Source organism: Pseudoalteromonas sp. 0303, assembly GCF_013349995.1.
In the GTDB taxonomy this organism is placed as follows: Bacteria; Pseudomonadota; Gammaproteobacteria; order Enterobacterales; family Alteromonadaceae; genus Pseudoalteromonas.
The window spans coordinates 129458-185743 of record NZ_JABVXF010000003.1 but is presented as its reverse complement, the minus strand read 5'-3'; the positions used below and the strand labels follow the sequence as shown (position 1 = coordinate 185743).

General features: G+C 41.4%; 58 protein-coding genes and 1 pseudogene (2 of these 59 only partly in view). 31 read left to right on the top strand and 28 right to left on the bottom strand.

Translation table 11 applies throughout. From position 1 onward, the window contains the following. Both HUS62_RS04055 and HUS62_RS04050 read left to right on the top strand, forming a co-directional pair. A protein-coding gene (locus HUS62_RS04055) for an ACP phosphodiesterase (RefSeq protein WP_175078617.1) crosses the window boundary here: on the top strand, positions 1–462 show its 3' portion. It extends 120 nt beyond the left edge of the window; only the last 462 of its 582 coding nucleotides appear in the window; its start codon lies off the left edge, out of view; its stop codon occupies positions 460–462. A gap of 498 nt (positions 463–960) precedes the next feature. Further along, positions 961–2499, top strand: a complete 1539-nt coding sequence (locus tag HUS62_RS04050; protein WP_175078616.1) for a glutamate synthase-related protein — start codon at positions 961–963, stop codon at positions 2497–2499. A gap of 231 nt (positions 2500–2730) precedes the next feature. Here the strand turns inward: HUS62_RS04050 and HUS62_RS04045 are convergent, their stop codons facing one another. Together HUS62_RS04045 and HUS62_RS04040 are read right to left on the bottom strand one after the other, a co-directional pair. Further along, positions 2731–3039 carry a hypothetical protein gene (locus tag HUS62_RS04045; RefSeq protein WP_058585610.1) on the bottom strand — a complete coding sequence of 103 codons (309 nt, stop codon included), beginning with the start codon at positions 3037–3039 and terminating at the stop codon, positions 2731–2733. A gap of 115 nt (positions 3040–3154) precedes the next feature. Continuing rightward, positions 3155–4054, bottom strand: coding sequence for a LysR family transcriptional regulator (locus tag HUS62_RS04040; protein WP_058585607.1), 900 nt, complete (start codon positions 4052–4054; stop codon positions 3155–3157). 106 nt (positions 4055–4160) lie between these two features. Here HUS62_RS04040 and HUS62_RS04035 point away from each other — a divergent pair, with 106 nt between their 5' ends. Together HUS62_RS04035 and HUS62_RS04030 are read left to right on the top strand one after the other, a co-directional pair. After that, positions 4161–4994, top strand: a complete 834-nt coding sequence (locus HUS62_RS04035) for a type 1 glutamine amidotransferase domain-containing protein (RefSeq protein WP_175078615.1) — start codon at positions 4161–4163, stop codon at positions 4992–4994. A 43-nt stretch (positions 4995–5037) separates the two neighbouring features. Beyond that, positions 5038–6192 (top strand): iron-containing alcohol dehydrogenase, encoded by a 1155-nt coding sequence (locus HUS62_RS04030; RefSeq protein ID WP_175078614.1) that lies wholly within the window; start codon positions 5038–5040, stop codon positions 6190–6192. A gap of 179 nt (positions 6193–6371) precedes the next feature. On the opposite strand, the gene HUS62_RS04025 is transcribed toward HUS62_RS04030, so the two are convergent. Continuing rightward, positions 6372–6845, bottom strand: coding sequence for a YqhA family protein (locus HUS62_RS04025; RefSeq protein ID WP_175078613.1), 474 nt, complete (start codon positions 6843–6845; stop codon positions 6372–6374). 129 nt (positions 6846–6974) lie between these two features. Between HUS62_RS04025 and HUS62_RS04020 the strand changes: the two genes are divergently transcribed. After that, complete coding sequence (locus HUS62_RS04020) at positions 6975–7133, top strand: hypothetical protein (RefSeq protein WP_175078612.1); 159 nt, start codon at positions 6975–6977, stop codon at positions 7131–7133. 146 nt (positions 7134–7279) lie between these two features. On the opposite strand, the gene HUS62_RS04015 is transcribed toward HUS62_RS04020, so the two are convergent. Together HUS62_RS04015 and zigA are read right to left on the bottom strand one after the other, a co-directional pair. Beyond that, a complete protein-coding gene (locus tag HUS62_RS04015) occupies positions 7280–7948 on the bottom strand; it encodes a DUF1826 domain-containing protein (RefSeq protein WP_175078611.1) in 669 nt (222 codons plus the stop codon). After that, complete coding sequence (zigA, locus tag HUS62_RS04010) at positions 7948–9144, bottom strand: zinc metallochaperone GTPase ZigA (RefSeq protein ID WP_175078610.1); 1197 nt, start codon at positions 9142–9144, stop codon at positions 7948–7950. The genes HUS62_RS04015 and zigA overlap by 1 nt, the downstream gene beginning before the upstream one ends. A 37-nt stretch (positions 9145–9181) precedes the next feature. Here zigA and HUS62_RS04005 point away from each other — a divergent pair, with 37 nt between their 5' ends. The 3 genes from HUS62_RS04005 (at position 9182) to HUS62_RS03995 (ending at position 13113) form a co-directional block, all read left to right on the top strand. Beyond that, on the top strand, positions 9182–9715 hold the full coding sequence (locus tag HUS62_RS04005) for a kelch repeat-containing protein (RefSeq protein ID WP_175078609.1): 534 nt from the start codon (positions 9182–9184) through the stop codon (positions 9713–9715). A gap of 305 nt (positions 9716–10020) precedes the next feature. Continuing rightward, positions 10021–11022, top strand: coding sequence for a family 43 glycosylhydrolase (locus tag HUS62_RS04000; RefSeq protein WP_058585593.1), 1002 nt, complete (start codon positions 10021–10023; stop codon positions 11020–11022). A gap of 486 nt (positions 11023–11508) precedes the next feature. Next, on the top strand, positions 11509–13113 hold the full coding sequence (locus HUS62_RS03995) for a diguanylate cyclase (RefSeq protein ID WP_175078608.1): 1605 nt from the start codon (positions 11509–11511) through the stop codon (positions 13111–13113). A 35-nt stretch (positions 13114–13148) separates the two neighbouring features. Here HUS62_RS03995 and HUS62_RS03990 read toward each other — a convergent pair whose 3' ends face one another. Continuing rightward, positions 13149–14297 (bottom strand): hypothetical protein, encoded by a 1149-nt coding sequence (locus tag HUS62_RS03990; protein ID WP_175078607.1) that lies wholly within the window; start codon positions 14295–14297, stop codon positions 13149–13151. Positions 14298–14561: 264 nt separating this feature from the next. Here HUS62_RS03990 and HUS62_RS03985 point away from each other — a divergent pair, with 264 nt between their 5' ends. The 3 genes from HUS62_RS03985 to HUS62_RS03975 are packed head-to-tail and all read left to right on the top strand — an operon-like array spanning position 14562 to position 16176. After that, complete coding sequence (locus tag HUS62_RS03985) at positions 14562–15416, top strand: alpha/beta hydrolase (RefSeq protein ID WP_220094957.1); 855 nt, start codon at positions 14562–14564, stop codon at positions 15414–15416. After that, on the top strand, positions 15413–15970 hold the full coding sequence (locus HUS62_RS03980) for a DUF2975 domain-containing protein (protein ID WP_062565018.1): 558 nt from the start codon (positions 15413–15415) through the stop codon (positions 15968–15970). Before HUS62_RS03985 ends, HUS62_RS03980 begins: the two co-directional genes overlap by 4 nt. Continuing rightward, positions 15970–16176, top strand: coding sequence for a helix-turn-helix transcriptional regulator (locus HUS62_RS03975; RefSeq protein WP_054560721.1), 207 nt, complete (start codon positions 15970–15972; stop codon positions 16174–16176). Before HUS62_RS03980 ends, HUS62_RS03975 begins: the two co-directional genes overlap by 1 nt. Here HUS62_RS03975 and HUS62_RS03970 read toward each other — a convergent pair. After that, a complete protein-coding gene (locus HUS62_RS03970) occupies positions 16173–16943 on the bottom strand; it encodes an AraC family transcriptional regulator (protein ID WP_175078605.1) in 771 nt (256 codons plus the stop codon). The two genes, HUS62_RS03975 and HUS62_RS03970, sit on opposite strands and share 4 nt — an antisense overlap. Positions 16944–17099: 156 nt before the next feature. On the opposite strand from HUS62_RS03970, the gene HUS62_RS03965 reads away from it, so the two are divergent. The 7 genes from HUS62_RS03965 (at position 17100) to corA (ending at position 23058) form a co-directional block, all read left to right on the top strand. Further along, complete coding sequence (locus tag HUS62_RS03965) at positions 17100–17348, top strand: hypothetical protein (RefSeq protein ID WP_054560719.1); 249 nt, start codon at positions 17100–17102, stop codon at positions 17346–17348. A 384-nt stretch (positions 17349–17732) separates the two neighbouring features. Next, positions 17733–18116, top strand: a complete 384-nt coding sequence (locus tag HUS62_RS03960) for a hypothetical protein (RefSeq protein ID WP_055021296.1) — start codon at positions 17733–17735, stop codon at positions 18114–18116. 167 nt (positions 18117–18283) lie between these two features. Further along, positions 18284–18496: a helix-turn-helix transcriptional regulator gene (locus tag HUS62_RS03955; RefSeq protein WP_054560716.1), complete on the top strand. Its 213-nt coding sequence runs from the start codon at positions 18284–18286 to the stop codon at positions 18494–18496. Between the two features lie 31 nt (positions 18497–18527). Continuing rightward, on the top strand, positions 18528–19142 hold the full coding sequence (locus HUS62_RS03950; RefSeq protein WP_062565021.1) for a hypothetical protein: 615 nt from the start codon (positions 18528–18530) through the stop codon (positions 19140–19142). A gap of 28 nt (positions 19143–19170) precedes the next feature. After that, positions 19171–20298 (top strand): serine hydrolase, encoded by a 1128-nt coding sequence (locus HUS62_RS03945; protein WP_220094956.1) that lies wholly within the window; start codon positions 19171–19173, stop codon positions 20296–20298. 437 nt (positions 20299–20735) lie between these two features. Further along, positions 20736–21974 carry a hypothetical protein gene (locus HUS62_RS03940; protein WP_175078604.1) on the top strand — a complete coding sequence of 413 codons (1239 nt, stop codon included), beginning with the start codon at positions 20736–20738 and terminating at the stop codon, positions 21972–21974. Positions 21975–22101: 127 nt separating this feature from the next. Then, the gene (gene corA / locus HUS62_RS03935) at positions 22102–23058 is read left to right on the top strand and encodes a magnesium/cobalt transporter CorA (RefSeq protein ID WP_054560713.1); all 957 of its coding nucleotides are present in this window, start codon (positions 22102–22104) and stop codon (positions 23056–23058) included. A gap of 60 nt (positions 23059–23118) precedes the next feature. On the opposite strand, the gene dps is transcribed toward corA, so the two are convergent. The 3 genes from dps to HUS62_RS03920 all read right to left on the bottom strand — a co-directional run bounded on the left by dps (position 23119) and on the right by HUS62_RS03920 (position 25371). Continuing rightward, the gene (gene dps, locus HUS62_RS03930) at positions 23119–23637 is read right to left on the bottom strand and encodes a DNA starvation/stationary phase protection protein Dps (RefSeq protein ID WP_054551887.1); all 519 of its coding nucleotides are present in this window, start codon (positions 23635–23637) and stop codon (positions 23119–23121) included. A 224-nt stretch (positions 23638–23861) separates the two neighbouring features. Beyond that, a complete protein-coding gene (locus tag HUS62_RS03925) occupies positions 23862–24281 on the bottom strand; it encodes an HPP family protein (protein WP_175078603.1) in 420 nt (139 codons plus the stop codon). Positions 24282–24360: 79 nt separating this feature from the next. Beyond that, positions 24361–25371 carry a substrate-binding domain-containing protein gene (locus HUS62_RS03920; RefSeq protein ID WP_175078602.1) on the bottom strand — a complete coding sequence of 337 codons (1011 nt, stop codon included), beginning with the start codon at positions 25369–25371 and terminating at the stop codon, positions 24361–24363. Positions 25372–25502: 131 nt separating this feature from the next. Here HUS62_RS03920 and HUS62_RS03915 point away from each other — a divergent pair, with 131 nt between their 5' ends. Then, entirely contained in the window at positions 25503–26306 is an 804-nt protein-coding gene (locus HUS62_RS03915; protein ID WP_175078601.1) for a LytTR family DNA-binding domain-containing protein, read from the top strand. 82 nt (positions 26307–26388) lie between these two features. Next, positions 26389–26910: a cytochrome b gene (locus HUS62_RS03910; RefSeq protein WP_175078600.1), complete on the top strand. Its 522-nt coding sequence runs from the start codon at positions 26389–26391 to the stop codon at positions 26908–26910. On the opposite strand, the gene HUS62_RS03905 is transcribed toward HUS62_RS03910, so the two are convergent. Continuing rightward, the gene (locus tag HUS62_RS03905; RefSeq protein WP_175078599.1) at positions 26907–28043 is read right to left on the bottom strand and encodes a GGDEF domain-containing protein; all 1137 of its coding nucleotides are present in this window, start codon (positions 28041–28043) and stop codon (positions 26907–26909) included. The genes HUS62_RS03910 and HUS62_RS03905 overlap by 4 nt on opposite strands. 155 nt (positions 28044–28198) lie before the next feature. Next, complete coding sequence (locus HUS62_RS03900; protein WP_055198399.1) at positions 28199–28789, bottom strand: LysE family translocator; 591 nt, start codon at positions 28787–28789, stop codon at positions 28199–28201. A 99-nt stretch (positions 28790–28888) separates the two neighbouring features. On the opposite strand from HUS62_RS03900, the gene HUS62_RS03895 reads away from it, so the two are divergent. Together HUS62_RS03895 and HUS62_RS03890 are read left to right on the top strand one after the other, a co-directional pair. Then, the gene (locus tag HUS62_RS03895) at positions 28889–29338 is read left to right on the top strand and encodes an Lrp/AsnC family transcriptional regulator (RefSeq protein ID WP_054551870.1); all 450 of its coding nucleotides are present in this window, start codon (positions 28889–28891) and stop codon (positions 29336–29338) included. A 104-nt stretch (positions 29339–29442) separates the two neighbouring features. Then, on the top strand, positions 29443–29769 hold the full coding sequence (locus HUS62_RS03890) for a hypothetical protein (RefSeq protein WP_175078598.1): 327 nt from the start codon (positions 29443–29445) through the stop codon (positions 29767–29769). A gap of 180 nt (positions 29770–29949) precedes the next feature. On the opposite strand, the gene HUS62_RS03885 is transcribed toward HUS62_RS03890, so the two are convergent. Beyond that, the gene (locus HUS62_RS03885; protein WP_175078597.1) at positions 29950–30330 is read right to left on the bottom strand and encodes a DUF4920 domain-containing protein; all 381 of its coding nucleotides are present in this window, start codon (positions 30328–30330) and stop codon (positions 29950–29952) included. 259 nt (positions 30331–30589) lie between these two features. On the opposite strand from HUS62_RS03885, the gene HUS62_RS03880 reads away from it, so the two are divergent. After that, the gene (locus HUS62_RS03880) at positions 30590–31957 is read left to right on the top strand and encodes an alkaline phosphatase PhoX (RefSeq protein ID WP_138599908.1); all 1368 of its coding nucleotides are present in this window, start codon (positions 30590–30592) and stop codon (positions 31955–31957) included. Between the two features lie 14 nt (positions 31958–31971). Here HUS62_RS03880 and HUS62_RS03875 read toward each other — a convergent pair whose 3' ends face one another. From HUS62_RS03875 to HUS62_RS03865, 3 genes are all read right to left on the bottom strand, one after another. Further along, the gene (locus tag HUS62_RS03875; protein ID WP_220094955.1) at positions 31972–32151 is read right to left on the bottom strand and encodes a hypothetical protein; all 180 of its coding nucleotides are present in this window, start codon (positions 32149–32151) and stop codon (positions 31972–31974) included. Positions 32152–32220: 69 nt separating this feature from the next. Then, entirely contained in the window at positions 32221–33129 is a 909-nt protein-coding gene (locus HUS62_RS03870; RefSeq protein WP_175078596.1) for an alpha/beta fold hydrolase, read from the bottom strand. Between the two features lie 154 nt (positions 33130–33283). Continuing rightward, complete coding sequence (locus HUS62_RS03865) at positions 33284–35653, bottom strand: TonB-dependent receptor domain-containing protein (protein ID WP_175078595.1); 2370 nt, start codon at positions 35651–35653, stop codon at positions 33284–33286. Positions 35654–35905: 252 nt separating this feature from the next. Here HUS62_RS03865 and HUS62_RS03860 point away from each other — a divergent pair. Together HUS62_RS03860 and HUS62_RS03855 are read left to right on the top strand one after the other, a co-directional pair. Beyond that, a pseudogene (locus HUS62_RS03860) lies at positions 35906–36271 on the top strand (MFS transporter); the annotation flags it as partial. Between the two features lie 249 nt (positions 36272–36520). Further along, the gene (locus HUS62_RS03855) at positions 36521–36994 is read left to right on the top strand and encodes a VOC family protein (RefSeq protein ID WP_175078594.1); all 474 of its coding nucleotides are present in this window, start codon (positions 36521–36523) and stop codon (positions 36992–36994) included. On the opposite strand, the gene HUS62_RS03850 is transcribed toward HUS62_RS03855, so the two are convergent. Further along, entirely contained in the window at positions 36991–38631 is a 1641-nt protein-coding gene (locus HUS62_RS03850; RefSeq protein ID WP_175078593.1) for a hypothetical protein, read from the bottom strand. The two genes, HUS62_RS03855 and HUS62_RS03850, sit on opposite strands and share 4 nt — an antisense overlap. A gap of 234 nt (positions 38632–38865) precedes the next feature. On the opposite strand from HUS62_RS03850, the gene HUS62_RS03845 reads away from it, so the two are divergent. Together HUS62_RS03845 and HUS62_RS03840 are read left to right on the top strand one after the other, a co-directional pair. Next, positions 38866–40179: a DASH family cryptochrome gene (locus HUS62_RS03845; protein ID WP_175078592.1), complete on the top strand. Its 1314-nt coding sequence runs from the start codon at positions 38866–38868 to the stop codon at positions 40177–40179. Between the two features lie 115 nt (positions 40180–40294). Then, complete coding sequence (locus HUS62_RS03840; RefSeq protein ID WP_175078591.1) at positions 40295–41977, top strand: sensor domain-containing diguanylate cyclase; 1683 nt, start codon at positions 40295–40297, stop codon at positions 41975–41977. On the opposite strand, the gene HUS62_RS03835 is transcribed toward HUS62_RS03840, so the two are convergent. The 8 genes from HUS62_RS03835 to fucP all read right to left on the bottom strand — a co-directional run bounded on the left by HUS62_RS03835 (position 41963) and on the right by fucP (position 48023). Continuing rightward, entirely contained in the window at positions 41963–42532 is a 570-nt protein-coding gene (locus HUS62_RS03835) for a DUF2799 domain-containing protein (RefSeq protein WP_175078590.1), read from the bottom strand. The genes HUS62_RS03840 and HUS62_RS03835 overlap by 15 nt on opposite strands. A 119-nt stretch (positions 42533–42651) precedes the next feature. Further along, on the bottom strand, positions 42652–42780 hold the full coding sequence (locus HUS62_RS23015; RefSeq protein WP_258536708.1) for a hypothetical protein: 129 nt from the start codon (positions 42778–42780) through the stop codon (positions 42652–42654). Positions 42781–42892: 112 nt separating this feature from the next. Further along, positions 42893–44776, bottom strand: coding sequence for an acetate--CoA ligase (locus HUS62_RS03830; protein ID WP_175078589.1), 1884 nt, complete (start codon positions 44774–44776; stop codon positions 42893–42895). Positions 44777–44921: 145 nt separating this feature from the next. Beyond that, positions 44922–45092: a hypothetical protein gene (locus HUS62_RS03825; RefSeq protein WP_175078588.1), complete on the bottom strand. Its 171-nt coding sequence runs from the start codon at positions 45090–45092 to the stop codon at positions 44922–44924. Then, entirely contained in the window at positions 45062–45838 is a 777-nt protein-coding gene (locus HUS62_RS03820; protein ID WP_175078587.1) for an ABC transporter substrate-binding protein, read from the bottom strand. The genes HUS62_RS03825 and HUS62_RS03820 overlap by 31 nt, the downstream gene beginning before the upstream one ends. A gap of 84 nt (positions 45839–45922) precedes the next feature. Continuing rightward, positions 45923–46303 (bottom strand): hypothetical protein, encoded by a 381-nt coding sequence (locus tag HUS62_RS03815; RefSeq protein WP_175078586.1) that lies wholly within the window; start codon positions 46301–46303, stop codon positions 45923–45925. After that, entirely contained in the window at positions 46303–46653 is a 351-nt protein-coding gene (locus HUS62_RS03810; protein ID WP_054561182.1) for a hypothetical protein, read from the bottom strand. Before HUS62_RS03810 ends, HUS62_RS03815 begins: the two co-directional genes overlap by 1 nt. 80 nt (positions 46654–46733) lie before the next feature. After that, positions 46734–48023, bottom strand: coding sequence for an L-fucose:H+ symporter permease (gene fucP / locus HUS62_RS03805; RefSeq protein WP_175078585.1), 1290 nt, complete (start codon positions 48021–48023; stop codon positions 46734–46736). 155 nt (positions 48024–48178) lie between these two features. Between fucP and HUS62_RS03800 the strand changes: the two genes are divergently transcribed. Continuing rightward, on the top strand, positions 48179–49309 hold the full coding sequence (locus HUS62_RS03800) for an ROK family transcriptional regulator (RefSeq protein WP_175078584.1): 1131 nt from the start codon (positions 48179–48181) through the stop codon (positions 49307–49309). A 33-nt stretch (positions 49310–49342) separates the two neighbouring features. On the opposite strand, the gene HUS62_RS03795 is transcribed toward HUS62_RS03800, so the two are convergent. Beyond that, on the bottom strand, positions 49343–51382 hold the full coding sequence (locus HUS62_RS03795; protein WP_175078583.1) for a S9 family peptidase: 2040 nt from the start codon (positions 51380–51382) through the stop codon (positions 49343–49345). 142 nt (positions 51383–51524) lie between these two features. Beyond that, on the bottom strand, positions 51525–52757 hold the full coding sequence (locus HUS62_RS03790; protein ID WP_175078582.1) for a TMEM143 family protein: 1233 nt from the start codon (positions 52755–52757) through the stop codon (positions 51525–51527). Positions 52758–52993: 236 nt separating this feature from the next. On the opposite strand from HUS62_RS03790, the gene HUS62_RS03785 reads away from it, so the two are divergent. The 3 genes from HUS62_RS03785 to HUS62_RS03775 all read left to right on the top strand — a co-directional run bounded on the left by HUS62_RS03785 (position 52994) and on the right by HUS62_RS03775 (position 56214). Further along, positions 52994–53902 (top strand): GGDEF domain-containing protein, encoded by a 909-nt coding sequence (locus HUS62_RS03785; RefSeq protein ID WP_175078581.1) that lies wholly within the window; start codon positions 52994–52996, stop codon positions 53900–53902. Between the two features lie 59 nt (positions 53903–53961). Further along, complete coding sequence (locus HUS62_RS03780) at positions 53962–54546, top strand: YqaA family protein (RefSeq protein WP_055021262.1); 585 nt, start codon at positions 53962–53964, stop codon at positions 54544–54546. A gap of 81 nt (positions 54547–54627) precedes the next feature. After that, positions 54628–56214: an L-lactate permease gene (locus HUS62_RS03775; protein WP_175078580.1), complete on the top strand. Its 1587-nt coding sequence runs from the start codon at positions 54628–54630 to the stop codon at positions 56212–56214. A gap of 58 nt (positions 56215–56272) precedes the next feature. Here HUS62_RS03775 and HUS62_RS03770 read toward each other — a convergent pair whose 3' ends face one another. Then, positions 56273–56286, bottom strand: the 3' end of a protein-coding gene (locus HUS62_RS03770) for a phytase (protein WP_175078579.1). The gene runs 1915 nt beyond the window's last position; 14 of the gene's 1929 nt are visible here — the last part of the coding sequence; its start codon lies beyond the right edge, outside the window — the gene reads right to left on this strand; it ends in the stop codon at positions 56273–56275.

Below are 56286 nucleotides of genomic sequence, written 5' to 3'. Positions count from 1 at the left end.
GGCCTTGAAAATCATTATTTGGTTGATAGGTTTACTGACTCACATCCCCTTGTAAAAGAGGCTAAGCAGTACTTTTCGCCAGCACGTAAACGCTTTGCAAGTGTCGCGATTGATGTGGCGTTCGATCACTTTCTTATTCAGCATTGGCAGCGCTTTAATGACCAACCATTGGCTGATTTCAAACAGCACAGTTATGGGCTTTTAAATGCCAGGCAAGCCATGATGCCTTCACGCATGCAGCAAGTTGTGACCAGTATGACCAACAATGATTGGTTTAAAGAATATGAAACCCTCGATGGGGTCGGCCTTGCCCTTGATAACATCGCCAAGCGTATTCGTTTTGCCAATAACTTTACAGGAGCCGCTGACGATATAGCCCGCCACTACCAACAGTTAGACGCAGTGTTTTTAGCTTTTTTCCCCGAGCTGGTTGAACATGTGAAGCAAATGGGAGTGGAATGAGTTTGCGAGTTTCTAGAGTAAAGGCACGAGTTTTGAGGGACGAGATACGAGACGTTTTAACGCAGAACTGGTAGCAGCGGGTTTACCCCGCGTAATTTACTGTTTATTTCTATGTAACGCGAATCGTCTAGGTGCTCTATGTAGTTCAATATTTTTTGCACAAAGAGAAGAGAATGAGAAGTCAATGAGATAGACCTAAAGAGTATTTTTTTCCTCTAAAGCGCAGCGCCTCTTTCCTCTTTGTGAAAATCACCCCACTGCGGTTTACAAACCGATTTACCTCTTACTTTAAAATATGAAATGGCTGATATCTTGGCTGCTTGTTGCGGTTATATAGTGTTTAATCGATAGATAAGTAATCTCTTAGGCGCTTAAAAGCTCGTTATTTAACTGAGCTGAACTACCCTTTGTAAAGCAAGTAAGCCTAGAATGAATACTTACCTCCATCGCAGTACCTTGAACATAGCAATGTAATGTAGCAACCGTGAGGGAACAATAATGAGCAAACCCATAATTGCAGCCGTTTCGCCGAAAAAAGTCACCTTAGAGCAGGGGCAAGAATACTATTTTTGTGCCTGTGGGCGTTCTAAAAACCAGCCATTTTGTGATGGCTCACATGCCGGAACCGATTTCAAACCCAAAGCATTTACAGCAGAAGAGTCGGGCAATGCCTATTTATGCCAATGTAAGCACACTGCCAATGCGCCGTTTTGTGATGGCAGTCACAAACAATTTGATCAAAGCCAAGTTGGTCTAGAAGGGCCTGGCGTGCAAATTCAAGCCTCTGATTCGCCAGTTGCTACAGCAACCAAAGAGGAACCCACCGTTGAGCTTATCCATCAATTAGCACGTGAAGGATTATCTAAGCTTGGCCATCATGGCCCTATGGTGTCGATGGGCGTGCCACGATATCAATTACCTAAATGGGATGATTTACAGCTAATGGTGGCGCAAATGGCAACGCAACCTTTAATGGAAGATGTTGCTGTTAATACTGAGCTTGTTATTGGCCCGCGAGCGAAAAAGCCATTAAAGCTGGCTATTCCATTATTTGTTTCTGATATGAGTTTTGGAGCTTTATCTGAAGAAGCTAAAGTATCTTTAGCAAAAGGAGCAGAACTTGCTGGCACAGGTATTTGTTCGGGTGAAGGCGGTATGCTTCCTGAAGAGCAGCAAGCCAATTCACGGTACTTTTATGAATTAGCAAGTGCAGGCTTTGGTTATAGCGAAGATAAATTAAAGAACGTTCAGGCCTTTCACTTTAAAGGAGGACAAGGCGCAAAAACGGGCACAGGTGGGCATTTACCGGGCAATAAGAATGTTGGCAAAATCTCTGAAGTAAGAGGAATTGAAGCGGGTACTTCGGCGATTTCACCCCCAACATTTAAAGACTTACACAGTGCCGCCGATTTCAAAAAATTCGCTGACAGGGTACGCGAGATAACCGGCGGTATTCCAATCGGGTTTAAACTAAGTGCTAATCATATTGAGGAAGATATTCAATTTGCGCTCGATGCGAGTGCCGATTACATCATTCTTGATGGTCGTGGTGGCGGTACAGGCGCAGCCCCTGAGATCTTCAGAGATCATATTAGCGTACCGACTATTCCTGCACTTGCCAGAGCAAGAAAGTACTTAGATGAACAAGGCGCAAGTGATGTTACTTTGATCATCACTGGTGGTTTACGTTTACCAATTGATTTTGTAAAAGCGCTTGCGCTTGGCGCTGATGGTGTGGCGATTTCGAATAGTGCAATGCAAGCAATTGGCTGCGTTGCTGCGCGTATGTGTAACACCAATAACTGCCCTGCAGGGATTGCGACACAAAAGCAAGATTTACGTCAGCGCTTAAATATTGAAAAGTCAGCAAATCAATTAAAGAACTTTTTTGAAGCTTCAACTGAGTTAATGTCGGTAATGGCTAGGGCATGTGGTCATGACTCTTTAGCTAAGTTTAATGCTAATGATCTAGCAACATGGCACAAAGATATGGCGTCGTTATCTGGCGTTAAGTACGCGGGTGTTGGAGTAAGTTAGCGAGTTGCTAGGGGAAAGGAGCTATCAGCTTTCAGCCGTCAGCTATCAGACGAAAAAGTTAGCGAGATACGAGTTGTAGGAGGCGTTAGAAGATATTAGATATCAGTCGTTAGAAGTCAGATTAAAAACTCAACGAGTTAGCGAGTTACTTGATACAAGTGGTAGGTACTCTAGTGTTTTTAACTTGCTAACTTGCTAACTTGCTAACTTGCTAACTTGCTAACCATCCCATTAATCGTCTGGGCCTTTTAGGGTAAATACCAAATGCCTGCGCATGTCTTTTAAAATCACGCCTTTTTTCAGCATTGCGCCACTTAGGCGTTTTTGCCACTTTAATAGCTCTGGTGTTGCTGCATCAAGTGATTGTTGGTTTTCAAATTGAAAACATAAAAGCAATGAGCCTGGGAATAAGTGGTATTCCACATCAAACCAGCATTGCAACATGCCTTCAAGTTCTGCGCGACCTTGCTCTTCAAGGGCGTCGGCAACATTTAATACAAGGGCTTGCTGTTTTAATTGTACTTTAGAAAGCTTTTTCATTTAAAAACCAAAATCGAGTCGAAAAACAGATTATACCTAAGCTTTACGCTTGGCGGAATGCATTACGCCAGTCTCGCGGTGATAAACCAAACTGATGACGCAAAGCAGGCCTTGCTTAGTTTGCAAAGTAATTAATATTTGCAAAGGCCGAAATAACATCTTTGGCAAATGCAATACGGGGGTGCTTTAGTGCCCCTTTGTTCCAAACTAAGTAAATTATGTTTTCTGGGCCTTCGGGTCCTAGTTGCACAAGCTCTCCGGCTTTTATCTGATCGCGACAAAGGTAATCGGGTAATACAGAATAGCCAATGCCTGAGCGAATAATATTGCTAATAGCACGTATATCTGGGCAAATAGCAATGACGTTTGAGTGGCATTTTGCGTTGAATACAGCTTCAAAGTATTGTCTTATCAAAGGCAGCTCTTCATCATACGCAACGACATTGTAGCTAGAGAGTAAATCTGCGGTAATGGTGCTGTCTTTGATTTCTCGGCCATGTAAACGGTTCATTACCAAAATTAGCTTTTCTTTGTCGAGCACTAGGCTATCAAATAGTGCTGGATCAGGCGCTGATGCAGCAATAGCAATATCTGCAGTTCCTGATTGCAAGGCATCAAAAATACTCACCTTATTACCAATATGCAGAACAAGGTTCACATTGCCAGATTGCAGTAAGTTGGCAATTTGTGGCCCTGATACACTACTAATATATTCAGCAGGTCCTGCAATATTAACAGTGCCATGTGCGGCATCAGAACGTGCCCGTATCGACATGATCTTTTGCTCTAATATATCGATATGACCAGAAACCTGCAGCGCTAGATCATGTGCAGCGGCAGTGGGGGTAACACCGCGGGCTTTGCGCTCAAATAAAGATTTACCAACTACAGTTTCCATTGCTTGAATGTGTGAGGTCACTGAAGGCTGAGATAAGCCTAAATTAGCCGCAGCCTTCGTAATATTTTTACAACGATAAACTTCAACAAAGGTTTTTAATTGCGTGAGATAAGACATGTAACTGTACGAGCCATAAATATTCTGATTGCTCCTCTTAATTTATCCGAATTCTACTCGCCCCGCAAACCAACTATGATGGCTTCACTTTCTAAGAGGACGAGTTATGAAAAAGATATTACAGCGACTAACGCTTGTTGCTGCAACAACTATGTCGATGTATGCAGTGGCGGGTGAAGGCGAAGTTTTGGTTATTTTATCAAGTGAAACAACCATGGATTTAGCTGACGGCCAGAGTATTGAAACAGGCTACTACTTAAATGAATTTGGTGTGCCTGCGAAAGCATTAGTCGATGCGGGTTATGAGCTTGTCCTTGCAACACCCAAAGGTAATGCGCCTCAAGTAGATAAAAAATCAGTGAGTACCGACTACTTTGATGGTAATGAAGCTAAAATGCAGAGCATTCAGCGTTTTGTAGCATCGCTACCAGATATCAAAGATACCGCAAGTTTGAGCGAAATTTTAGCGGGTGACTTAAGCCAATATGAGGCTGTGTTTATCCCAGGCGGCCATGCGCCTTTAATTGATTTAGCAAACAACCCTGAAGTGGGTGAGATTTTGCGTCATTTTAATAAGCAAGGTAAGCCAACAGCGGCAATTTGCCATGGCCCAATTACGTTGTTGTCGGCACAAGTTCAGCCAAATTCTTATTATCAAGCGATAAAAGATGGCGAAAAAGCATCAGCCAATAACTGGATTTATGACGGCTATAAAATGACTATTTTTTCAGACCCTGAAGAACGTGTTTTTGAAAGCAGTTTAGAAGGTAAAAAGCTTAAGTTTTATCCAGCTATGGCAATGGAAAAGGCCGGTGGAAATATGGCATTCGCTAGTGAGTGGCAGCCTAATGTAGTTGTTGACCGCGAACTTATTACGGGGCAAAACCCGTTTTCAGATAAATTATTAGCAGAAAAGCTTTTAGAAATGTTAGCTAAGTAAATTAGCTAATTAGCAATTTAAACCTAATTTAAGGGGCATTTAAATGTTGAACTTTATTTATAAAAATCAAACCGAAATTTTGTTTGGTAAAGGTCAAATGAGTGAGATCACGTCACGTTTACCAGAAAACGCTAAAGTACTATTACTTTTTGGTGGTGGCTCAATTAAGAAAAATGGCGTATACGACCAAGCAATGAGTGCATTAGCCGATGTTGACGTGATTGAGTTTGGTGGTGTTGAACCTAACCCAACATACGAAACGCTGATGCAAGCTGTGGCAACTGCTAAAGAGCAGAATGTTAACTTTATTCTAGCTGTTGGCGGTGGCAGCGTTATTGATGGCGCTAAGTTTGTTGCAGCAGCTTATAACTTTGCAGGTGAGCCGTGGGATATCCTTGTTAAAGGTGCTGAGTTTAGTAACCCGCTTCCTATTGGTGCAGTTTTAACTTTACCTGCAACTGGCTCTGAGAGTAACGGTAACTCAGTGGTTACTAAAAAAGAGACGTCGCAGAAACGTGCTTTTTCATCACCGAGTGTGCAACCTGTTTTTGCAGTACTTGATCCTGAATATACTTTTTCGTTACCAGAGCGCCAAGTAAGTAATGGTGTTGTAGATGCGTTTGTACACGTTATTGAGCAGTACTTAACTTACCCAGTAAACGCGCCATTACAAGACCGCTTTGCAGAAGGTATTTTACAAACCTTGATCAGCGAAGGACCTAAAGCGCTGAGCGAGCCGCAAAACTATGATGTAAGAGCCAATGTTATGTGGTCGGCTACAATGGCACTAAATGGTTTGATTGGTCAAGGTGTACCGCAAGATTGGTCTACGCATATGATTGGTCATGAATTAACAGCACTTTACAATCTTGATCACGCACAAACGCTGGCGATTGTTTTACCTGCGCTAATGCATGTTCAAAAAGAGCAAAAGTCTATTAAAATACAACAGCTTGGTGAGCGAGTGTTTGGTTTTAATTATAACGATGAAGCTGAGCAAATCGATAAAACGATTAAAGCAGTGCAAGACTTCTTTGAAGCAATGGCTGTTAAAACACGCCTTGCTGACTATGACCTTGATGAACAAGCAATCGACGCGGTTGTTAAAAACTTAGAAAAGAATGAGATAACAACGCTAGGTGAACACGGTGATATTGACTTAGCGAAGGTTAAGCAAATATTAGCGCTTGCACTTTAGGGCTTAAATTTAAAGGCGTAACATGAAGTGTTACGCCTTTTTAGTGCTTAAAAATCGATTTGCTAGAACTGGCTAAAGATAGCCAAAAGAGCGGTTTACTTGAGCAGTTTAATGCGTGATGAAAGAGCAATATCAGCTACGTTACCCTGAAAAAGTAAACTAACGTTGGTGAGTGTTCACTATTTCATTGAGCGCCATGCAAAGGTCGAGGCGGCAACTACAATCGCAATAGAAATACCAAGGTAGAGGGTTTCTATTGTGCCGCCGAATTCAACGGCGTGTTCTAAAAACAGAATCACTAAAATGACGGATGTTACCTGCACTAAGGTAATTTTTAAGTCATGAAAATCTTCGATATGAAAGGCGGCCAAAAACTGGCTACTCTTTGTGGTTGCAGGCGAAATGAATAGCCGGTAAAGGCTGATGGTAATAACTTGAAGAGTAATACCAATCAGTAATAAGTCGAGAATTTTTAAAAGCTCGACAATTAACTCTTTCCCCCCTTTTGCTGAGTCAGGTAGCGCGGTGATGGTGACTTTAACAACATTGAAAACGATATTCACACAAGCAATGTAAACAAGTAATGATGAAATTGCTGTAGTGATAATCGCGATGATGACTAAAAACCGGCTATTTTGAAAAAGGCGCTCCATATCAACTCACACAAATTAATTTCTTTGTTATACGAAGCTTAGCTGGTTTTTGATTAAATACAGCACGGCCATTAGCGAAGATGAACCTAACTTACTAGTTCTTTTAGTATTTACTCGTAAGTTCCGGTTGTGTATAAGTTTAAGGAACAACAAGGGTTGCTTCTATTAAGCATTAATACAAAAGGGATTTTTATGGGCTCGATGGCTAAGCACTCACTAGAACTGGATTTAAATGATAAAAAATGGTTTCGAAAGGCACTTTTGCTGGTGGCGCAAGGAATGCCTTAATTTTGTTACTAAGGATGTTTGCCCTATCAGCAATTGCAAGTGCGCTTAGTATGCTTTACGTTAATTTAAAGCCATGAGCAGTTGTTGTGTGTTCTTGAATGAAATAGCGCCTATTAGAATTAATAGACGCAGTTGGTACGCTCGTATTAAGCAATAAAGTCGAGGGTTACAAGTAGCCGTTTTTCGCCAGCAGCGAGTGCTGGTGAGCGGTGCACAAGGCCTTTGCCTTCGTTATCTTGCCAAGTTTCGCCTTTTAATAGGGCTACATCACCCACATTAAGAGAGTGAATTTTAGTATTTGCTGTCATTAAGCCTGATTCTTCATCGCTTAATCCTTGATGCCCTGCGCCAAGTTTAGTGCGATCAAGTCCTGCATTTTGCAACCACTGTGAGCCACTACCACAATATGTGCTGACTAACCGGCAAGGGACTCTGTCAACATGAAAACGTGGGCACATGGCACGTTCAAGTACTCTTAGGCGTAATCCGGTGCGCTTTAATTCAAATAAATAACAAAACATATCAACGAGCTGAGCCAGGTCGGCCTTAAGCTCTTCTGCTTGAGGTAGTTTTTCAAGGGCCTTATTTATGTCAGTCACAATGGTATTTTGATTGATCACAGCGTTAATACTGAGTTCTGGGTTGGCTGTAATACTCTCAGCTACTTCTGATTGCAGCTGCTCTGATAAGCTGCGTTGCCAAATTGCAATATTATGCTCAGGTTTATAAATTTGTGAAAACACCACAGGGCTTAGCGCTGTTGCTGCCGCTGATGGTAGGTTATCAGTGTCATGTTCTAATGCGTAGGCTGTCATTATGCTTCCTCCCAAACAGGAAATGGATCGGGCAGGGTTTGCCAAAGCGCTTTACCTGCTAATAGTTCATCGTCGCTAAGTAAGCAGTTATCAAGAGCTTGAGTGATCGCTGCTTGATTGAGGTTTTGACCAATAAAAACCAGCTCTTGGCGCATATCACCAAAGGGTTCTTGCCATACTTGGTTAATTGAATCTAAGTAGTCGCTATCTGTTGGCCACTGATCTTGCGGTAAGGCTTTCCAAAATATCCCGCCAAAACCATAGCGGGCTATGCCGCCAGCTTGATTCCATTGGCAAGCAAATTGTGGTCGAGAGGCTAACCAAAAGTAGCCTTTAGAGCGAAGTAGTTTGCCTTCGCGTTGATTGTTATGAATAAAGTTATAAAATTTTTCAGGGTGAAAAGGGCGGCGGGCCTCGTAAGTAAAGCTGCTAATACCGTATTCTTCGGTTTCTGGGGTATGCTCGCCGCGCAGCTCTTTTAGCCAGCCAGGTGCTTGCTGAGCTTTTTCAAAGTTAAACAGGCCCGTGCCGAGAATTTTATTGATATCAACTTGGCCATTTTCAATGGCAATAAGCTCTGCAGAAGTATTTAATGAGCTTAAAATGGCTTTTAAACTCTCAAGCTCATCGGCGCTAATTAGGTCTGTTTTACTAATTAAAATGACATCAGCAAACTCAACTTGATCAATAAGTAAGTCGGCTACGCTTCGCTCATCTTCATCACCTAAATGCTCGTTGGTTTCTTGTAAAAATTTGGCTTCGTTAAAGTCGTTTAAAAAGTTAACGGCATCAACGACCGTGACCATGGTATCAAGCCTTGCAACATCAGAAAGTGACACGCCATCCTCATCGGCAAAGGTAAATGTTTCGGCAACCGGAAGGGGTTCTGAAATACCCGTAGACTCAATAACTAAGTAATCAAATTGGCCCGTTTGTGCTAAAGCGCGTACTTCAATGAGTAAGTCTTCACGTAGTGTGCAGCAGATACAGCCATTGCTCATTTCTACTAGTTTTTCTTCGCCGCGGCTAAGCGAAACATCGTTTTTAACTGTTGCAGCATCAATGTTTATTTCGCTCATATCATTGACGATTACAGCCACTTTTTTGTCTTCACGGTTATTTAAAATATGGCTGAGCACAGTGGTTTTACCTGCACCTAAAAAGCCTGAGAGCACGGTGACGGGAAGTTTGCTCATAGTAGTGACCCTTAATTAGATTAAACAAAATTGCTGAATGTTTTGTTATAATATATCAATAAAGTGTCATTTAGGAATAGTAATCGTTGTTCGAGCGCATTTAGTTTTTGATCCTAACAACTTCACATTTACAGAAGCTGCACCCTTACCTTCGGCTAGAAACAGTGCGGCAAGTGCACAAGTAAACGGCCGTTGGTTTGTGTTAGGTGGCAGAACCGTTGGCGGCGAGCCTATCACTGACATGCTCGAATACCTACCCGAAAAAGACACTTGGCAAGCACATGCAGCACTCCCTAAAGCACGAGCAGGGCATGCCGCAGCGGTTATTGATAATGCTATCACTGTCTTTGGTGGTGAACATAGCCAAGGAGTTGACCGTGAGGTTTTTAGTTATGATTTAACCAAGCAGCAATGGCGAAAAACTTTCGAATGGCAAACACCTCGTCACGGTTTAGGAGCCGTTACGTTAAAAGGCCAAATTTGGCTAGTGGGTGGTGCCACAAAGGTAGGGCTTTCTGAAACGAGCCGTGAAGTTAATAATGCACAAGTGATGATAGGTAAAAACTTATGATAATGCCTTACAAATAAGCCTACATAAGGAGGCTTTGGGTTAGGTTAATCAAAGTGGATGGGGAGCCCCTTTATATTCAAGCAAGTTAGAGGTTTAAACTTTAATTCAGAAACCTTAAGCTTGCTGCTCCATGTTAAACCTATTTCTTTTAATGCTATTCCTTAACTTTCGCCAATAAAACTTGGGCAGCTTATAGCTTATCCTTACATTTCTTTTCACTGTCTGTTAAAAATGATGTTATATTTGTGTTCTTATTTAAAAGTAATAAAATAATACAAATTAAAATTTAACGATCAGGTTTCAAGATGACATTACAAACAAATAGTCCGTTAGTAGAGCAGCGCGCCGATCCATTTGTGCATAAGCACAGCGATGGTTTTTATTATTTTACAGGTTCTGTACCAACTTATGACCGCATTGAACTTCGTAAGTCTGCGACATTAGAGGGCTTAAAAGACGCTGAAACCTTTGATATTTGGTTTAAACATGACAGCGGCCCGATGAGCCGTCATATCTGGGCACCTGAAATTCATTACCTCGATGGCAAATGGTATATCTACTTTGCTGCCAGTGAAGAAGATGATATTTGGGCATTACGTCCGTATGTGCTTGAGTGTAAAGGCCAAGATCCGCTAAATGATGAGTGGGTTGAGCTTGGCATGATGCAAGCGGCTGAGGGCGACGAAAAGTCGTTCACTGATTTTTCTTTAGATGCCACCATTTTTGAAAATAACGGTAAGCGTTACTTCTGCTGGGCAGAGAAAACCGGCGGTCAATTTGCAGCATCAAACCTGTATTTAGCTGAGATGGAATCTCCAATTAAGTTAAAAACAGCGCAGTTTATGCTGACTACACCAGATTACGATTGGGAACGTGTCGACTTTTGGGTAAACGAAGGCCCGGCAGTACTTAAAAATAACGGTAAAATCTTCATTGCTTTCTCTGCAAGCGCAACAGGTGCATGTTACTGTATGGGCTATATGGAAGCCGATGAAAACAGCGATTTACTTGATCGTAATTCGTGGACTAAAACACGTATGCCTGTGCTTGAAACAAGTGTTGAAAAGAACATTTTCGGACCAGGTCATAACTGTTTTACAGTGGCTGAAGATGGTGAAACACCACTGTGTATTTACCATGCTCGTGACTATGAGCACGCTGTAGGTGAGCCAAGTGTAGTGCCAAAAACAGACACTCGTCCACTTGAAGAGATTGTAAAAGATCCGCTTTACGATCCAAACCGCCACGCTCGTGTTATGGAAGTGAAGTACGACGAAAATGGTCGTCCACTATTTGAACTGTATTAATTTACTGTGAATCAGATATAAAGCACAAAGCCACCAACTTAAGGTGGCTTTGTTGTTTCTAGGCTCTGTTATTTAGGGCTTAGTTAAGCAATAAAGCGGGATACAAGCTTTCCAGCTGTACGGAGCAACAACAAACACATGGCCGTTAAAACGATGAAACTCTGCCGATTGTGTGTGTCGTTTTTCAATTATCAAACTATCCATCCATTTTTGGCATTTGGCAGCCCATCAAAATAAAATTAAAAGAGTTTTTTCGACCATTTCTAAAAACTCAGCAAAGACGATACCTTTCATACAGTAGCTCAACAAAATTCAATACTAAAAGTTTAGATGTAATGAGAAATTTTACAATTTTTCACCGTTGAACTTTAGTATGGATAAGGTTTCAAATTTGCTGAAAAATTAAAGCCTAGCAAGCAAACTGACCAAACAAGGTTATACTTTTTAGTACTAATGTATTTTTGATTCTATTGGATTTGGTATTTTATGGTGATTGGTGCGAGGCTTAAAAAACGCTTATTACTTGCTTTTACTGCTGCGTGCTTTGCTATTTTGTTGGCACAAACAATCATCAGGCATTTTTGGATATTGCCAACATTTGAAGCGATGACAAAGCAAAATGATCGTATTGATATTCAGCGCGTGGAGTCACAGCTTCAGCAAGAGCTTGATGCGTTGTCAAAAATGGTCTTCGATAGTTCAGCTTGGGATACCATGTATGAAGCTGCACAGCAACGTGATACTCAGTGGTTTAATAGTGATTATGTTATCGCTGACGCACTACAGCGGTTAGACGTAAATGGTTGGTATTTATATGATACGCAGGCAAATATAATTGGCGGTGGCAGTTTTAATAGTGATTATCGGCCTTACTCACCAACGGTTTTAGAAAGCCCCAATTTGTTGATAAAAAACAACCTAATAATCTTATCTGACGATATAACCACTAGCCAATCTGAGTTAATTCATAAAGTCCGGTTTATTACCATAGATAAAACGCCAGCCGTGACGGTTGCTTACAATGTAACTAGGTCTGATGGCACAGGCGAATTTGTTGGTACTTTACTGCTTTGGAGCTTTATTGATGAAGGCTTTATCGAAAATCTAACGCCAGGGTTAGCTAATGATATTAGCTTTTATGGCACAGAGGATGCGGATAAATATAAAGAGCACTTAACTAGATTGTTTGGTGAAAAGGGGAGTGCTATGGAGGCGAGCCAGCATAATCAGCACCTTTACTTAGGAGTCAATGACCAAGCAGGAAACTTACTGTTTGTGCTATCTATTGCATCCCGTGAGCGTACTTATGACCGAAGTTTGTTTGATAGCTCCTTAATTACCGGTTTATTGATCTCTGGTTCTGTATTTATTTTGTTTTATTTATATATAAATGAACAAGTTTTAAGGCCACTCAGAAAGCTTTATACATTAGTGAATTCAGCAATTAGTAATAACAATTTTAGTGCTCGGGATGAGTATTTTGGCAATAACGAATTGCACCAGCTCGGGCGAGATATGAATGAGTTATTTACTTTGATTGAAAATCAACGCGCAGAAATACTAGAGCGCCACCAGAAGTTAAAGCATATTAGTAATACCGATTCAATGACGACGCTTGCCAATCGTCGGGCATTGGATAAACATTTTGCAATGCTTTCCAGCGATACTGATTTAGCATCGCAGCCTATCTCAATGATTGTCGCCGATATCGATCATTTTAAACTCTACAATGACTATTATGGACATGATCAAGGTGACAAAGCGCTTTGTGAAGTTGCCAATCTTCTTAAAGATAATACCAATCTAGACAGTCACTTTGTTGCTCGGTATGGCGGCGAAGAATTTGTAATTGTGCTCAGCAATACAGATAAGCAGGAGGCACTCAAAGTGGCTGAAACGCTACGAAACGCCGTTGAATCAGCTCACATTACTCACCAAGGTAGTGCAGACTTAAGCTATGTTACCTTATCGATAGGTGTTGCCAGTAAAGCTGCTAATGAGGCGTTTGATTCAGATAGCTTGTTTAAAATAGCAGATGACGCGCTTTATAAAGCGAAAAAGCAAGGCCGCAATTGCTGTGTTGCAGGGTGAAGCTCAGCTATTGCTTTATAGCTGAGCTTAACGCTTTAAATTGCAACCAAGCTCTGCTCAAGCATTGCTTTAATTTGCTTAACAATTTTTGCTTCTGTTTCTGGCTCAAATTGTTGAATACGTGGGGTGTGAATATGCCCTGTAGGGATGTCTGAATTAAGCTCATCACGTAGGCGAATACTACGATACGAAATTTCATTTGATAAGTAGCCGCCGCCACCGCCTTTTACTGCAATCGCACCTTCTAATTCTTTAAGTGATTTTGGCTCAAATGCTTTTTCAAGCGTAACGACTTTATGATTGTCGTTGATTGGGAATGGCCCTTTGGCTTGTTGCATTTGCTTAACTGGTAAGCTGAACGTTACAAACTCATTGCCCGGAAGAGGGCGGTCGTTAAGGCTCGAAATTTTCGGTGCAGTGGCTGTGCCGCCATACACAATATTGGCGTTATCGGGCGCCGTTACACTGCGGCGTTTACCCGGAAAGCGTTCAAGGTCAAAGTCTTTGCTGCCCATACTGATAGTGGCAATCATATCGACATTGTTAAGTGCATAATATGGCGCAAGTAATGATTCGATAATACCTTGGTCAAAGTCTTCGTAGCGTACTGGCACCATCACCGTATTGATCTCGGCGCTAATGCCATTGTAATTAATTACTTGGCCATCAAGTAATAATGCTGCAACACCGGATGGGTTACTTTGATTAATATTTCTATCTAATAAGAAGGGATCAAAACCTGTAATTAAAATGCGTTTGTCGGTTTTTTTACTGTAATCAAGGTCGGTGCGTCCACGGCTGCCATTTTCGAGCATTGTTAATAACGCGGTTTGTTCGCTGTCGGTAATTGCAAACTGGGGTTTGCTGGTACGAATAATTTTGCTTGAAAGTAAACGCGCCCAATATAGCTCTCGGTCGTCGAAGCTGTTGGTTTTAATTATACGCGCTTTGGCATCGCGCCATAATTGTTTAGCGTAATCATCAATAAGGTCACTTGCTTGCTGATAACTAGCAGCCGCTTGCCACTGTTTTTCAAATTGGTTCACTTCATCAGAAAAAGCACTCAACACCTTTGGCATGGCTTTGCTGGCTTTTTCAATACGCAGTTCTTCAACGGTTAAATTGGCTGCAAATGCAGTAAATGACGAGGCGATTAAGCCGGTGGCAAGTAAAACTTTTTTCATGATTATCCTATTTAGTTACAGCACGTTTAGTAGGCTTGCGTTAACTATCCTATGGATAAATGCCGAGCGCAAATAAAATCGCTCAACACAGAATTTGAAAAATAATGAATTAAAGGAGATAGCGCTTTTGATCAAAGTTATTTCTCAAATGAAGGGCTTTTAATGTTCGATATTGAATAATTAATTATCGTTTTTCGGTAATTTTAGTTTGTTTTTTAACTTATCTAGTGCCATAGTAGTTTTTTTACTAGAAGGATCGTGAAAATGAAATTTGGTTCTATTGCAGTGGTTTCGCTGATTGTGCTGTTATTAACTGGTTGTACGACAATTAAAGTTGAGGAATCTCACTTTTTATATCCGGATAAAAAAATAACGATGCAGGAAATACAAAGTGTTGATGCCACCGCCAAAACGCAGGAGATAACTTTAAACACCGATGAGGGTACTAGACTTAAGGGTACCCTTATTAAAGTTGCAGATGCTCGTGCTACGGTAATTTACTTCGGTGGTAACCAGTTTCGCGTTAGTGCCGCAGGTGGGGAACCTGCCAAGCTACTTTTACCTTTTCAAGTTAATATTTTAATGATGGATCATCGTGGTTATGGGCTTAGTTCTGGAGTACCTAGCGTAGCTAATCTGCAAGCTGATGCATTACAGGTATTTGATTATGTAAAAGGCAGATCAGACCTAAATACTTTGCCTGTGGTGATCCATGGTCATTCTTTAGGAAGTATGATTGCCGGTTATCTTGCCAGTCAGCGTAACGTTGATGCTCTGGTACTCGAAGGGAGTGTGACAAATGTTGAACAGATGACAGCAGCACGAATTCCGTGGTTTGCTAAACCGTTTGTTAGTGTTGAGTTTAGTGAAGAGATTAAACAAGTCGATAATTTAAAAGCGTTACAAGTTTATCAAGCACCGCTATTAATAATTACCGGTGAAAAAGACACTCAAACTCCACCTGAGTTAGCTAAGTCACTATATCAACATGCAAAATCTCAGCAAAAGCAGATTTACATTGCAAAAGGGAAGCACCATTCTAATGCGTTAACAGGTAAGCAGTTAGCGACTCATTATGAGCAACTTCTAAAACAAATAACACTGAGTAAATCGTCATGAAAAAAATTGTTTGGATGAGTTCGTTTATCCTAAGCCTGCTATTTTTTACGCTTATTAGCTTGTTAGTAACAAGCATTATTGTGCTTTTCAGTGACAGTAATGTTTTAAGTTTTACACAAAGTAATGGTGCGCATATGTGGATTGGTCTTGAAGTCAGCGGCTCTTGGCAAGGAGTTGCACAAACATTAAATGAGCATGGTTTTGATAGTGTTTTATGGCTTGGTCTTGTGCAATTGCTACCGTTTATTCTGATCAACATAATTTTGATTCGGTTATTTTTGCTTTACCGACGTGGATCCTTCTTCGCTATTGAAAATATACAATGTTTTAAATGGTTAGGTGGCGTATTATTGGCGCAATTTGCACTAGTTGTGTGCTACCCGTCACTACTTATAACTCTTCTTAACTTGGCAACAGGATCAGATATCGGAAGGGTCGTGGCTATACAAGATACTGATATTATAGGCTTAGTGATGGGATTAATTATTTATGTTATTGGTTGGATCATGGGTCAAGCGCAGCAGCTACAAAAAGAGCAAGAGTTAGTGATTTAATGGCGATTATTATTGATTTAGATGTAGTGTTAGCTAAGCGAAAAATGAAGTCTGCAGAATTAGCTGAAGCGATAGGTATTACGCCACAAAACTTATCAGTTCTTAGAGCTGGACGAGCTAAGGCTGTGCGCTTTACGACCTTAGATGCAATTTGTAAGCACTTAGGTTGTCAGCCTGGTGATATTCTGCGTTTTGAGGATGACTAACGAAAAATAAGCTTTGTTTGTTTAGTTTGAGAGTCTTTTAATAACTTGCGGTATTTTGCTGGGGTGATGTGCATTATTGCTTTGAATTCTTTGATTAAATGAGGCTGATCGGTAAAGCCACATTCAAGTGCAATATCTGCAAAGCTTATTTCAGGGTTGTCTTTAATTGCTTGTTTAGCAAGTTTTACTCGGTAGATACGCTCAAAATACTTAGGGGTGACGCCGCATTGATCCTTAACTTGCCTTTCGAGCTGGCGTTGACTGAGTGGGGCAAGTTGGTAGGCAGTTTCGAGTGGCGTTAACTCTATAAGGTTACGGATTAGGTGTTTTGAGTGCCTGTTGCTGTGGTTAATGTTTTTATTATCAGTAAAGTGGCGGCTAATAAGCGTAACAAACGCGGCTAAGCTGGCATTATTTTGCAGACCTAGTGCAATTTCACATAGGGACTGCTCTGCAAGGAGTGGGTGAGCGTTTCGCTTTAGTTCAGACAATACGGTTGGGTTAAAACGAATACCACAAAACTGTGCATCGTGTGAAAATGTGACTTTAGATGCCTGAATCGATGTTTCTTGCACTGCATAAGGGGCAGCAAGCGGCTTGTCATCAAGTAAAACTTCACCAGCAACAGGAAACACAAGCCCTGTGGCACCATCGCAGGCAAGCCATTGCTCTCCTTGAGAGTGCGCGGTGGCATACCAAATAGCTTGTATGCTATCGGCAAGATTGCCCTTTGGGGTCATTAATTCGAGCGTTAAATGGTTACTCATTAAACTTCACAGCCTCTATCGATAGCGAAAGTATCATCAATTGAATAGCGTTGTGTCAATTTTTAGTCCAAAAGTAAGCTACTTTAAGGGCTGTTATTCGCACCCTGTTTTTAATCCTGCTATGCTACGCCCATTAGCAATCACTGAGTATTTGAGATGATTAACGATAACGATGTAATTGAAACATTAGACGAGTTAGAAACATTTTTACGCCTAGTTGAAACTGGCGGTTTAGGGCTAGAGAATGTAACCGGTGTTGCCCTTGCAACCAATAATAGTGATGGCCGCCCATTTATTGCGGTACTTGATGATAAACATCAACTTTTACTTGGCCGTTACGTGACTAGTGAAGTGTATGAAAACGGTAAAGATATGGTACGTTACGGCACTAAAAAGCCGCATTAATAATCACTGTTTACCAATAAAAATGGGGCGAAGACGCCCCATTTTTATTGGTAGTCGGCAAGCTCTCTGTGAATGCTCATTACCAGTTCACTAGGAATGCATAATTGATTAGCGAGCGTGTCTAAGTAGTGTTTAGAAATAGCTTGGTTTAAATCAATCCTGATTTATTTAAATTACCCACTAACTTTTGTAAGTCTTTCATTGTTCTCTCCTTGCAGTTATGTGCCCAGACTAGGTGATTTAAAGTGAAAAGGAAACGAGATAAATGTTACAAAACACATCAGGTAACAATTATCTGCTTTAGGTACTTATCTTTAGCTTGCTTAAAATACACCCAGTACTATAAGTTAGGGTTTCTGTTTAATTAATAATAAGGAAAAACTCATGGCAGACAATTACACACCACCTGAAGCAAGCCTTCAGATGGCATCTGAAAATAACTCAGGGCAGGGGAAGGTAGACGATTTACCCGAGGGCATTAAAGGCTTTAGTTGGGGCGCTTTCTTGCTAAGTTGGATTTGGGCAATTGGCAACAGCACTTGGATTGGCTTATTGGCCTTAGTGCCTTATGTTGGTTTTATTGTGTCGATTTATCTGGGTTTTAAAGGCCGAGAAATGGCATGGCAAAATAAACGTTGGGATAGCGTTGAGCATTTTCAACGAGTACAAAAACAATGGTCATTTTGGGGCGTGTTGATCATTGGTGGCATATTTTTATTGGGTATTGTAGCGGCGATAGCTATCCCTGCTTACCAAGCCAATGTCTAACTTATAAATAGAGCGAAAAGCCAGTATTTACTGGCTTTTTTTATGCCTGAAATGGTCAAAATATGGGTTTAATTACTTACTGAGTTATTATGTTTTTCATTCTTTATTTTATGATAATCGTAAAATAAAGTTTGACAATCATAAATCCACTGTGTACTTTTTAGACTATGAAAATACGAATCAACCTAGATATAGAATTGGCAAAGAACAAAATGCAGCTGAAAGAGCTATCTCAGCGCATTGATATTTCTATGACCAATTTATCATTACTAAAAAACGGAAAAGTGAAAGCGATCCGCTTTAGTACCCTTGAAGCTATTTGTGAAGAGCTTAATTGCCAACCCGGCGATATTTTGGTGTACGAACGCGATAGCGAATAACTTTACAACGCAACAGGATTTTGGAGGGCATATGCTCAACCGTGACTATTTACTACCCGGCATAGCAGCAGGATTACTCGCTGTGATTTTTCCCATGTACTGGATTTCAGTATTTGGCGAAACACTCGATGGCTTAGGAGAGGCGCTTAAGCTTGATTTACAAAGCTTAAACTTTTCAGACCTTGTGTTCGTGCTCATCGGTGCACTTGAAATTTACGTGTACCTGAGTTTACGCAAAGCACTAAAAGATATGTTCGATGTTGAAGGTGTACGCATACTGTTATGTGTGCTTGCGGTGCTGGTATTAGCTTTTCATGCCACTGTGTTATGTGATGTTTATCTTGCCGTAGCTGGTGATAAAGCATCGAATGATGTAGTAGAAAGTATTTCAATTATTGCCATGGTGGTCTCGGCTGGAAGTTTAGGCTTGTATGCCTTAGTGGGTTTGATCACAGCCGCGTTATTACTAACAAAGCGCCATGGAATGTCATCGTTGCTAACGGTGTTTTCTATCCTATTGTTGCTAATGTGCATCTTACAGCTAACGGTGATTTTTGCTTACTTGAATGTGTTTTTATTCCCAGCAGCATTATTAATTTTAATGGTGTTCTTTATCAAAAAGCCTGAGCAAATCGAAGTGATTTAACAACGCTTTGTAACACAAGGAATAGGGTATGAGCTGGTTTAAAACGATTCTGTTAACGCTATTTTTGTCATTTGTTTGGGCTGCTACCTGTGTGTATGGTGGTGTCAGTGGTTGGTTTTTAAAACCCATTGCCGAAACGGGCAATACTGAGCAATTTATTGCTAATAGTCAGGCGCTGATTGCCAACAATCACGCAAACATTGCTTATGTTTTGATTGAAAATGGCCAAGTGGTTTTTCAAGATTACTCAAAAAGCAAAGATGAAATAACCGCAAATACTTTGTTCCCCGTGGCATCGCTCAGTAAATTTATTACCGCCTATGGCATGATGACTCTGGCAGAGCAACAACAAATTCGTTTAGATCACGCGATTAATGAGCAACTGACGGGTTGGCAGTTACCTGAATCAGAGTTTGATAATCAAACCGTTAGCCTTGCTCATCTGTTATCTCATACTGCGGGGCTTGGTGATGGTTTAGGCTTTGCTGATATTGAGCTAAATGAAACCGTACCAAGCGTGCTTGCGTCGCTAAACAAGCCGCTATCATCAACGGGTGTGCGTGAAATTAAAGTCACCAAGCCTGTGGGCGATTTTCAATATTCTGGGGGCGGCTATTTGATGCTGGAGCTGCTGGTCGAAGAAAAAACGAATCAACGCTTTGCAACTTGGATGGCTGATAACGTCTTTAAGCCAGTCAATATGACTGATGCTAGTTACGATGTACTCACTGAGTTAGACAACATCGCACCTGCTTATGATAAAAGCGGTCAAGCTGCGGGGCATTTTCAATACGCATCGGCAGCGGCAACAGGCTTACTGGCAAGTAGCCATGACTTAATCGCTTTAGTGCAAGCATTAACATCACCTCAAACAGGGCAGTTAAGCCCGCAAATGATCAGTACCATGCGAGCGCCTTTGGCAATTAGCTTAGGCGCACCAATTTGGGGGCTAGGTACCATGCTTTATGCACCAACAGCATCGGGAGATTTTGTGTTTGGCCATGATGGCGCGAATGAGCCAGCAATAAATAGCACACTTCGCATCAACCCAGATAACAATGATGCAATCATCGTACTTAGTAGCGGCGGTGAACATATTGCATCAAAGCTCGGTTATGAATGGACGCTTTGGCAAACCGGTTACCCCGACTTTTAGCGTTTGATGTTGCCTTGCAAAGTGCTTTTGTACCTTGCTTAATAGGCCTTGGCATCATCTTGATAGGTATGCTTTTGGTGCGTTTCAAAAAAGCGAAATAAACAACGTATGATTGTCACATTTTTAACTCGTTCTAATAATTAGCTTAAAGCTCAGCCTAGCTCACTACCCCCTACTCTTTAATAAATCAATTTATTGAAAAAATAAAAGCCTTTTATTTCATAAGCTTGGATCTTTAACAGGTAATTTAATGTAAATTCTAGATGTTTTGCTGACTTTTTAAACGCTTATTCAGTTTAAGTGGTTGTACCTGTTGCAATTTTGCAACAGTGAATCAATAATTCCTTTTCAATCAAGTGGTTATGTTTTCTGTTTGGGTACTTTTAACCGTTCAGATTGACTAAGCACTTTTAAAAATAAAAATATGGAATTTTTTGATGTATAAAAAAGTACTTTACCCTTCTTTGCTAGCAATTAGCGTCTCTGTTTTATCTGGTTGTGGCACAACGCCTGCAACGCCTGAAGAGCTAGCAATGCAAAAAGAAATGCAGCAAGCTTTTATTAATAAATTGAAGGGCTCAACTTTAACGAGTGTAATCCCGCAAGCCCAGCAACATCAGCAGCAAAAGGTTGAGAAGCCGGAAGTTGTTATTTCTGAAAGTGAATTATTAACTCAGAAAGAAATCGTTGACCAAACTGGTGGGCCAGCAACATTTATGCGTGAAAAAGATGGAATATTGATAAATGGTTCAATGTTTCATGATTACGAAGGGGAAGTGGCTAACTTAGGTGCTGATCGTCTAACAGGCCAATTTACGTATGCAATTGAGAACTTTGATGGCACGTTTACTCTAAAATACAGTAAAGCAGGCTCAAGTGAAGGTGCTGTTAAACTTGCAACTGTTACTAAAGATAATGATTCATTTAAAGTGAAAACGGTGACAGGTAAGTCATTTACAGGTACGTCTGTTACACCAACATCCGATGGCTTTATTGTAGGGCGAGCGGGCTCTGCTTTTCGCTACGTGATCGGTTCTAATAACGTAAAATCTATTTCAATATTAGATGGTTACCACATCGCGAAACACCAAAATGGTGATGTTGCATCAACAAATTTTATTTTGCTAGAAAAAGATAAAACTAAAAGCAATAACCCTTTAACAGGGTTATTTGAGTCAACTAAGAGTTTAGGAAATACACTAGGCTTTAATAAAGTAGATGATTATATTCTGTTAAACATTAACGACAGCACAATTGTTCCTTTAGATGTGAGTATCTCGGGTAAAAAAGTTGCAGAGCACTCAAACTGCCGTAGTAAAGGTTTATACAATGAGTGTGACAATGTTTCTTTCAAAGAATCGTTATATAGAAAAGATGGATTCAAGAACAACAGTCATTATTATTGGGCAATTGATTGGATTAATACACCTTCAGGCCCTCTTGCGTTCTACAAAACGAGTACAAAAGTAAAAGTTGTAGATATTAATAGAAAACAAGTGCATACCGTTTTTTCTAGAACACTCGGTGTGAATGAGTTTATTTTAATTGAAAAACGAGATGGCACGGTTGCAGTAAAAGCGCAGTTAGGCTTTAGTCATGATCAAGTTGATAATATCGAAGGCTTTATCAGTACAAATAAAGAAGAAATAGAACCAATGCAACAGCTTGGATCATAATTAGTTTTTTGAATATGCTTAAAGCCCCCGTTTGGGGCTTTTTTGTTTCTTCTACATCGATGGTCATTGTTCATTAACGTGAACAGCTATAGTATTTGCTTTACATTGATTATTCAGGGTAGGGCGCATGTTACGATTTTTTTCTATAGACCAAGGTGTGATCACAGAAACTGAGCCAGCTGCAGATACGCCTCTTGCAACCGCCATAAAAAATGCCCACTGGATTGATACCATAAATCCAACCGAAGAAGAACGACAAGCGCTGGCAAGCACGCTTAATATCACACTACCTGGTGCTGATGATGTTGAAGAAATCGAAGCCTCTTCCCGTTGTTTTATTGACCATGAAGGTTTGCATGTGCATGCGCTTTTCATGTCACCAAATGAAGGGCGCTTTAATACGGTAACCGTGGCTTGTTTGCTACAAGACAACTGCTTGCTGACAATCCGCGATGATGAACTAGCCGATTTTCGTCTATTACGACTGCGTGCTCGTAAAGGGCAAGTAGCGTGTGATAATCCAAAGCAACTTTTGGTGACTTTATTTGACCAAAAAGTCGAAAACCACGCTGATATGCTTGAAGACATGCATCACCAATTAGAAAAACTCAGTGCCTACGTACTTGAAGAAGATGATTCTGATTTAGAAGAAGCTGTTAGCCGAATTTCTCGCCTTGAAGATAATAACGGTAAGGTGCGTTTATGTTTGATGGATACTCGCCGGAATATCTCGTTTTTACTGCGCCACCTAGGAGCGCCTACAGAAGATCGAGAATCACTACGTGAAATTGTGCTTGATATTGATACCCTCATGTCTCACTGTACATTTTTGTTTGATAAGGTTAATTTCTTAATGGACTCGACTCAGGGTTTTATTAACATCGAACAAAACCAAATTATCAAAACTTTCTCAATTGCCTCTGTGGTGTTTTTACCGCCGACCGTCGTCGCCAGTATTTATGGAATGAATTTTAATAGCATGCCTGAACTGCAATGGGCATGGGGTTACCCGTTTGCAATTGGCATTATGTTGCTGTCTGGCTTTGCACCATACTTGTTCTTTAAACATAAAGGTTGGTTGTAACAAAGCATAAAAAAGCCCAGCAATTGCTGGGCAAGGGGTCTTCGGATAGACCTAGGGGGTTTAACCTTTCAATTCGCCGGTAGACGATTCGATATGTGCACGAACAAACCATTGAAATTGTTCTAAATCAGCCAGTTGGCCGGTGATCATATCTTCAGAAACTGGGTCTAGCTCACCAAGCTTATCGATAGCTGCACGGTGGTCTTTATTGACTCCGTTATACACTTTATCAAGCGCTGTTAGATGGTCAGTAACTAAGCCTTTACCAATTGAATAATCTTGCCAAGTACGGCGTTCTACAATTGATTGTGGTGTGCCAACAGGTACGCCGCCCATAGTTGCAATACGCTCTGCAATCGTGTCAGTCATCTCTTGCACTGCGCTTACTTGCGGGTCTAACATTTCGTGTACACCAATAAAATTAGGGCCAACAACATTCCAATGAATGTGTTTTAAAGTGAGGTGTAAATCGATTAAAGCGACCATGCGCTGGTCTAGAATAGCAATCGTGTCAGCTGCAGCTTGGTCTTTAACACCGGGTGCTGTAAATTCTGCGATTTTTGATGATGAATTACTCATTACTCCTCCGAGATTATCTATAAAATTCCTTTCGCTTTTAGTTTAAAAGCGCGCTTGATTAGGTAGAAGCAAGCGCTGTGCCTAAAATGGAATGTTTGTAAGTCATTGAATTTTAACGGCTAATTTAATTTCCTTTTAAGGTGGAGTGTTTGTGGGGAGGTATGAGTATGAAAACTCTGCACACCTTCTGTAAAAAATTCAGTGTGCAGATACAAACTTACGACTTAAGAAAGCAATGCAGCTGCTAAACGAACAAAATCAGATGAAGTTAGAATTCCCACTAGGTTGTTTTCTTTATCAACCACAGGCATGCAGCCATGACGGTTTTCAACAAAAAACTTAGCAACTTCGTGAAGCGGTTGCTCTGGCGAGATACTAGTAAAATCGGTAGCCATAATATCAACTACTTTAGTTTGCTTTTCTTTGCGTTCAAGGGCGCTGGCGCTGTAATTAGCCATGATATTCATTACCTGAGCAATCATGATTTTTTGCGTTAACATGCCAACTAAGCCACCGTGCTCATTGATCACCGGAATATGGCGAACATTCTTCTCTTTCATTAGATTATGCGCGTCATGCAGGGTATTTTGCGCACTTATGGCGAATGGGTCTGGCGTCATCAAATCACTAACTAGGTGTGTCATGGCTAAATCCTTACAATTAATCAAGTTGTGGTAAGTCTAGCGCTTATCGAGTTAATTGCACTTTAGTTAGATCAAAGTTTTAGTGATTAACGGTGCAAGTACCTGCATTACTTTGCTGACAATAGTGAAAGTCTAAATAATAGTGAGACTTAGCTGGGCGTTCACCTTTAGTGAGGTATTGATACATCAACTCGGCAGAAAGTCGGCCCATTTCAAAAGGGTTTTGACCAATATTGGCCGATGATAATCCTTGCTGTAATACTTCTAATTGCATTTGCTCAGTATCAGCAGAAACGATCACCACCTCTTGATTGGCAATGCGTTGTTTATGTTTAGCAATCACGTTTGCATAGTTAGAGTTAAATTGAGCAAAACCCGCTACCGCTAAAAATAGTGGTGGATTTTCAAGGTTAAGCAGTTTGTCGAGTTGACCGAGGGAGACTTCTCGCTTGCCTAAGCTATATAAAGGGCATCTATCGAACTCACTCCAGCCATTTTCACCGCTTAAACGTTTATCTTTTTGCCCAGATAACGCATAGCGAACACCTTCAATACGCTTGTTTAAATTAGGTGTTGTTGAGTGCCCTGATTGAATACAAACCTGGTTATTTTCTTTGTTGGTGAATTTTTTTAATTCGTTACCTAAGGCCACACCATAATCAAAATTATTGGTACCTACGTAGGTTAAACGGTACTGCTGATCTTTCTCGAGCAGATCAGAGTCAAACGTGATCACAGGAATGTTGTTATCTTTAAGCTTTTTTAATGCTCTTTCAACAAGGTAATTGGAATCTGTGGTTGCGATTAATAAACCACTAATGTTGTTTCTGCGAACTAGGTCGGTGATCACTAATACTTGCGTGCGAATATCTTGAAAGTCTTTGGGGCCGTCGTAAATACATTCAAAATCGAGATGCTGTTTTGCAAATTGCTCACACCCTTTAAAGGCTTGCTGATAAAAGCTATCGTTTTTGGTTTTACCCACAACAGCCACCACATATTTAGCCTGAATTGGCAGGGCAAAAAGCCAAAAACTGGCACACAAAAGTACCCAGTTTAATTTAAAATTTAATAATACTTTTAAAGACATAGCACTACATATTGCAAGTTAAGTATAAGCACGAGCTAATTATAGTGGCAGAGTTCGAATTTACCAGTCAGCATTTGCATCAATCAACTGGCTTTAACATATAATGAAAAAGCCTTTTTAGGGAAGCGGCTATGATCATATATAAATACTGGCAGCAATTAACAACACTTTGGCAAAAGGCCACTTTTTTATGGGGGGCTTTTTTTATTCTATTTAATGCATATTGCTTTTTTTGGCGTCATTTAATTGCGGGAGGCCAATATCAGTTTATTGACTCACAAATTTTTTGGCTAAAAGAGTGGGGGGCTTTATGTACTTTAAATATTGTTCTGGTGGCTTTTGTTGATTTAAAAGCCAGGATTAATAGCAACTTATTTGTTTTTATTATTACGTGCGCAGTGACTATTTGTTCTTTGGTGATGTTACGTATTTTTGTTGATTACTCTTTTTATGGCTATGCAATAGCTGCTTCATTCATTCCGCTTTTACCAAAGTACTTAATCGCATGTTGTTTGGTTTTGGCGTTATGGCGAGTATGCAGCATGTCGCTCTTGTCAAAAGCAAAGAACGACAAGCCAGAGAAAGGTCTATCCGAATATATTAAAATAAACCATAAAGGGGTTGTTAAGAGACTCTCCCCAGAATCAGTATTATTTATAAAAGCTGCCGGTAACTATGTAGAAATACAAACATTAACCGAATGCTTTTTAAAAAGAGATACCATCAAAAACATTCAAGCTCACTTACCTTGCAATGAATTTAAGCAAGTGCACCGCAGCTACCTTGTAAACTTAGCTCATATTGAAGATTTTAATCTTCATAAAGCAAATGCAACTTTAAATATGAAACTAGGGTTTAGCATTCCTGTTAGCAAAACTTTTAAACCAGCATTAGCAAATGTATTAAGTGAGCCAAGTGTATTCGTCACAGAATGATGGGTTTCGTCACAATCTTATTTAAAACAGAAGCTTAATCTTTACTATTAAGTCATGAATACAGTTTTTAAGGATAAAGTTCATGACAAAAAAGACACAGAAAACACATAAGTTACTGCATTGGCTCAGTGCGCTATTAGTCATTAGCGTACTTGTTTTGGGTTACTACATGACCTGGGTGACTGACTACAGTTTGTATCATTGGCATAAATCAATTGCGGTGATCATTGCCATCGTCTGGCTGTTAAGAATAGTTTATAGGCTCTATCAGCCGTTTCAATCTACTGTACAAACAAGCTTAACTAAGTGGTTGCATTTATATCATTGGGGCTTGCTAATCTTGCTAGCTGTAATGTTACTGTCTGGTGCTTTTTATAGTGGTTTCGGCGGCTTTGGTATTGCCGTTTTTTCGTGGCAGTTAGTGGCTAGTAATTATAACGAAGCAGGTCAGGCCGTTGCGTCAAGCGCCTGGTTAAGCGATTTTGGCTGGCAAATTCATATTTTATCTGGCTATGTGCTATCAGCTGCTCTTTCAATCCATATTTTAGCGGCGCTTAAGCATCACTTCATAGATAAAGACGCGACCCTAAAGAATATGCTTTAAGCGTTTATTTTAATTTGGTTTCGACCATTATCTTTCGCCTCATAAACAGCTTTGTCTGCGCGGTTTACTAAGCTTTCAAAGCTGTCATTTGACTGCCAGTTGGTTAAACCAAAGCTAGCGGTGACAGGTATACGGTGCTCTTGATAAGCTATTTGACTGCCTTCGATGGTTTTACGAAGGCCTTCTAAAAATTGTGTCGCTGACTTGATGTCGGTAGCAAAGAACAACAGTAAAAATTCTTCACCGCCGAGCCTGCAACATAAGTCTTCTTTTTTCAAATGGTGTTTCATTAGATCAGAGAACACTTCGAGTACTAGGTCACCGCCATCATGCCCGTAACTATCATTAATACGTTTGAAGTAATCAATATCAACTACGCAGGCGAATAAGCTAGATGTTTGACTTGGGCTGAATAGTTGCTGCTGTTCGATAATGAATTGTAGTCCGCGGCGATTGTAAAGCCCGGTAAGTGGATCTTTTAAAGACAGCTCCAAATAGCGTTTTTTTTCATCCACTAACAGGGTAGTGATGAGACCAAGGCCAGTCATAACAAACACGGTTGCATGGGCAATAACCGTGAGAGAGTATAAGGTCGCTAAATTGTGTTCATGGGTAATGATACTCAGCTGTGAAATAGGCACCAAAAGAAGAATACACTGCGCCATCGACAACACTGTATTGCCTATGTTCTTCTCACAGACAGCGCGCTTTGTTGTGTAGTAAATAAGTGCAGGTAACACGCTTAGCGTAAAACAGGCTTCAACAAGGGCAAGTTGATTTATATTTTGAGTAAGGAGGACAAATACAGAAAAAATAGCACCATGCGCAATGATTATCTTATTAAAGCGGCTGGGTTCATCATGGTTATAAATGGATAATTGCAGTAATGTCATGGAGATCATATAAATCACCACACCAGAGCGAAAACTTGGCGTAAGGTCTAATAAGTCTTGGATCCAAAGCCATGCAAAGCCAATTACACCAAGGTAAAAAAACAGGTTAAATAAGTAAATCGAGCGGTTATTAAAACTACTGCGCATCAGGCGCGTGGCTATAATGGAGCAGGTTACTACCGTAATGAGTAAGAAGACAAAAAAGCCGTGGTAAAAGTAATTCTCTACGTTACTAGCCATGAGTCGCACTGAAAAGCTCTAGGTAAATAAAGCTTAGCACAGGAAAAATTACTCACCTTTAAATCCTACCTATGATTCAAAAATGCTTTAATCGTTAGTTCATTTATTGATAGCTAAGCTTTCAATACACTACTGCCAAGCAAAGCTTGCTCAAATTAAAACAAACTAAACATCACTGAAGCGATTAATAGTATTGCCATTAGGTAGTTAAATGCTTTTAAGCGCTTTGGGCTGGCAAGCCAGTGTTGCAGCTTTTCGCCAAGTAAAGTCCACGAGCTGACACACGGCAGGTTAATTAAGCCAAATACGAGGCTTACGATTAACACAGAGGTGAGGTTTTTGTCTGGGGCATATAAGCTTACCGCGCTTAATGCCATTGCCCACGCTTTTGGGTTCACCCATTGAAATAGTGCAGCCTGAATAAAAGTAAACGGCTTACTTTCACTACTGGCTTTTTGTTGTGCGTTACTTGTGGCAATTTTAAACGCCAGATAGAGCAAGTAAGCAATGCAAAATACCTTTAATATCAAGTAGCTTGGTGGAAACAAGTCAAATAGCTGCATGATGCCAAGGCCCACCAAAACCAGCATCAACATAAAGCCAAGCGTCACGCCAAGTAAGTGTGGTGTGGTTCTTTTAAAGCCAAAGTTAGCACCTGAGCTCATCAACATTAAGTTATTTGGTCCAGGGGTAATTGATGACACCAAAGCAAATAATGCCAAGGCTGTTAAAATTTCAAAACTCATCGCTATCTCTCCATTTAAATTAAGATGCAATTATAAGTTGTAATGCACGCAATTTTTGCGCTTAATGTTGTTGCGTATGTTTAAGATTCACAATCAAAAATGAAAAAAGATAAAATTAACGACAGAATATTGCATGAGCTTAAACGCAATGGCCGAATTGCCAATGCCGAGCTGGCAGATAAAGTGGGTTTATCGCCATCGGCATGCCTTCGTAGAGTACAAGAACTAGAAAAGCTTGGGGTTATTGCTGGGTATCGGGCGGTTATTAATAATCAGGCTGTTGGCTTAGGATTTATCGCTTATGTTGGGGTTGGTTTAAATGAGCACTCAACAGTATCTCAGCGAGCATTCGAACACGCTCTTGAGTTTATTGATGAAGTAAAAGAGTGCCACAATGTAACTGGCTCGTTCGAATATTTGCTGAGGGTTGAGACGGCGGATCTCAAGTCCTACAAAGCGTTTCATGCAGATGTGCTCGGCTCAATTCCACAGGTACGAACCATTACCACTCATGTGGTAATGGAATCACCGAAGGATGAACGCGCTTAACAATAGAGTTTGTACCTTTTTTGTCATTAATTTATTGCGAGCTATAAGGCCTTAGCCTAGAACCTTCGCGTTAAAATAATAATATATAAGGAAATTACGTGAAAATGTTTAAGCCTTTTTTGGCGTTTATAGCTTTAGGTTTATTAGCAGGCTGTCAATCGACAACCGAAACAGGTGTATCGATGGCCCGCTTTGAGAGCCCAGAGATCAACAGTGACCCCTTTCATTTTCGTGCAACCGTTGGTACAGATACAAGCAAGATCATTGCGAAAGATACCAGCGAGAGTACTTCAACGAGTACAGCGATAACGACTTCGATGAGTATGACCTTAGGTTATTCGACGGAGCTTACCGTAGGGGCTGGTATTGGTGGCGATCATGATTATGAAAAATATGCTATTAAGCATCAATTTTATGGCAGCCCTTTATAATCGGCTGTCGAGAAAAACTTCTCTATGGCTGTCAGCCTTGGCTATATTCGCAGTGAAGATGCGGGGTATGGTCCACTATTAGCGGGTAATTATGATGACGATACCTATGATTGGGATTTATCGCACGATACTTATGATATTGCACTTATTTCAGGATACCGATTAAGCTCAAAAGCCTTATTATACGGCAGTGTCTTTTATCAAAAAGGCACGATCGATGTTGATTATACACAGATGTATTACCTTGCCAGCGATAGCTTTACTGCCTTTAGCCGTCATCGGGAATACCATGTCGCCATCTTCAACTTTGATACGTAAGTTTTCAAAGCGTTTGTCAGATGCAAGCGTCATCCAGCAACCACGTTTTTCGCAAACCCCAGTGATAGTCCCTTCCACGGTAATTGGACTTGCAAGGTAATCGTCTGGTGAGGCCATAACCGTCGAAATTTTAATGAGTTTGTCACTGTCGACTGGATTGCCAAACTGTAAGCTAAAGGCGTGTTGGCTAAAGCTTAAAAGCGCCAATGAAAATGCAATAAATGTTTCTGATTTTAGGAACATAGCGGTTGCTTCTTGAAATAAAATTAAGCCTTAGTTTAAGCGATTTACATGTATGATAAAAGTTTAATGAGATTGAAAATGATTTTCAATTAAGTTAAGTCTAGATCAATTACTTATTCATGTTGTACGGGTTCTATCAGTTAAATCAAGCTTTATGACAATTTCGTGAATATTGTGATGATGTAACTTTTTATCGTTTCATTGCTTTATAATGCCTTTTTTATTTGTATGATAAAGCTGGTTTTAGCTTGGAGTTAGCATGGTTTCACGTCGAGAATTTTTAGTAGGGGCGGGCACATTGGCCTTTTTAGGGTTATCAAAAAGTGCCATAGGTAAAGTGTCGTTAGGTGATTTAAAAACAACGGCTGTGGGCTTTGGCCCGTTAATTCCCGATCCAGATAAACTGCTCGACTTACCCGAGGGCTTTAGTTATCAAGTAGTTTCAAGCCTAGGTGAGAAAATGTCTGATGGGTTTACGGTACCCGATAAAGCCGATGGCATGGGTTGCCTAGCGCTTGGTAATGACCGCGTTGCATTAGTGCGAAACCATGAGCTAAAACCAAAAGATTTAGCGAAAGCTGAAGCAAGTATTGCCAACCATAAAACGCCCCTGGCTTTTGATACTAACAGTGACGGTGTGGCGTTACCGGGTGGCACAAGTCATATCGTTTATAACTTAAAAACCCATCAAAAAGAGCAAGAATACTTGTCATTGGTCGGCACTATTCGTAATTGTTCTGGCGGTATTACGCCATGGGGCACCTGGCTTACGTGCGAAGAAACCACAGATACCAAAGCCGATGGATTTAACCAAGATCATGGTTATATTTTTGAAGTACCCGCAAATAGCAAAGGCTTAATTAAACCTGAGCCATTAAAAGCCATGGGTCGATTTAACCACGAAGCGGCTGCTGTTGATCCGCGCACTGGCATTGTTTATTTAACAGAAGACAAAGGTGATAGCGTCTTTTATCGTTTTATTCCAAATGAATATGGCAAGCTGCATAAAGGCGGGCAATTACAAGCGATGGTGGTAAAAGGTAAGCCACAATTCGATAGCCGTAACTGGAATAATAAAGCTATGGGGCTACATCAAGAGCTTGAGGTTGAGTGGGTCAATCTAGATAACCCTGAAAGCCCGAAAGACGACCTACGCCTACGCGGCTACAAACAAGGTGCAGCATTGTTTGCTCGCGGTGAAGGTATTCACTGGGGTGATAAAGAGCTTTATTTCTGCTGTACCAATGGTGGTAAAAAACAACTTGGTCAGGTTATGAAATATCAGCCATCAGAATTTGAGGGCACAGATAAAGAAGCACAGCAACCTGGTAAAATTTCATTGTTTGTAGAAAGTACTAGTAAAACCCTCTACAACTTTGGCGATAACCTAACCGTGTCACCTAATGGTCACTTAATTGTCTGTGAAGACCAATACACCGATGTGGTTGATAATCATCTTCGAGGTGTGACACCACAAGGGCAAGTTTATAATTTTGCCCGTTTAGTGGCGCAAACCGAGCTGGCAGGTGCCTGTTTTTCACCAGATGGTAGTACTTTGTTTGTGAACGTTTACTCACCTTCAAAAACACTTGCTATAACAGGCCCATGGCATCAATTTAGTGTTTAACAAATAAAAGAGCTTTACTCTAATTCATCAATTATTAGTAACGGAAAGTTCTTTGCCGAGCGGGGCTGCCAATCTACAAACTCAATATTGCTGACATTCAGTGTATTGAGTGCTTTTTTTGAGTAGCTCCAGCCTCTGGCTTTTTGTGCCACAGCTGCACGTTTTAGCTCTTCAGATAAACCAATGGTTAGCAAGTCATGCTTAACCCCGCGTTTTGCATAAAACGCTAACCTTATAAATTATATGATAATTCTATCATGCTTTTAGGGTTTTTTAGCGTTGACTTTAGCTGCGTGTTTAGCAATCCACTTCGTCATTTTTTTCATTAAAGCGGGCGGAAAATCATGGCCCATTCCAGGCACAACTTTTAACTTACTGCGCTTTATTAACAGTGCGGTGTTGATACCCGCAGACAGTGGCATAACAGGATCAGCGCTGCCATGAATTACTAATGTGGGAGCTTTAATCTTTTTTAGTAATTGCTCGCGATAAGGCGTTGCGGCAATGGCTGCAAGCTGACGTTTAAAGCCTGTTTGATTCGTGTGGGCCCGCTCAATATAGCGTTCTGCGTTGGCGTATAAAGCGTGTTCATCTTGTGGGTAGGCTGGGCTGCCAATGAGTTGGTTGAGCCTAACATTGTAATCAATCGCGGCTTCTTTATTACTGCTTCGGGGGCGTATTTTAGCGAGCTTTACTAGCAGATTAATGTTTGAACCCGAAAACGATAACGGCGAGCTACTCGACATAATTGAAGTTAAGCTCAGTACACGTTTTTTATACTTTGCTGCGGCAATTTGCGCAATCATGCCACCCATCGAAGCCCCCACTAAGTGCGCTTTTTTGATAGCAAGTGCATCCATTAATTCTTTTACATCGCGAGCCATGTCATCGAGCGAATAGGGCAGCTTTGAGCGAATGGGTAATCGGCGGCTAAGCCAATGCTTTACGAGACTCGGCTTGCCTAACTCATCTAACGATGAGGACAGCCCTGCATCACGATTATCAAAACGAATAACCCGAAAGCCTTTTTCGACCAAGCCAAAATATAGCGACTCTGGCCAAACGGTAAATTGAGCACCTAAGCCAATAATTAAGATGATCACTGGCGCATTTTTATCGCCTTCATCTTGATAACTAATACAGATACCGCTGGCTGTAAGGATATGTTCCATAGACTGACAAATAAGCTTACGCAGGTATCATCAGCTTAGTGTGTGAAGTTGGCAGTTTAGTGACAGTAAAAAGAATACTGACAGTAGGAGTAATAGTGTAGTTAGAAAAATAGACAGCACATGACTGCATGCTGTCTATTTTCAGGGAGTTTTCTTAGAAGTAAGCAGTAACGCCAATCCAGAAATTACGGCCTTTATCTTTAACGTTGTAGTCGTCTGTGAATGTGACTTCGCTAACTACACCGCGACCTGTTAGGTATTCATACTCACCATCGCCATTTAGGTCGGTATAGCTTGTGCTATACGAGGTGAAATCTTCGTCTAATAGGTTGTTTACACGGGCATTGATTTGCACGTACTCATTTACATAAAACTGCGCACCTAAATTAAGTAGGTTGTAGTTTTTGTAATACAGCGCTTTGTCGTGCACGTTATCCCAACCGCGGTAACGGTCTGAACGATATACACCTTGTAGGTATAAGTTCATAAAGTCAGTCGCTTCCCAGTTTAGGGTAAGGTTTGCCATGTGCTCAGCTGAGTTAGTTAATGGTTGACCTTGTTCAGGACCGCTCTTTTGTTCGCTATCAGTCCACGTGTAGTTACCGTTAACAGACACTGTTTTAGTGATTGTGTATTGACCAGCAATTTCAACACCTTGAAGGTCTACTTCGTCGATATTGATCTTTTGGCTGTAGCTATCGTAGCCAAGTTGATCGTACTGACCTAAGTTCACACAAGGGCGTACATCGTTAGTTTGTTCACAGCTTAAAATAGTGTCGCCGCGGGCAATTTTGTCTTCAAACTTGGTGTTGTAGTAAGTCACATTAATGTTGTGATCGCCATCAAGCGAAGTCCAATAAAGTGCAACTTCAGAGTTCACACTGGTTTCTGGTTCTAAATCTGGGTTACCCGCAAATGGGCTTGTGCCCTGACCACCAAATCCGGTGATACCGTCGTAAAGATCGGTGGTTTGCGGCGTTTTATAACCTGTACTTACACCACCTTTTAAGGTCCAAGTGTCAGAGAGGTTGTATACACCGTAAACGCGCGGTGATACTTGGCTGCCAAATACATCATGGTCATCGTAACGAGCACCTAATGTAAAGGTGAAGTTGTCAGTTGCCATCCAGTTATCTTCGGCAAAGATTGAGTACATGTTTTGCTCTTGCACTTGACCTGCTTGGTCACTTTCAAGGCCAAATACGCCGTCTTTTAATTCACCGTCGATAAGCTGGCCACCAATTGCTAGGTTATGGCTACCAAAGCTACCTGTGATAGGAATATCAAAGCGTAAGTCATAAGTATATTGGTTGCTTTCTAGAGGGCGAGCAGGGCGCGGTAAGAATGTTTCTTCAGCTAAATCTTTACGTGCTTGTTCGTCCATTCCCTCGTATTCGCCTGTACCATCGTACATAGCTTGTAGCTCTAATCGCTCGCTTACACTCAGTGGTAAAGTACGGCCATTGTTTTGCGTATCAACATAAGATACAGAGGCCTTAACCGTTGCCCAATTAAGTTCACCATCGTAGCTGAGTGACCACCATTCACGGTCAAACTCTTGGTCTGCCGCATAACCTGCGCGCGGGTTTACTTGGCCGCGGCGGTCTTGCCAAATTGATTCAATGTTATCTTTAGTACCAAGCGGGTAAGTAATGGTGCCAGACTCAATGTCGTAGCTTGGCGTGTTGTCGTACACTTGGCTTGAGTTATCGTAATCAAAACGTAAATGATGCGACTCAAACGGTGTATAAGTTAAAGTAAAACCATACTGCTCGTTTGTATTGTCAACGGTACGACCGCCACTACCAAAACCTAATGAACGAGCATGTACAACACCATTAGGATCGGTTGCTGGTTCAAATGTTGGCGATGATGCTTGTTGCTCGTAAACGCTGCCGCGTACACCTAAGCTTAATACGTCTTTGATAAGCGGACCCATCACACTAAAGTCAGTGGTAATGTCATCACCAAAATCATCGTTTTGTTGTAATGAACGGCTAAAAGATACTGCACCACTCCAGCTGTCTGTGTGCTTTTTAGTGATGATATTAATTACACCACCAAGTGCATCTGCACCATAAAGCGTTGATGCAGGGCCACGGATTACTTCAACACGTTCAATGGCATCAACCGGTGGTACGTGGTTAAACGCGTTGCCACCAAAATTGTTTGGGTATATGTCGCCATGGTTATTTTGGCGTTTACCATCAATAAGTAACAGGGTGTATTCACCTGTTAAACCACGCATACTTACACTACCTTGGCCTGTTTTATCACGGGTTGTACCAATGTCGATACCTTCTAAATACTGTACAGCATCAAGTACTGAGGTGAAGGCATGAGACTTAATATCTTCATTAGTGATAATTGAAATACTTGCAGGTGCTTCGGTAACTTTTTGTTCATAACCTGTTGCTGTGATAACTAAGCGTTCCATATCTTGTTTTGGCTTAGCGTCATCAGCAAAGGCTGAAAAATGTGTTGCTATGGCAAGTGCCAGTAAGCTTGGTTTTATTGATTTCATTGTAGGTTTCCAGTTCTTTTTGTTGGTTATCCCTTTGAGGAACGCTGCGTATATTACAGAAATGAAAAATACAATCAATAACTATTCTTATTTAGATTAATCTTTTTCAAGTTGGCTTAACAGTATTCACAATTAAGTTGCGTTTGTTTTTTAGCTAATTAATACGCTGTTACAAACAAGTTTTAGATTAAATACCCAAGGCAGATTCAGTTCCTGTATAGTGTTTTAATCATCATCATAAAAATTAAAATAATGAATTCAGATATCTCTTTAGCGCGCTTTAAGCAGTTTCCAGTGCTTATGTGGATCTTCTTATTTGGCTCGTTTATTACCCGTGGCAGCTATTACATGGTGTGGCCATTTCTTGCGGTGATCTTGTATGAAAAGTTTGCTTTATCGGCGACAGAAGTTGGTTTGGTACTTACCAGTGCAGCCGTGATTTCTGTGTTTACCAGTTTTATTGGCAGTAGCCTCTCAGATAAAGTGGGCCGGCATACGCTGATGTACATTACCGGCGTGTTGTATATTATTTCTTTCTCGCTGTTGGCTGAGGTAGAAACCGTGGCCGGTTATGTGATTGTGATGACCTTATGCTCGATTGCGACTGCACTTTGGCGCAGCTTCGTTTTATGATTTAGGGCTTGCTTTAGCACCACTTGGTGGTGGTTTAATTTTAGATTATTACGATGGCCCAACCTTATTCTTTGTAGCGGGAGGGCTTTGCCTTGTGGTGATTTACTTATACGCCAAACTCGAAAAGTTACCCAGACCCGATTTTGCAAGCACATTGCCAAAATAAATTTATAACGTGAAATAGCACAACAGCTGCTACCTTTATAACTCACACATTTAACGTTGAGGTGTAACATGGCTGTTTCTGCAATCCCAAAAGGCTTCCATGCGGTAACCCCGTATTTGGTTATTGAAGGTGCCACTAAGACGATAGAGTTCTACAAACACGCTTTTGCTGCTGAGCTTGTAATGCAAATGCCCTTGCCTGATGGTGGAGTGGCGCATGCTGAAATAAAAATAGCCGACTCTCATATTATGCTTTCTGATAATTGCCCTGATGTGCAATTTAAGTCGCCTCAACAACTTGGCGGTACACCGGTGAGCATTATGCTGTATGTTGAAGATGTCGATGCTGTTTTTGCCAAAGCGTTGTCGCTTGGGGCAAAAGAGCTGCGCCCAGTACATGACCAATTTTATGGTGATAGGTCAGGGACTTTAGAAGACCCTTTTGGTCACATTTGGACTATAGGCACACACAAAGAAGACCTCAGTGAACAAGAACTTATGCAGCGTATGGGCGAGCTTATGAGTAAAGAGCAAGATGCTTAAAAAGTTGTTTCAACCGACATTCCTATTTGCCATGAATCAACGTCTTGGTAACTGCCCAGAGGCGTACTAAAGTCGATATGGATCACATTGTCGTTACTTGAGCGCGATGAATATAGGCGAATACCAACGCCTGCACTGGTTAGCATTGAATCTGAAATATTCGCAGTTTCAGTGCTGCCAAAAGCTTGGCCTACATCAACAAAGCCAACAAAGCCTACATCTACAAACTGATACAGATTGATGTTAGGGTACATTCTTAGTTCCGCCGTTGCTTGTAAGCTTGAAGTACCATGTTGGTAACTTTCTGGGAAGCCACGCATACCTTCTTCACCGCCAACAGCCAGTGGTTTATCAGCAAACTCATGGTTTTGCCAATGACCATTTAGATGCGCATAAAAGGCAAATGAGTCTGACCAGCGATAGTTCATTTGTGCTTTTGAATAAAGCGCTAAACGGTCATCAAGCTCAGTTCCGACATTGCCTTTGATGCCAGCGGCAAATCGATACAAGGCGTTATTGTTAAACCACGCTTTGGTAAGGTTTGTATCAAATAAAAAGCCTTGGCCAAAATTTACGGTATCGATGGCAAACTTTGAATTTAGCTCCCAACCGAGGTTAACGTCTTCGTTGTGGTTTATTAGGTCAATATCGTGCAATACGGCGTAATTGTCTTCTAGCCAATGTAATCCGACCCAAGGCGCTGCAGTGGTGTAATCGTTAAGGCCGTCAAGCAAAGGTTCTGTTTCAAAAGGGCGGTAACTGACATCTTGGTAATCAATCCCGGCAAGCCAGTGAAAGGTTTGCTGACTGTCTTGCGATAAAATTCCGCCGTAAGCAAACTGGGCGATTAATTCATCGGTAAAGAACTCTGAACGGGTTATACCATTTTGATAAATATAACTTTTTTGCTTTTGTGATTTAGCAAAGTAGCGCATTAGTGCGTCACTGCTGCGTTGATAAAAAGGCTGATGATAATCCACTAAAAAGACTTGCCCGTCATCGTAATCATCAGCTTGTAAAGTGAGGGTTGCATGAGGCTGCCAAGGCACTGGCATTTGCAGCACTGAGTGGTAGCCTGAGCGTTCATGATCTGATTTATACTTTAATGATGCGCGAATACCGTAGCCTAAAAAGTTTTCTTCTTTAAAGCCTAAGCTGTATTTATTATTACCGCTACTACGGCCAAAATTAATGGTTGGCAATAAACTCCATGTATCCCAGGTATCGATTTGCACCACGCGAGGCTCATCTTCAAGGCAATCTTTTGTATAGCTAACCTTGGCATCTCTTAAGTATTTTTTGCTGCGCAGAATACGCTCAGCTTCTTGTAGCTGACGCTCACTGACTTGGTCACCCTCTTTGAAGGTTATTTGCTCACTAACAACTTTGTTTTTGGTATCTATGTGCAGCCAGTTTATAAAGCGATGTAGGGCGGTTGTTTCAGGGTCATTTGGATCGAAAATCGTATGCGTATCAATGTTGAGTTTATCAACCGTGATGTCTTTGTCTTCACTTAATTCTGCAGTGGTTTTGCTTTTTACTTCACAAACCACATCTAAGCTTAAAGGCTCGTTTGCATAAACAGTCCCTGTAGCAGTGCATGTTATTAATAAAACAGGTGTTATTTTATTCATCATTTTATGCCTACTAAATACCAAGGAGACGCAGCATGTTTGGCTTTATCAACCTTTAAATTCTTTACAGTTATCAGCATAAAATCGCTAACTTAAGAAAAACTTAACTAAAACTTAAACTTCATTGAAGATTGTAAGTTTATGATTAATAAACGTTATGCTAACTAACTGTGGCGAAGTTAATCGATAAATAGCTGGCTTACGTATGATTTCTTAAGGTTTCTAATAGAGTAAATAATGAAAAAGCGTGTTTTATATTGGCTGCAAAATGATTTACGCCTAGTCGACAATGAAATTCTATCTGAGTTAGCTGATTTTGATGGCGAGCTTGATTTAGTGTTTGTGATTGAGCCGCGCTGGTTTAGGCAAACTAACTATCAATCAAAACCGTATGGCACGCATAGACACCATTTTTTACGTGAAAGCCTAGCAGCATTTGCACAAGCTGTTGAGAAGCTTGGGCAAACACTCCATGTGCTAAGTGGTGAGCCTGAGCAAGTAATCAGTCAGCGATTACAAAAGTATGATATTGAAACATTGGTTTGTACCGAGCAAGTTGGCGTTTATGAGCAAAAACAGCTCGATAAAATCAAAGTGTTATGCCCAGAAGTGACAGTAAAAACCTATCAGCAAGATACCTTGTTTAAAGCAACGGACTTGCCTTTTCAGCTTGATGACTTACCTAAAAACTTTACTGCCTTTCGCAAAAAGGTAGAAGCTGAGCCAACCTTTATAGCGGCGCCACAGCAAGCGGTTAGCTACTTACCTCACCCAGTTCAACTATGCCCTGAGCAAGCTATAGATGTTGTCCCTGTTCACTCAGGAAGTTTTAAAGGTGGCTTAATTGCAGCTCAGCAGCATTGTAATGCGTACTTTTCATCTCAAGCGCCAAGCAGTTATAAAGAAACACGCAATGAGTTAGACGGCTTTAGTAACAGTACTAAGTTCAGTGTATGGCTCGCTGGTGGCACAATTAGCGCAAAACAGCTGTACCGAGAAGTGGAAGTGTATGAGCTACAAAAAGGTGCGAATGAGTCGAGCTATTGGATAAAGTTTGAATTACTGTGGCGCGAATATTTTAAGTGGCATGCAACGCAGGCTGGTGCAAAACTCTTCCAGTTTAAAGGGCAAAAGCACAGTGCACCGCTGACGACTTTTAACAGCCAGCGCTTTAATGCGTGGTGCCAAGGTCGCACGCCGTTTGCTTTGGTTAATGCAATAATGCATGAGCTTAATGAGACAGGTTATATTGCTAACCGCTCGCGGCAAATTGCGGCAAGTTGTTTTGTCAACGAGCTTGAACTGGATTGGCGCTATGGCGCAGCGTATTTTGAACAGCAACTCATCGATTACGACGTGGCTGCAAACTGGGGTAATTGGCAATATATAGCGGGTGTCGGCGTTGATCCTAGAGGCGGTCGACATTTTCATATTAATAAGCAAACAGCCCTTTATGATCCTCTGGCGCGTTACATTCGAAAATGGCAAGGAGATCAAAGCATAGTAAGTACAATCGACAGTGTAGATGAGGTGGATTGGCCAAAAATGTAATAGCCTGCGTTAGATCAATATTCTTCACGGATTTTTAGTGTTTTTTTATTTTGTTAACTAAAATAATGATTAAGGCTTACTTTTATTTCGGGTGAGCTAGTTAACAAGGCTAATTATGGCATTTAGTGAAGGGTATGATGCGATTAAATCGCAGCTTGGATTAGACATTGCTCAGCTAATTCTCGACAGTGGGGATGCGGGGATCTGGCTTTGGAATGTACAAACAGGCGAAACCATTTTCAATGATAAGTGGGCCGATATTATCGGTTATTCACTGCAAGAATTATTGCCAGTTTCAATTGAAACTTGGCTCAGCTTTGCTCACCCTGACGACCTGTCAAAATCGGAACAGCTATTAAACGCTCACTTTAAAGGTGACTCTGAGCGCTATATTTGCGAAGCACGAATGAAGCATAAACAAGGGCACTGGGTTAAAGTGCTCGATAAAGGCAAAGTGCAAAGTTGGGATGAAAATGGCAACCCTGAGTGGATGTTAGGCGTTCATATCGATATTACTGAACAGTGGTTAAAAGAGCGTGAAATTGAGTTTTTACATGCTAAGTTGCAAAAATTTACTGATAACTTACCGGGGTTTGTTTATCAGTATGTGGTCGAAAATGATGGCACCGCATATTTCCCTTTTGCCAGCTCCAAAGTCTTCAACATTTATGGCTGCACAGCAGATGATATAAAAAATTCTGCAGATTTAATCATGCAAACGATTCACCCAGATGATTTAGAGCGAGTCGTTAAAAGCATTGAGAAATCGCGAGTCGAATTATGCGAGTGGCATGAGGTATATAGAGTTAATCATCCAACTAAAGGTGTGATTTGGGTTGAAGGAAAATCCTCACCTATTGCCCGTGCTAATGGCAGTGTTGAGTGGAATGGTTATTCAGAAGATGTCACTGAAGAAGTTAAAAGCAACGAAAAAATACAGCTGCTTACAGCCGTTTTCTCAACAACAAGCCGCGGTATATTAATAACCACCCCTGAGCCTAAAATTGTGGATGTTAACCCTGCTTTTGAGCAAATTACAGGCTTTTGTAAGGCAGAAGTGCTTGATAAAAACCCATCTATACTTTCAGCAAAGCAGCAACCCACAGAGTTCTTTGAGTTGATGTGGGAGCGTTTAATACACAATGGGCGCTGGCAAGGTGAAATATGGAACAAGCGCAAAACCGGTGAAGTTTTTCCTGAGTTGTTAACCATAGATGCCATGTATGACGAACATGGCCAAGTGAGTCATTACATTGGTGCATTTGATGATATTTCACAGGCAGTAGAAAAGCGCCAACTGCTTGACGAATTAGTCAATCAAGACCCTCTTACTAAGCTGTTAAATCGGCGAGGTTTAGATATTCAGTTACATTCATTTTCTCATCATGCGGCGAATGAAGGTAACCAGTTCTCGTTGATTTATGTCGACCTTGATAACTTTAAACTGGTGAACGATACCTTTGGTCACGAGCAGGGCGATAATCTACTGCTTGAAATCAGTGAGCAGCTTTCACTTCAGCTGCGCGATAAAGACATATTAGCGCGCATTGGTGGCGATGAATTTGTGATTGTGTTACCAACGTTAGCAAAACTCTCTGTTTGCCAAGACATTGCAGGGCGCTGCCAAAAAGCGGTTGAAGAGGTTGCTAAGCGCTACGCAACCAAAGTGCCTGTGAGTGCTAGTTTTGGAATCGCGCTTTACCCAGAAGATGGTAAAAATGCCAAAGAGTTACTCGCCACTGCTGACGAGCAAATGTATAAGATGAAGCTAAAACATAAAGCATCACCACTCGGTTGATATTTCGACACTCGGCAATTTATTTAAAAGCGGTAGTAAAGCACGCTCTTTGCGTAAATCTTTGTGCTCGTTTTCTAAATCTCTTCGTTCTCGATAAAGCGCTTTTTGTTGGCCATTATCAAGTTGATTGCTGTTAAGCTCAGCGCGAATATCTTTTAGGCGGCGGTCTATGTCGTCAATTCGGTCATCAATGTATATCAGCCTTTGCTGTACTTGATACCTGTCGTTGCCTTCCTGCCATGCTTTACGAAAAGCTGTGCTATTACAGATGCCATTGTAAGACGCCCCTTGCATGCCAAGGGTAAAGCCATTTTCGGGCTCACAATACACCGCCAGACCTTGATCGTATCCCACTTTATATTCAGCAATATCGGCACTTACGCCATATTCGCTGCATTGTGATAAGGCATCGATGCCATCACGATACTCAGTGCCATCTGCACCATGTTTATAACCAATACTACGCCAATTGGCTTGTAAACATTCATCTTTACTGACTGAGGTACAGCCTGCTAATACGATTAATGGCAGTAGAGGAAGTGTCCATTTTCTCATTAAAGTCTCAGCTTAAATTATTAATAACTAACTTGATTCTAGCCTGTAATATTATTTTTTAGAAAGTAGTTTTTGTATTTCATAATAATGCCCTCAGATGAGGGCATTGTGACTATCAATTACCACTGACAGAACCGCTGAGCATCTGCTTTTTTATAACGATTAAATACATCAGCTAGTTGATTAATATAATGAAATTCTGTTTTGCCTAATTCATTGAATTGGATATAACCTGCGATAACAGCCATGTTAACCACCTTTTCGTTTGCTAACTTACATGTAAAGTTGCAAGCCATAGGCCAAAACGAATAAAGGCCTTAAACAAGGCCTTTGGTAACATTACAAAATTACAAACGCAGATCAGCGATTGTTAAGTTGTTGGTTGATTTCATCAAATATACTCGCATCATCAATGGTTGATGGAATTTGCAGTTCTTCACCATCGACCAATTGGCGTAAATTCTTTCTGAGTATTTTCCCTGAGCGGGTTTTTGGGAGGCGCTCAACATGCAAAATGTTTTTCAGGCAGGCAATGGCGCCAATTTGATTTCTTACCGAGTGAACTAACTGTTGCTCAACTTCTTTGCTATCACCAAGATAATCGTCTTTGAGCACTATCATCGCCATAGGTAATTGCCCTTTGAGTGCATCATTAACACCAAATACTGCGCATTCAGCAACAGCAGGGTGGGCTGCTACAATCTCTTCCATTTCACCGGTTGATAAGCGATGACCTGCAACGTTAATTACATCATCGGTACGACCCATAATAAATAGATACCCATCGTCATCAATATAGCCGCCATCACCAGAGAGGTAATAACCCGGGTACTCACTTAAATAGCCCGCCTGAAAGCGTTCATTGTTTTGCCAAATTGTTGGTAAACAGCCAGGAGGTAAAGGCAGTTTAATAACCACTGCGCCGCTTTCGTTTGCGGCGCACTGCTCACCATTCATATCAAGAATTTGTACATCAAAGCCCGGTGTTGGCACTGTTGAGCTACCCGGCTTAGTGGCAAGTTGTTCAATACCAATTGGGTTACACGCAATTGCCCAACCTGTTTCTGTTTGCCACCAGTGGTCAAGTACAGGCAAGCCAGTGTTGTCTTTCAGCCATTCATACGTGGGTGGATCTAGGCGCTCACCGGCCAAGAATAAACGTTTTAAACTTGAGGTATCGTATTGTTTAAAGCCCTCGGCGGTGGGGTCTTCTTTTTTAATTGCGCGAAATGCAGTTGGAGCACTGAATAAGGCGGTGACTTTATAATCTTCTACAACACGCCAAAATGCACTGGCATCAGGAGTTCTTATTGGTTTTCCTTCATAAAGTACGGTGGCACAGCGATAAATGAGCGGTGCATATACAATGTATGAGTGACCAACCACCCAGCCAATATCAGAGGCAGCCCAAAATACCTCGCCGGGTTTCATGCCATACACGGTTTCCATGCTGTAATGCATTGCAACTGCGTGACCACCGTTTTCTCGAACCACCCCTTTAGGTGTGCCTGTGGTGCCTGAAGTGTAAAGAATATAAAGCGGGTCGTCACCTGCAACAGGCACTGCATCGACTGCACTTGCTGCATCAGAGGCTGATTGCCAATCGATGTCTCGGCCATCTTGCATCTCGGCAATGGCTTGTTCACGCTGAAATACAATACAGTGTTCAACAGCATGCTTGGCATTTTCGAGTGCTTCATCAAGCAGTGGTTTATATTCAATCACATGATTTATTTCGACCCCACAAGACGCAGTAAGCACAAGCTTTGGCTTTGCATCATCAATACGCACCGCGAGTTCGTGCGGTGCAAAACCACCAAATACAACGGAGTGAATGGCACCAAGGCGCGCACACGCCAGCATACCAATAACCGCTTGTGGGATCATTGGCATATAAATGACTACGCGGTCACCTTTGCTTACGCCAAGGGATTGCATGAGTCCTGCAAATTTAGCAACTTGAGTTTGTAACTCGCCATAAGTGTATTGTTGTTTGGTATTGGTAACAGGGGAGTCGTAAATCAGTGCTGTTTGGTCGCCATAGCCTGCTTCGACATGTTGGTCGAGGGCTAGGTAACAAGTGTTTAACTGACCATCGGCAAACCAATGGTAAAAATCATTATCGTCATATTGATAAGGGACACTTGGCTCTTTAAACCAAGGAATTCGCTTACTTTGCTCAAGCCAAAACTGACCCGGATCGCGCTGGAACTGTTGATATTGTTGTTGATATTCGCCCGCCATTGTGAGGCTCCTATACTTTTTAGTGAGAGACCCTAAAAAATGTAGGTGTTTTTTTGATTAAATAATATGCGACCTTGGTCGGCATTAATTGGGCTCAATGTCGTGAAATCGCCCTGTTTAGGGGCGATTTTAGGGAATCGTGATGCTAATTAAACCTGTTGTTCACTAATAAGCGGTAAGCAAAGCCAGAAATCAGTAAAATCAAACTGCTTAAGCCCAATAACCACGCTTTAAATAGCCATTCACTTTCGCTTAGTTGGGCCGCTTGAATTTGCTTATCGTCACTCAGTTGATTGACTTCTTGTTGATTTCGCATAAAGGCAACTGCCATTTTTGTAATATTGCTTGGTATTGACCACTTTGCTTCAAAGCTTCAACCGCGTTACTTAATTGCACAGCGAGTTGTTTATCTAAATTAAGATTTGCAGCTAAATAAAGACCTGACGGAAAGTCATCTAAGTGTAGGCTTTTATGAATATCACTCGGATCAACCCCAGATAATGCCAGTTCGTTTTGCAAGGTCAGGGTGTTGGTCAGCACAAAGTCTATGCGCTCTTTTTCAAGCAATTGCCAAAGTTGATGGTAATGACTGACTAGCACCAAATTTTTATCTTCATTAAATCCGGCATGCTTCAAGTAATGCTCACTTGAATAGCCTCGAATAGTCGCGACACGGTACTGCTGAGCTTGCTTTAAACTAAATATTTTGTGGCTTTTGCTCGCAAGGTCAACGAGGTAAGCGTCCGAAAAATAGGTTTGTGCTAACCACTGAAAGCGACTCTCACGAGTTGGGTTTTTTAGTAGCGAAATCATTAACATGTTTGGATTGTTTTCGAGCTCATGAAAAGCCCGCGCCATAGGCATAATTTCGAATTCGCTGGGGATGTTTGCGTGTGTTAAGGCGGCTTTTACTACTTCAACAAGTGCACCATCGGCTTCGCCTTGCTGATTTTTAAAATGGTAAGGAGGTAGATCTTCAGCGATAAAGGTCAGTGTTTTCGCAGCCGTTGCACAACTGATGAAACAAAGCATGGTAGCAATCAGTAATGAGCGAAACAGCATAAAGATCCTTTATCCTTAAACAAGTATTTAACATACTAAAGAATCTTAGTGAAAAGGTATAGGTTTTTAATTGCCAAGTCAGATTTAGTTGCTTTTTTTACTGCGGGGTGCCCCTAGCAAGATACCGATATGGCAAACACACACAGATAGAAAAGCACTCAAGCCCAATGCACCGCCATAGCCATGCAAGCGCGGCACAAGGTATTCAAACAACAAAGCAAACAATATTGAAGCAATGGCTAATGTAAAAATGCCAAAGCGTTTTGGTGCGCTCATGCCAATGAAAGTCCCCCCAAAAAACGCCACGCTGTAAAGTTCTACATCAATAGGGAATAGGCTTAAAATTGCAAATGCAATAATGCTAGTGGCGGCTGAGGCGCGAATGCCATCAAAGCGGTTATGATGTGCTAAAAAGTAAGTAGAGTAGGCACCAAGTAAAGCGGTAATTGTAATAAACAAATCCATTAAAAGACTCCTTTTGCAAGCATGTAAAGCGCCACACTGGCAAAAGCAACGCTACCAAGACGACCACCAAAACCTGCAAATAGGTTCATAGTTAATACGTAAAGGCTGGCACCAATTAAAGAGATAAAACTCAGCTCCCAGTAGCTGTTGATTAAACTCGATGAGCACATACCAGCAAAACTACCAGCGTAAATGGCTGCATAAGGATGGTTACCAAAACGAGCAGGAAAAGGAATAAATGTGCCAACTAATCCAGTAAATGCAGCAGATAACACAAGGGCAACATTGGCTTGGTCATGAAGTAAAAAGCAGGAAAAACAGCCAACAGAAAAGGCCAAAAACTTGACCATGAAAAATGTAATATGTTCCATTAATTGACGATACACCTCGCTTAAGTAGGTAAACGAGGTGCATTATCTCATTGATGCGTTTAGTCCTGCAACTGCGCTTTGGCGGGTATTGCTGGTACTTTAGTATGGTGGCCGTACAAAGCAACAATTAAAAAGCAAACAAGTGGTACAACAAACGAAACCGCAGTGTTAAAGGCATCTATAGTTGCGGCTTGGATCAGAGGTAAAAATGCGCCCCCTAAAATTGCCATTACTAAACCTGCCGCACCAACTTTTGCATCTTCGCCGAGGCCTTCAAGTGCTGTGCCGTAAATGGTTGGAAACATCAAAGATAGACAGCTTGAAATAGCGACAAGTGCGACTACGCCCACTAAATTAATTTGGGTGGTAACAATAAAACAAAGCACGGCTGCAACTAAAGCCATAAAACGCAGTAATTTAGCGCCGCTAATAAAGCGCATTAGCCAAGTCATAATGAAGCGAGACACTAAAAACACCAGCATAGAATATTGTAACACCTGACCGCCAGTAACTTCTGTCGTGTTAAGAGCTTCCATGGTGTAACCAATGGTGTAGGTCCATACACAGGTTTGTGCGCCAACATTAAAAAACTGTGCCAGCACGCCAAATCGGTAGTGCTTATTTTGATACAAATGTTGAAAGGTTTTTTTAAGTTTACGCGGCTGCGCTGCGGCTTTTGTTACTGTGGCAGGAGAGCGGCTAAAAAAGATACATAGCCATAGTAAGATTAAGCAACAGGCCATACCCACATACGGCACCATCACAGCATCGAGTTCTGCACTCACAACGGTTTTTAATTGCGCTTCACTCATCAGGGCACGGCTTGCGCTATCAGCTTGATTTAAGTTCGGTAAGATCAACGTCGCCGCTAAAAACACACCAATATTAGTACCAACGGGGTTGAAAGCTTGTGCGAGGTTAAGTCTACGGGTTGCTGTTTGCTCGCATCCTAACTGCATGACATAGGGGTTTGCCGAGGTTTCTAAAATAGACAAGCCACCAGCAAGAATAAACAAGGCCAGTAAAAAGTGGCTATAGAGCATGGTTTGGCTAGCAGGGTAAAACAATAAGGCACCACAGGCGGCCATAGCTAAACCCACTAACAGCCCCGTTTTATAATTAAACCGTCTATTGATCATGGCTGCCGGTAAAGCTAAGCAAAAATAAGCGCCGTAATAACTAAACTGCACCAGTGCTGATTGCAACGCACTCATCGAAAATGTTTTGCTAAAAACTTTTACTAATGGGTCTGTCATATTGGCCGCAGTACCCCAAGCAGCAAAGCAAATTGTAAGCAGAATAAAAGGCCAAAGCATTTGGCGCGATACAATAGCAGGCTGTGTTTGCATAGTTCACCGGATTAATGTGTTCATATTGTTGTGGCCGACAGTATTCACGACTATAAATAATAAATCAACCTAGTTGATTTATTATTTTGACTGGTAGATAGTACGCCAAACAGGTCTAATAGGCCGCTTATCAAGCTTATATCAAGAAGGATGTTATGAAGAGCAGTTTATCGCGAGCACCAAGAAGCAAGAACGAGCGCGCAATTTTAAGTTTAATTAGGCAACAGCAAAGCATGCCTAAAGCGCAAATAGCGAAAGCGTTAGCCTTGTCTGCTCAGGCTGCAACAGTGAACATCAACAAGCTCGAAGAAGATAAGCTATTGCTTCGTGATGCACCTGTAAAAGGACGAGTAGGGCAACCAAGCGTGCCATTTAGGCTCAATCCAGATGGTGCATTTAGCTTTGGTTTGAAAATCGGGCGACGACGCTTCGACCTGATACTCGTTGACTTACAAAGCACGCAAAGAGCATCGGTATCTGTTGAGGTGAATGAAGCATCGGTTGATGAGCTTAAATCATTCTTAGAAATATATATCCCACAATTAATCAGTCAATTAGAGCCTGAACTGCGCTCACATGTGTGTGGGCTAGGGGTCGCTATGCCGTTTGATATTTGGCAATGGCAAGCCGCTTCAGATACTGCAACAAATACCCTTAGCCAATGGCAAAATTTCGACTTAAAAGGTTACTTAGAAAGTCAGTTTAATTTACCGGTTTATATTAGTAACGATAATAACGCTGCCTGCTGTGCAGAACTAAGCCTTGGTAACCCTAATAACTACAGCGATTTTTTGTATGTTTATTTGGGGGCTTTTTTAGGTGGAGCTGTGGTGATTAACCACCAACTTCTCGAAGGTAAAAGTGGTAATGCCGGTGCTATAGGCTCAATGCTAAACGCTGATCGGGAGCAGTTACTTAGTCAATGTTCATTACTATCATTGCAAAGCGAGTTTGATAAGCAGCAACTTAGCATTTCAGTGTACGAGCTAACTGACAGTCAGTTTACAGAGCATAAACGACTAGTTCAGCCTTGGCTTGAAAAAGCTGCTGAGGCTATCAGTATTGCCATGCATAACAGTTTGAGTCTATTAGATATGCAAGCTGTGATTATTGGTTCGCCGTTACCGAGTAAAGCGCTTGAACAGCTCAAGCAGTTATCAATTGCAGCATTTGCACGTTTAGATAGTCGTGGACTACGTAGCTGTGAAGTGGGTTTGGGCGTGTGCGGGGAAAAAGCGCAGTCGATAGGTTCTGCTCAACTTGCGCTTAGTCATCATTATTTTTAAGCAGGAGTGAGCAGCTCACTCCTGCTTAATTCATTACTTCTGATATTGTTTGAACCACGCAAGCGTGTATTCAATTTTCGAAATCATACGTGATGGACGACCCGCAATACCATGTGGTGAGCCCGGCACACGAATAAGCACGGTATCGACCTTTTGCAGTTTTAATGCTTGATAGAACTGCTCTGATTCTGAAATAGGCGTACGGCGGTCTTCTTCACCTGTCATGATCAATGATGGCGTGGTTACGTTACCCACTAATGAAAGCGGCGAACGTTTCCAGTAGTGCTCAACATTATCCCAAGGCATGCCCGGGAACTGGTTACGAATTTGACCAATATAGCTGTCGGCTGAAAGAGTTTTACTTAACCAGTTGATCACAGGCTTGGTAATTGCCGCAGCGTTGAAGCGGTTTGTTAAACCAACCGCATAAGCCGTTGCAATACCACCTGCTGAACCACCAGCAATAAATAGGTTATCTCTGTCGATAAAGCCTTTAGCAATCATGGCATCAACTGCCGAGTTGTGATCGGCAAAGTCTTCTTCAGAGCTGTATTTACCATCTAGCAGTAGTGCAAAGTCTTTACCGTAACTTGTTGAACCACGGTAATTCACATACACCACCACGTAACCTTCAGCGGCATAACGTTGTAATTCAGCAGTAAAGCTTGGGCCATAGGCAAGATGTGGGCCGCCGTGAATTTCGACCATTAATGGGTATTGTTTGTTTTCATCAAAGTCAGGTGGTGTAATGTACCAACCTTGGATGGCTTGGCCGTCGAACTGCGACTTAACATTCAGCTCATGCACTTTACCAAGCTTCTTATGGCCTAATACATCTTCGTTTAATGAAGTTAGCGTTTTACTTTTACCTCTGTAGATGTAGCCTAAATCAGCTGGGCGGTATTCGCTGCCTGTGGTGTACGCAATAGCGCCATTATTGGCCATGCTGAAACTACCACTGATATACGGACGACCAATTGAAGTGCCCGATACGGTATCAGTTAAATCAGTTACCTTACCGCGGCTGTTTACTTTAGCGAGCTTACGCTTACCAAAATCATCGTACTGAATAACAAAGTCACCGTCGCCTGACCACTTATAATCAGCCACTGAGCGGTCTAATTTTTCAGTAATATGCTTGATTGATTTATCATCTAAATCGAGCATAGATAGTGTCGAGTTAATGTAAGGCACAGGGGCATTGTCACGCGCAACAAAGGCAAGTTCATCACCGTCTTCAGCGTAACGCGGCTTAGTTTCACGGCCTGGTAAATCGGTTAGTTGCGTAAGCTCGCCTGATTTTACATTGATTTCATATAGGTCTGACTCAGTTGTGCGATATTCCCACTCATCATTGCGATCAGCAGAAAAAGCCAGTTTTGTGTTACTTGGATCCCAAGCAAGTGGGCCATAGTGCTGATAATCACCCGATGTTAATTGGCGTGGTGTGCCACCCGAAACAGGAATAACAAAAACGTGACGGTATGAAGGCTCTAAAAAGCCTGCGCCATCAGCTTGATAGCGTGCTTTTTCAAACACTCTCACTGGTTTTGACCACTCAGCGCCTTTTGGTTTTTTCGGCAGTTTTACTGATTTAGCGAACGCAGATTTACCTTCAGGAATGCTCATGGTGAAAGCAATTTGTGCAGAGTCATTCGACCAAGTTAAGTTACGTACTGATTTTGGTAGTTGCGTTAATAATGCTTGTTTGTCTTGTGCTAACCAATAAACGTGAAGTTGATTTGAGCCACTTGAGTTGCTGGTAAAGGCAATTTTCTTGCTATCTGGAGACCAAGTAGGTTGGCTATAGTTATGCTCATCAGAAAACAGTGGTGTGTGTTGACCAGACTTTATATCGTACAGCCAAAAGCTACGCTTATTACCATCTTTCATGATGTCGTAGCCGCTGCGAACATAAACGATTTTTTTACCGTCTGGGCTTATTTGTGGGTCGCCTGCGTATTCAAGTTGAAAAATATCTTCAGAGACAAACTTGTCGTTAGCATATACTTGAGCTGTTGTTGCTGCGCACAGCAAGCTTGCTCCAATAAGGATTGTTTTTTTTAATTGCATGGAATGGTCTTTTTTTAGCCGTAAAATTTTATCCTAAAAGCAGACCATTCGCTGCGCAAGCACATTGAGATAAAGTTGCATTTACCCCAGTTGAATTGACTCGAAGTCTATATGTGTTTCGCTAGTACCTGATTTCAAAGGCTTAGGCAAACTTAAAATAGTCATCCCAGCGCGCATCTAAGCGCTGTTTGGCCTCATCTAAATCAACCGCTGAATAAAGATCACTTTGCTGATTAACTAGATCAAGCTTTACGAGTTTGTTTAAAGCGTCATCAATTTCAAAGTCGAGCTGGCAATTATGTTGCTCCTTAAACCATTGCTCAATTTGATTATCTAATTGCTCTGCAGTCATCGCTGATTCGCTTTTTAGTAAAAAGGTGTAGGCAAGCAGCGCCTCTTTAACATCTTCTTCTTCAGCTGCATCAACTAGAGTATGGAAAACACCTGCATTGTTATCGAGGTTTTTAAAATACAAGTTGTCGGCTAGTGCTTTCATAAAGCGAATTTTACGGTTTTTAAACTTGCTCCATTCTTTAAAAATAAAGCTGCCAAATACCCCCATGCCGATTGCAAAGGTAATAAAGTGTTGCTGACTCATATGCACTTCTTCACTGCGCCAACCACCCCAAAAGGCAATCAGAGCAATCAGTAGTAAAATGGACGCGCCTAATTTTGTTACCAACACCACAGCACCGCCAATCAATGCTGATGAACCTATAATCAGTTTATCTATTGGGCGCATTTTTACTTCGCTATTCGGAAACAGCATTTCTAAATCGGCTTTTGGGACATTCTGAAATAATTTGACAATAGTTGAATTTGGTTCAAAGCCCACTGGCATTTTGCCTTTTTCTAAAAAGTACTGTTTGTCTTTAAAGCGGATGAATATGGCAACGCGGTCATAGTTAGTAAATTGAATCTGCTTTTTCTTTAGACCCCAAAAACTGCGCAGCGTCTCAGTTTTTTGCGATTCGCCGCGGCGGTAAAAGACCACTTCTGCGAAGTCATCAAACTCAACGGCTAAACGCACTTTAAATAAAGACTCTTCATTCAATGCATCTTGCAAGTCTTGATTGGTAATAGTTTCAAAATTGGCAGCATTGAGTACGGTGGCAAAGTCTTTTGCAAAGGCAGATTGGTAGTTGGCACGTTGCTCGTTAGTAATCGGTGTTAGGGTGCGGGTGTCGCTATTTGGGTCAAATGGCGCATAGTTGTTTTTTAATGACTCCAGCAGCTCGTGATATTGGTAATGAGTCACGCTTTGCAAAAGTGTAGCAAACTCCATAAACGAACCTGATTGCGATTCACCTAAATAGGCTTGGCAAAGGTTAATGATGTCGTGTTTTCGAAAAGGAATAAATCGTGCGTCGCTCATTGATTCTTGCTGTGTCATTTAAATTGTCAGCGATGATAAAAAAATAACAGCAGAATTGCGACCGTTAGTGGCAAATAGCATGAACTTAGACTTTTTTACTGACTAAAACGGCTTATTTTTAGACTTTTTACTCCAGTAAAAACGCTGGTTTTTGCCCTTTAAAGCGGCTTTATCATGCACTTTTAAATTTGCTTTGCTAATGTTGAGGTCATTGCAGTGTGTTGTCGTGATTAGTTATGAATAAGCAAGTCTCTCCCCCAGAAGTAAAGGCTGAGTTAAACTCAGTACCACTCATAATAAAGCAGTTATTTATTAGTTCTTTTATTGTCTTTTTGTTGCTGATAGTTATCACTTATCTGTATTACTTTAATCGGCTCGAAAACGATATCTACTTAAATGGCGTGCTAAGTGACGCCATCAATTTGCTTATTTTGATTTGTATTTTCGCGTTTGTGCAAACCTCGGTGGTTGCTAAGCGCAGTTACTTATTTTTAAGTGTGGGTATCTTCCTTTGGAGTGTTGGGCTTACTTTTGATTTTTTAGACGAGCTGGTATTTCAACCAATCTGGGTTGGCATTTATATCGAAGATATTACCCGCACTTTAGGGATGCTAGTAACTGGGTTTGGTCTTTATCTTGCCCTTACAGACTTAGCTAAAACCCGCGAACAGCTTGAAGAAGAACTAAAAACCGATGTATTAACAAAGGCGTATAACCGTCGTTATTTTTATCATTATGTGCAGCAAAACCAAGATAAGCCACATAGCCTAGTGATAGCTGATATCGATCACTTTAAGGCGATTAATGATGAATATGGCCATGATGTTGGTGATCAGGTATTGATAGATTTTGTTTATCAGTGTCATCAAGCATTAGATGAAGACATTCTATTTGCACGAATCGGCGGTGAGGAGTTTGCACTTTATGTAGCCACCGACGACGCTGATGAGTTACGTGCTACCTGTGAGCAACTGCTCAGCCTTGCTAATAATGTGATGGTGACGCCGAGTAAAACGCTCAGCGTGAGTGTGGGTTCGGCTATAAAACGTGCCACAGAGACATTTAGTAACACCATGAAACGTGCCGACCAAGCGCTTTATTTGGCAAAAAACCAAGGCCGTAGCCGTTATGTTCATAAACCGTAAGGGACGGTTAAGGGTTTTTGTTGTAACCTATATCGCAACAAAACTCCAAGGGATGAATAATGGCAATTGCTAAAAAGTTAAAGCAAAAAACACGGCAGTTTATCGACTCTAAACATATGCTCAAATCAATAACGGTGGCATCATTTTTAGAGTCAACCATAGTGCCTATTCCTCTTGAAGCTGTGCTTGTTCCGTTAATGCAAGCCCGTCGCGAAAAGCTTTGGTTAATCGCATTAATGGCGACCATTGGTTGTATTATTGGTGCTATTTTTGGTTATGCCCTCGGCTACTATCTATTTGATGTAGTGGGGGACTGGGTGATTAATACCTTCTCAAACCCTGAGCAGTTCGAGCAAGTTAAGCAAAAAATGCAGGCACAAGGCTTTTGGTTTGTATTGACGCTCGGCATTGTGCCCATCCCATTTCAAATTGCCATGCTTGCCGCTGGAGCAACTAAGTATTCAATTTTTCTATTTTTACTGGCAACGGTTATTGCTCGTTCAATCCGCTACTTTGCCCTTGCTGCCGTTGTTTATTACGCAGGTAATCAGGCAGAGCGAGTTATTCAAAAGCACAAAACCAAAGCTTTAGTCGCTATTTCTGTGTTAGTACTGTTACTTTGGTGGCTCAGTACTCTTATTTAATAAATAAAAAATACTGATTATGGTTATCCTGACTATACTTTGAATTAAGGAAAGCGCTTAATAAAAACAACAGGATGACCCATGAATACCCTAGTGGCTGCACTGCCTATTTTGGTACTGATCTGGATGATGGTAAAACGCAGCCCCATCGCTTCTTATATTGCCTTACCCATCACAGCGCTAGCTGCTGCTTTACTGCAACTGTTTTACTTTCAAGCTGATTTAAGGCTGTTGCTTGCTAATTCGTTTGCTGGTGTGTTGTCTGTTATGACGCCCATTTCGATTATTGCAGGGGCTATTTTACTTAACCGCATGTTGGCAATATCAGGGGCCGAAACCACGATAAAACACTGGCTCGAATCAATTAGCAGTAATCAAGTTGCGCAGTTGATGATCATTGGTTGGGCGTTTGCATTTATGCTCGAAGGCGCATCGGGCTTTGGCACGCCTGCGGCCATCGCGGCGCCTATTTTGGTCGGGCTTGGTTTCTCGCCTTTTAAAGTGATTATTTTCACCCTTATTTTAAACTCGATCCCCGTATCTTTTGGTGCAGTTGGCACACCAACATGGTTTGGCTTTTCGGCGCTAAACTTAGATGACGGACAAGTGCTGGCTATCTCAAGATGGACGGCGCTTTGTCATGTTATTGCTGCTTTGGTTATTCCTATGATTGCGCTGTGTCTTGTTTTACCACTAAAAAAGGTGCATCAAAATAGCGTATTCATTTATTTGAGTGTGTTTTCATGTGTTTTGCCTTATTGGTTGTTTGCCCAGTGGAACTATGAATTTCCATCGTTGATAGGTGGTGCAGTGGGTCTATTAGTGACTATCTATTTAGCAAGTAGGGGAGTGGGGTTAGATAAGTCAGCTGTAAATGCACAAAGCACGAAAGGCAAAGCTGAGCTCACACCCAAAGCGCTATTTTTAGCATTATTACCGTTATTACTTTTGATAGTTGTGCTGGTGATAACCCGTATTCATCAGTTGGGCATTAAAGCATTGCTTAACGACGAAACGCTCTGGCTGAGTATTCATTTGGGCTTTGCACAATTTGAATTAAGCAAAGCACTGATCTTATCTTTACATGAGATATTCGGCACCTCAGTGGGGTGGTCATATAAAACCTTGTTTGTACCAGCGTTGATCCCGTTTGTATTAGTGGTGTTGATCTGTGTGCCGTTACTTAAAATGAGCAAGTCACAAGTAAAGCAAATGTGCTCCGACACCTTAGGCCGTATTGCTATGCCATGTATTGCTTTGATCGGGGCGCTGGTGATGGTGAATGTTTTAATGCAAGGTGGCCATAATGCGCCCATATTTTATATGGCGAGTACCTTTGCTGATTTAAGCGGGGAGCACTGGGTGTTATTTGCCTCGTACTTGGGGGCACTCGGTACTTTCTTTTCAGGCTCTGCAACCGTGTCTAATCTTACCTTTGGCGGTATTCAATATGGTATTGCACAGCAAGTGGGCTTGTCAGAAACCTTAGTGCTTGCGTTGCAATCAACGGGGGCGGCGATGGGGAATATGATCTGCATTAGCAATATTATTGCTGTAGCCAGTATTGTTGGAGTGAATAATCAAGAAGGGCCAGTGCTTAAGAAAACCTTTTTGCCTATGCTCATTTACGGTGCAATAGTTGGGTGTTTTAGTTATCTATTTTACTGATTAAACATGTTCAGATAAAAAAGGTGCCCAGATAAACCGAGCACCCTTACGGAGTAATTTATTGAATAGCTT

Excerpts from the sequence above, each read along its gene's own strand:
- HUS62_RS03925 (WP_175078603.1), bottom strand. The coding sequence starts at position 24,281 with ATGACACACCTAGTTAGTGATTTGATGACGCCAGACCCATTCGCCATA.
- HUS62_RS03885 (WP_175078597.1), bottom strand. The coding sequence starts at position 30,330 with ATGTTCCTAAAATCAGAAACATTTATTGCATTTTCATTGGCGCTTTTA.
- HUS62_RS03955 (WP_054560716.1), top strand. The coding sequence starts at position 18,284 with ATGAAAATACGAATCAACCTAGATATAGAATTGGCAAAGAACAAAATG.
- HUS62_RS03790 (WP_175078582.1), bottom strand. The coding sequence starts at position 52,757 with ATGAGCGACGCACGATTTATTCCTTTTCGAAAACACGACATCATTAAC.
- HUS62_RS03830 (WP_175078589.1), bottom strand. The coding sequence starts at position 44,776 with ATGGCGGGCGAATATCAACAACAATATCAACAGTTCCAGCGCGATCCG.
- HUS62_RS03985 (WP_220094957.1), top strand. The coding sequence starts at position 14,562 with ATGAAATTTGGTTCTATTGCAGTGGTTTCGCTGATTGTGCTGTTATTA.
- HUS62_RS03800 (WP_175078584.1), top strand. The coding sequence starts at position 48,179 with ATGAAGAGCAGTTTATCGCGAGCACCAAGAAGCAAGAACGAGCGCGCA.
- HUS62_RS04050 (WP_175078616.1), top strand. The coding sequence starts at position 961 with ATGAGCAAACCCATAATTGCAGCCGTTTCGCCGAAAAAAGTCACCTTA.
- HUS62_RS03820 (WP_175078587.1), bottom strand. The coding sequence starts at position 45,838 with ATGCTGTTTCGCTCATTACTGATTGCTACCATGCTTTGTTTCATCAGT.
- HUS62_RS03945 (WP_220094956.1), top strand. The coding sequence starts at position 19,171 with ATGAGCTGGTTTAAAACGATTCTGTTAACGCTATTTTTGTCATTTGTT.
- HUS62_RS03815 (WP_175078586.1), bottom strand. The coding sequence starts at position 46,303 with ATGGATTTGTTTATTACAATTACCGCTTTACTTGGTGCCTACTCTACT.
- HUS62_RS03900 (WP_055198399.1), bottom strand. The coding sequence starts at position 28,789 with ATGAGTTTTGAAATTTTAACAGCCTTGGCATTATTTGCTTTGGTGTCA.
- HUS62_RS04045 (WP_058585610.1), bottom strand. The coding sequence starts at position 3,039 with ATGAAAAAGCTTTCTAAAGTACAATTAAAACAGCAAGCCCTTGTATTA.
- HUS62_RS04030 (WP_175078614.1), top strand. The coding sequence starts at position 5,038 with ATGTTGAACTTTATTTATAAAAATCAAACCGAAATTTTGTTTGGTAAA.
- HUS62_RS03835 (WP_175078590.1), bottom strand. The coding sequence starts at position 42,532 with ATGAGAAAATGGACACTTCCTCTACTGCCATTAATCGTATTAGCAGGC.
- HUS62_RS03850 (WP_175078593.1), bottom strand. The coding sequence starts at position 38,631 with ATGATGAATAAAATAACACCTGTTTTATTAATAACATGCACTGCTACA.
- corA (WP_054560713.1), top strand. The coding sequence starts at position 22,102 with ATGTTACGATTTTTTTCTATAGACCAAGGTGTGATCACAGAAACTGAG.
- HUS62_RS03845 (WP_175078592.1), top strand. The coding sequence starts at position 38,866 with ATGAAAAAGCGTGTTTTATATTGGCTGCAAAATGATTTACGCCTAGTC.
- HUS62_RS03905 (WP_175078599.1), bottom strand. The coding sequence starts at position 28,043 with ATGGCTAGTAACGTAGAGAATTACTTTTACCACGGCTTTTTTGTCTTC.
- HUS62_RS03880 (WP_138599908.1), top strand. The coding sequence starts at position 30,590 with ATGGTTTCACGTCGAGAATTTTTAGTAGGGGCGGGCACATTGGCCTTT.
- HUS62_RS03840 (WP_175078591.1), top strand. The coding sequence starts at position 40,295 with ATGGCATTTAGTGAAGGGTATGATGCGATTAAATCGCAGCTTGGATTA.
- HUS62_RS03780 (WP_055021262.1), top strand. The coding sequence starts at position 53,962 with ATGGCAATTGCTAAAAAGTTAAAGCAAAAAACACGGCAGTTTATCGAC.
- HUS62_RS03910 (WP_175078600.1), top strand. The coding sequence starts at position 26,389 with ATGACAAAAAAGACACAGAAAACACATAAGTTACTGCATTGGCTCAGT.
- HUS62_RS03810 (WP_054561182.1), bottom strand. The coding sequence starts at position 46,653 with ATGGTCAAGTTTTTGGCCTTTTCTGTTGGCTGTTTTTCCTGCTTTTTA.
- dps (WP_054551887.1), bottom strand. The coding sequence starts at position 23,637 with ATGAGTAATTCATCATCAAAAATCGCAGAATTTACAGCACCCGGTGTT.
- HUS62_RS03870 (WP_175078596.1), bottom strand. The coding sequence starts at position 33,129 with ATGGAACATATCCTTACAGCCAGCGGTATCTGTATTAGTTATCAAGAT.
- HUS62_RS03895 (WP_054551870.1), top strand. The coding sequence starts at position 28,889 with ATGAAAAAAGATAAAATTAACGACAGAATATTGCATGAGCTTAAACGC.
- HUS62_RS03855 (WP_175078594.1), top strand. The coding sequence starts at position 36,521 with ATGGCTGTTTCTGCAATCCCAAAAGGCTTCCATGCGGTAACCCCGTAT.
- HUS62_RS04005 (WP_175078609.1), top strand. The coding sequence starts at position 9,182 with ATGTTTTGTTATAATATATCAATAAAGTGTCATTTAGGAATAGTAATC.
- HUS62_RS03995 (WP_175078608.1), top strand. The coding sequence starts at position 11,509 with ATGGTGATTGGTGCGAGGCTTAAAAAACGCTTATTACTTGCTTTTACT.
- HUS62_RS04035 (WP_175078615.1), top strand. The coding sequence starts at position 4,161 with ATGAAAAAGATATTACAGCGACTAACGCTTGTTGCTGCAACAACTATG.
- fucP (WP_175078585.1), bottom strand. The coding sequence starts at position 48,023 with ATGCAAACACAGCCTGCTATTGTATCGCGCCAAATGCTTTGGCCTTTT.
- HUS62_RS03890 (WP_175078598.1), top strand. The coding sequence starts at position 29,443 with ATGTTTAAGCCTTTTTTGGCGTTTATAGCTTTAGGTTTATTAGCAGGC.
- HUS62_RS03990 (WP_175078607.1), bottom strand. The coding sequence starts at position 14,297 with ATGAAAAAAGTTTTACTTGCCACCGGCTTAATCGCCTCGTCATTTACT.
- HUS62_RS03795 (WP_175078583.1), bottom strand. The coding sequence starts at position 51,382 with ATGCAATTAAAAAAAACAATCCTTATTGGAGCAAGCTTGCTGTGCGCA.
- HUS62_RS03940 (WP_175078604.1), top strand. The coding sequence starts at position 20,736 with ATGTATAAAAAAGTACTTTACCCTTCTTTGCTAGCAATTAGCGTCTCT.
- HUS62_RS03950 (WP_062565021.1), top strand. The coding sequence starts at position 18,528 with ATGCTCAACCGTGACTATTTACTACCCGGCATAGCAGCAGGATTACTC.
- HUS62_RS03980 (WP_062565018.1), top strand. The coding sequence starts at position 15,413 with ATGAAAAAAATTGTTTGGATGAGTTCGTTTATCCTAAGCCTGCTATTT.
- HUS62_RS04040 (WP_058585607.1), bottom strand. The coding sequence starts at position 4,054 with ATGTCTTATCTCACGCAATTAAAAACCTTTGTTGAAGTTTATCGTTGT.
- HUS62_RS03975 (WP_054560721.1), top strand. The coding sequence starts at position 15,970 with ATGGCGATTATTATTGATTTAGATGTAGTGTTAGCTAAGCGAAAAATG.
- HUS62_RS04000 (WP_058585593.1), top strand. The coding sequence starts at position 10,021 with ATGACATTACAAACAAATAGTCCGTTAGTAGAGCAGCGCGCCGATCCA.
- HUS62_RS03920 (WP_175078602.1), bottom strand. The coding sequence starts at position 25,371 with ATGTCTTTAAAAGTATTATTAAATTTTAAATTAAACTGGGTACTTTTG.
- HUS62_RS03775 (WP_175078580.1), top strand. The coding sequence starts at position 54,628 with ATGAATACCCTAGTGGCTGCACTGCCTATTTTGGTACTGATCTGGATG.
- zigA (WP_175078610.1), bottom strand. The coding sequence starts at position 9,144 with ATGAGCAAACTTCCCGTCACCGTGCTCTCAGGCTTTTTAGGTGCAGGT.
- HUS62_RS04015 (WP_175078611.1), bottom strand. The coding sequence starts at position 7,948 with ATGACAGCCTACGCATTAGAACATGACACTGATAACCTACCATCAGCG.
- HUS62_RS03785 (WP_175078581.1), top strand. The coding sequence starts at position 52,994 with ATGAATAAGCAAGTCTCTCCCCCAGAAGTAAAGGCTGAGTTAAACTCA.
- HUS62_RS03825 (WP_175078588.1), bottom strand. The coding sequence starts at position 45,092 with ATGCGAAATCAACAAGAAGTCAATCAACTGAGTGACGATAAGCAAATT.
- HUS62_RS23015 (WP_258536708.1), bottom strand. The coding sequence starts at position 42,780 with ATGGCTGTTATCGCAGGTTATATCCAATTCAATGAATTAGGCAAAACA.
- HUS62_RS03965 (WP_054560719.1), top strand. The coding sequence starts at position 17,100 with ATGATTAACGATAACGATGTAATTGAAACATTAGACGAGTTAGAAACA.
- HUS62_RS04025 (WP_175078613.1), bottom strand. The coding sequence starts at position 6,845 with ATGGAGCGCCTTTTTCAAAATAGCCGGTTTTTAGTCATCATCGCGATT.
- HUS62_RS03915 (WP_175078601.1), top strand. The coding sequence starts at position 25,503 with ATGATCATATATAAATACTGGCAGCAATTAACAACACTTTGGCAAAAG.
- HUS62_RS03970 (WP_175078605.1), bottom strand. The coding sequence starts at position 16,943 with ATGAGTAACCATTTAACGCTCGAATTAATGACCCCAAAGGGCAATCTT.
- HUS62_RS03960 (WP_055021296.1), top strand. The coding sequence starts at position 17,733 with ATGGCAGACAATTACACACCACCTGAAGCAAGCCTTCAGATGGCATCT.
- HUS62_RS03865 (WP_175078595.1), bottom strand. The coding sequence starts at position 35,653 with ATGAAATCAATAAAACCAAGCTTACTGGCACTTGCCATAGCAACACAT.